Origin of the sequence: Rhizobium aethiopicum (genome assembly GCF_900094625.1) — a bacterium.
GTDB lineage: Bacteria > Pseudomonadota > Alphaproteobacteria > Rhizobiales > Rhizobiaceae > Rhizobium > Rhizobium aethiopicum.
Map to the genome: position 1 here is coordinate 392543 of NZ_FMAJ01000002.1, position 57157 is coordinate 449699.

Sequence of the window (57157 nt, forward strand, 5' to 3'; positions counted from 1 at the left end):
ATTTGCGGCTTGCCGGACAGTTCTCCCATCTCGAAAGGGACGGTCCCCGGATGGGCGGATGCGAAGCTGCCATGGCCGGGCGGATGCCAGTCCTGGGAGGCGACGATCAGGTCATATCTGCCGCTGTCGATCAGCCTGTTTGCAACGGGAACCACCTTGTCGCCGTCCGGTACCGGCAGATTGCCGCCCGGACAGAAGCCGTTCTGGATATCGACGAGCAGCAGCGCTTTCATCAAGCCCAATCCCTTCGTGTTCTTGCAATGCAAATGCCGAATGCACCGAATACATCACTAGTGGATTTCCCGGCGCGGGCGCGCAAGTGTTAATTCTGGCACCAGCGGTAGCAGTAGCTCAAAAAAGTATTCGCTAATACAATCATGGCGATAGAGAGCGGAGGCTTTCCTCCGCAAGCGGCGGGAATGAGAAGGGTGCTTTTGCGTTTTGCGGATCGAGGCTCGCCGACAGAGGCTCTTTTTCGTGGCCCGCTCGGTTGCGGTTCAGCCGTTGCGGCGCCTCTCCGGCGGTGATGCCAGCTCGATCTTGCTCACGCCCGCAATTTCTGCCTTTCTTGCCCGACACTCAAGCCGGAACCGAAGCCATGTCCGAGCCTCAAGATGAAAAGATCGATGCGACGTTCCGCAACGGGTCGCTGACCGCGACCGGGATCATTCTCGGTTTCTCGCTGAATTTCATCAGTCTCTGGGTGTCCAACCCGAACGACTGGAGCCTTGTCGATCTGTTGCCGATGTCGTTTCTGACTGTCGGTATCGCCATTCAGGTGAAGGTGTTTGCCGATCTGCTGGCGCGTGACTCGCTGCTCGCCGCCAGATATGACCGGGCTCGGCGACTGTTCCTGATCGGGCTGTCGATCGTCGCCTTCGGAATGGGGATCGCCCTGCTGAACGATATTCTCGGGCTCAGCAGTATGCGGATGTTCGGGTGAGGCTTCCCCGCGCCATATGGCCGCAAGATCACACACGCTCGACGAAGCCGTCCAGCACCCGTTTCTGGCCGGCACGATCGAAGTCGATCGTCAGCTTGTTGCCTTCGATGCCGGTGATGTTGCCATTGCCGAATTTCAGGTGGAAGACGCGGTCGCCGAGGGTGAAGCGCGAGGGCTCGGAGGAAGTCGATTTCGCCACCAGCTCGCCGTCAATAGTGCGCCCCTTCGGGCCGCTTTCGCCATAGCCGATACGTTCGACGGCATGGCCGGAGCGGGTGCCCCAATTGTCGCGGGTGGCTTCGGTCTTGTTGGCTTGGGCGCGTTTCCAGCCCGGGGTGGAATAGGAGTTGGCGAAGGGTTCGGCCTTGTCGAAGCGAGACTGGCCGTAGCCGCCGCGGCCGTAACCGCCGTAGCTCTGCTCCATCTCTGCGACCTCGACATGGCTTTCCGGCAGTTCGTCGAGAAAGCGCGAGGGCAGGGTCGACTGCCAGAGGCCGTGGATGCGGCGGTTGGAAACGAACCAGATATGACAGCGGCGCTTGGCGCGGGTGATGCCGACATAGGCGAGGCGGCGTTCCTCCTCCAAGCCGGCGCGGCCGCTCTCATCGAGCGAGCGCTGGTGCGGGAACAGGCCTTCCTCCCAGCCGGGCAGGAAGACGGTATCGAATTCCAGGCCCTTGGCCGAGTGCAGCGTCATGATCGAGACGGCGTCGAGGTTCTCGTTTGTCTCGGCGTCCATGACAAGCGAGACGTGCTCGAGGAAGCCGCGCATCGACTCGAAGCTTTCCATCGAGCGGATGAGTTCCTTCAAGTTTTCGAGGCGGCCGGGCGCTTCGGCGCTCTTGTCGTTCTTCCACATGTCGGTATAGCCGGACTCTTCGAGGATCTGCTCGGCAAGTTCGGTATGGGGTGTGTTTTCAAGCAGTTCCTGCCATCGGCGGAAAGATTGAATCACGTCGAAGAGGGCCTTGCGCGCCTTCGGCTTCAGCTCGTCCGTCTCGATGATGTCGGCGGCGGCCGCCAGCATCGGGATGTCGCGGGCACGCGCATAATCGTGCAGCGCGCGCACCGTCGTGTCGCCGAGGCCGCGCTTCGGCGTGTTGATGATGCGCTCGAAGGCGAGGTCGTCGGCCGGCTGCGCCACCAGCCGGAAATAGGCCATGGCGTCACGAATTTCCAGGCGTTCATAGAAGCGCGGGCCGCCGATGACGCGGTAATTGAGGCCAAGGGTGACGAAGCGGTCTTCGAACTCACGCATCTGGAAGGAGGCGCGCACCAGGATCGCCATGTCGTTCAGCAGATGCTTGCTGCGCTGGAGCTGCTCGATCTCCTCGCCGATGGCGCGGGCTTCCTCCTCCGAGTCCCAGGAGGCGTGGACCTGCACCTTGACGTCATCCGGGTCGGTGCGATCGGTGAATAGCGTCTTGCCCAAACGGCCCTCATTATGGGCGATCAGATGGGCGGCGGCGCCGAGAATATGTTCGGTCGAGCGGTAGTTGCGCTCGAGCTTGATGACCTTGGCGCCGGGGAAATCCTTCTCGAAGCGAAGGATATTGTCGACCTCGGCGCCGCGCCAGCCATAGATCGACTGGTCGTCGTCGCCGACGCAGCAGACATTCTGCGGCTCGCCCCTGTTGCGCTGGGCCAGCAGCCGCAGCCACATATATTGGGCGGTGTTGGTATCCTGATATTCGTCGACGAGGATATAACGGAAGCGGCCGTGATATTCCTTGAGGAGATCCGGGTTCTTGCGGAAGATCGCGATCGGATGCATCAGCAGATCGCCGAAATCGCAGGCATTGAGGGTCGACAAGCGCGCCTGATAGGCGAAATAGAGATCGCGGCCGCGGCCATTGGCGAAGGCGCGGGCGTCGCCTTCGGGAATATCGGCCGGGCCGAGGCCCTTGTTCTTCCAGGTATCGATCATGCCGGCGAACTGCTTTGCCGGCCAGCGCTTGTCATCGAGACCGACGGCCTGGATCAACTGCTTGATCAGGCGGACGACGTCATCGGTATCGAGGATGGTGAAATCGGAACTGAGGCCGACCAGCTCGGCATGGCGGCGCAGCAGTTTGACGCCGATCGAATGGAAGGTGCCGAGCCACGGCATGCCTTCGACGGCGCCGCCGACGAGCAGGGCGATGCGCTCCTTCATCTCGCGCGCGGCCTTGTTGGTAAAGGTGACGGCGAGGATCTGCGAAGGGAAGGCGCGACCGGTATTGAGGATGTGGGCGATGCGTGTCGTCAGCACGCGTGTCTTTCCGGTGCCGGCGCCGGCGAGCACCAGGACCGGGCCTTCAAGTGTTTCGACTGCTTCCGTCTGCTCGGGATTGAGGCCGGCAAGATAATCCGGCCGCTTGCCGCCGTCGCGCGCCGCCATCGCGCGGGCGGCGATGCCGCCGCCGCCGGCGGGCCTTCCGGCAGCTGCGACGGACGGCTGCGGCTTGCGCGCCACTTCGCCCGGCTCTTCGTCGAAGAAGGGAATATCGTCGAAACCATTGCTCATGGCGCGTAATGTAGTGATTCGGGAAGGAAAGACCAGAAAAGATGTTCTGCTTTCATTCCCGAACCACCCCTATTGCAAAGGGATGCGTGCGGCAAGGCCGCCGTCGTGCGGCTGCAATTGTCGTGCGGGTGAGCGGGCGAAAAATTCTGACGGTAGCCTGTCGGAACCGGCGCCGAGCACACGTCCTTGAAGCATCGGACAAGAGTCCGGGATTCTCGCCAACAAGGAGGCTGTCAATGCCGAAGGTCATTTCAAATCTCTGGTTCGCGGAGCAAGCGCGTGAGGCCGTTGAATTCTACGTGTCGATCATTCCGGATTCCAGGATAGGACGCACCACCATACTTCCGGCGGAAACGCCGAGCGGGCCACCCGGCAGCGTCGAGCTGATCGAGTTCACGCTTGGCGACCAGGCCTTCCTGGCAATGAAGGCCGGTCCGCTCGACAGCTTCAACCATTCCTTTTCGATCGCAATCCTCCTGGAAAGTCAGGCGGAGATCGACCGGATATGGAATGCTTTCCTCGCCAATGGCGGCACAGCGGAGGCGTGCGGTTGGCTGAAAGATCGCTGGGGTCTTTCCTGGCAGATCGTGCCGCGCGTTCTCTCCGAGATGGTCGCCGACGACGATCGCGAGCGGGCAAAGCGCGTCACCGAGGTCATGCTCGGCATGGTCAAGATCGATGTGGCTGCGCTGGAAAAGGCGTTCAACAGCTAAGTGCCGGGCGGCACATGATCAGGGGGCGGGAATGGTTACGCTTCGTCGGTTTCCATCCTGCTGGAGCGAGCTGACGGCCCGCCGTCAGCAGCCGATTGCCGCTCCGCCCGGCAATCGCCGATTTTCCCAGCTCGAATCACGGGCGCTATTGCACACCTTTTTGACATTCATGTCACGTCGCTAAATGTGCTGATAGCGCAATGCGCCTTTTCTCAACTAAAATGAGAAACAGTTTCGTAGAGTAAAAAAATTACCGGTGCATGCACAATTTTGTGCATTGCTACAAACTGCCGGTGAGCGTCGAATATACCTACGAAACTATTGATTCTTAGGAACGCCGTGGCCATCTCGATGGTTATACGGCTTAGAGCCTACGGCATAACCTTAATGGAGGTCCCATGCTGAGTGAATCCGTATTCGATGCGTTCACACGCAGTTATGAAGCGCGCCGCGAAACCGACATGTCGGTTTCCGAATATCTCGATCTCTGCAAAACGGATCCGATCGCATATGCCAACGCGACCGAACGCCTGCTCGCGGCAATAGGCGAGCCGGAGATGGTGGACACTGCCAGGGACGCGCGCCTCGGCAGGATCTTCATGAACAGGACCATCCGGGTCTATCCGGCGTTTGCCGGTTTTCACGGCATGGAAGAAACGATCGAACGCATCGTCTCCTTCTTCCGGCATGCCGCGCAGGGGCTCGAGGAGCGCAAGCAGATCCTTTATCTGCTCGGCCCGGTCGGCGGCGGCAAATCGTCGCTGGCCGAGCGGCTGAAGCTGCTGATGGAGGTTCATCCGATCTACGTGCTGAAGGCGGGTGACGAGATCAGCCCCGTGTTCGAAAGCCCGCTCAACCTCTTCGACCCGGAGACGATGGGCTCGCTGCTGCAGGAGCAGTACGGGATCCCGCTGCGGCGGCTGAACGGGTTGATGAGCCCATGGTGCCTGAAGCGGCTCGACGATTTCGGCGGCGATATTTCCCGTTTCCGCGTCGTCAGGATACAACCTTCGCGATTGCGCCAGATCGCAATTGCCAAGACCGAGCCTGGAGATGAGAACAATCAGGATATCTCCTCGCTGGTCGGCAAGGTGGATATCCGCAAGCTGGAAACTTACTCCCAGAACGATCCCGACGCCTACAGCTATTCGGGCGGGCTCAACCGAGCCAATCAGGGCATCCTCGAATTCGTCGAGATGTTCAAGGCGCCGATCAAGATGCTGCATCCGCTGCTGACGGCGACGCAGGAGGGCAATTATATCGGCTCCGAGAATATCGGCGCCATACCCTTCTCCGGCATCGTCCTTGCGCATTCGAACGAGGCGGAATGGCAGACCTTCAAGGCCAACAAGAACAATGAGGCCTTCATCGACCGTATTTGCGTCATCAAAGTGCCCTATTGCTTGAGGGTGACGGAAGAACAGAAGATCTACGAGAAGCTGATCGAGGGATCGGAACTGGCGGATGCACCATGCGCCCCGGCAACGCTCGAAATGCTGGCGCGTTTCTCGGTTCTTTCGCGGCTGCGCAAGCATGAGAATTCGACGTTCTTCTCTAAGATGCGCACCTATGACGGTGAGAGCCTGAAGGAAAGCGATCCGCGCGCCCGCAGCGTCCAGGAATACCGGGATGCGGCCGGCATCGACGAAGGAATGGACGGGATATCGACCCGCTTCGCCTTCAAGGTGCTCGCCTCCACCTTCAATCACGACACCACGGATATCGGCGCCGATCCCGTCCATCTGATGTATGTGCTGGAACAGGCGATCCGTCGCGAGCAATTTTCCGACGATGTCGAGAAGCGTTATCTGGAATTCATCAAGGCCGATCTTGCGCCACGCTATGCAGAGTTCATTGGCAACGAGATTCAGAAGGCCTATCTTGAATCCTATGCGGACTACGGACAGAATTTGTTCGACCGATACGTAGACTATGCCGATGCCTGGATCGAAGACGTGGACTTCAAGGATCCCGATACTGGCCAGCTTCTCGACCGCGAGCTCCTCAACCAGGAGCTGACGAAGATCGAAAAGCCGGCGGGAATCGCCAATCCGAAGGATTTCCGCAACGAGATCGTCAAGTTCTCGCTGAGATCGCGGGCAGCCAACGGCGGAAAAAATCCATCATGGACGAGCTACGAGAAAATCCGGGAAGTCATCGAGAAGCGTATGTTTTCGCAAGTCGAGGATCTCTTGCCGGTCATTTCCTTCGGGTCGAAGAAGGATTCGGAAACAGAAAAGAAGCATAGCGAATTCGTCTCGCGCATGGCCGCGCGAGGTTACACGGAGCGGCAGGTTCGGCGCCTTGTCGAATGGTACATGCGCGTCAAACAGGCAAGTTAATGCGGAGCCATTATGCACATTGTCGACCGGCGGCTAAATCCGCGCGGTAAAAGTCTGGAAAATCGTCAGCGGTTCCTTCGACGCATGAAGGGAGCCGTGCAGCAGGCGGTGAAACGTTCTCTGCAAAATCGAAACATTCGAGACGTGCTCGACGGTGGGGAGATCAGCCTGCCGATCGATGGGATGGCCGAACCAAGCTTTCGAAGGGGTGTAGGCGGCATCGCCGACCACATCCTGCCAGGAAACCGGGCTTTCGTCGAAGGCGACATCATTCCGCGGCCGCCGGGCGGGAAGGGGGGAAAACCAAAAGATGCAGGCGAAGGCGACGGTGAGGACGGCTTCCGTTTCGTGCTGACGCGGGAGGAATTCCTCGATGTGTTCCTTGATGACCTTGAATTGCCGGACCTCGCCAAGCGGCGCCTAGCCGAAACCGAAGAGGAAACTCCGTTCCGCGCCGGCTATTCCGTATCAGGATCGCCCTCCAACATTGCCGTCGGTCGCACGACCAAGCTCGCAATGATGCGCCGTGTTGCGCTCGGCCGCCCACGCCGCGAAGAAATCGAAGCCCTGCAGCGGCAGATCGACGAATGTGAGGACGACGAGAGCCGTCTGGAGCTTGAGGCCAAACTCAAATCCCTGACGGAAAAAAGCCGGCGCATTCCCTATATCGATCCGCTCGACGTGCGCTATCGCCGGTTCGAAAACGAGCCGAAGCCTGTCGCGAAAGCGGTGATGTTCTGCCTGATGGACGTCTCGGGCTCCATGTCGGAGCACATGAAGGACCTTGCGAAGCGGTTTTATCTGCTGCTCTACCTTTTCCTCTCAAAACGCTACAAGAAGGTGGAAATCGTCTTTATCCGCCATACCGACAGGGCTGAAGAGGTCGACGAGGAAACCTTCTTCTACGGTCCGGCCACGGGCGGCACGCTCGTGTCCAGCGCGCTTGCGGCGATGAAAGGGATCATCGCTGCGCGATTCGATCCGTCGGAGTGGAATATCTACGGCGCCCAGGCCTCGGACGGCGACAACGCTCATTCGGACGGAAATCTGACCGGGCAGCTGCTGCGCGAGATTTTGCCGTTGTGCCAGTATTTCGCCTATATCGAGGTCGGTGAGGAAGGCGGCGATTCTACAGTATCGCGGTCGCCGCTGTGGATGCTCTATGACGGGATCCGTGCCGATCCGCTGCCGCTTTCGATGCGCAAGGTCTGCCGGCGCAGCGAAATATTCCCTGTTTTCCATGATCTCTTCCAGAAACGTGACGCACAGTCGAGGGTGACGCCATGACCATGACGGTGAGGCCAAGGGAGCGGCTCTTGTTCGAGGGAGCCGACTGGGACTTTGCAACGCTGCAGCGCATCCATGATGCGTGCGAGGAGATCGCGCTCGGTGAACTCGGCCTCGATGTCTATCCGAACCAGATTGAAGTCATCACCTCGGAGCAGATGCTGGATGCCTATTCATCAACCGGCATGCCGCTCTTTTACCGCCATTGGTCCTTCGGAAAACATTTCGCCCACCACGAAGCCTTCTACCGCCGCGGTATGCGCGACCTTGCCTACGAAATCGTCATCAACAGCTCCCCCTGCATCTCCTATCTGATGGAGGAGAATACGGCGACGATGCAGACGCTCGTCACCGCCCATGCGGCTTTCGGCCACAATCACTTCTTCAAGAACAACTATCTCTTCAAGCTCTGGACCGATGCGGAGGGAATCCTCGATTACCTCGATTTTGCCAAGGGTTATATCACTCGCTGCGAAGAGCGGTATGGCGAGACGGCCGTCGAACGAACGCTCGATGCGGCGCATGCACTGATGTCGCATGGGGTGCATCGATACGCCGGCAAGACCACCATCGACCTTCGTCAGGAGGAGAAGCGGCAGCAGGAGCGTCGCGCCCACGAGGAGCAGATGTTCAACGACCTGTGGCGCACGGTTCCAGCTGGCAAGGCGAAAAAGGCGGGTGACATCGGCTTGGAAAAGCGGCGTGCCGCGCTCGGTCTTCCGCAGGATAACATCCTCTATTTTCTTGAGAAATCCGCGCCGCGGCTGCAGCCGTGGCAGCGCGAAATCCTTCGCATCGTCCGCCACGTCGCGCAATATTTCCATCCCCAGCGGCAGACTAAGGTGATGAATGAGGGAACCGCCACCTTCGTCCATTACCAGATCATGAACCGGCTTCACGAGCGCGGGCAGATAAGCGACGGGAACTTTCTCGAATTCCTGAAGTCGCACGCCAACGTCGTCTTCCAGCCAAGCTATGACGATCGGCGGTTCTCGGGTTTCAATCCCTATGCGCTTGGGTTCGCGATGATGCAGGACATTGAGAGGATCGTCACCAGTCCGACGGAAGAGGACCGGACATGGTTTCCCGATATTGCCGGACGCGGCGATGCGATGGGGGTCCTGCGGGACATCTGGGCCAATTACCGGGACGAAAGTTTCATCAGCCAGTTCCTGAGCCCTAATCTTATCCGGCAGTTGCGGCTGTTCCACCTCTACGACGACCCGGAACAGACCGAAGGTGTTCTGGTTTCGGCGATTCACAATGAGCGCGGCTATTTGCGCATTCGCCGCCAGCTCTCCCGCGAATATGATATCGGCTGGACCGATCCGGCCATCGATATCGTCGACGTTGATCTCGCAGGCGACCGCCGCCTGCTGCTGCAGCATATCGTCATGAACGGCTGTTATCTGCAGGAAAACGACACGAAGCTCGTCCTGCAACATCTCGCCGATCTCTGGGGCTACGACGTGCTGCTTCAGGAAATCGACAGTTCGAGCACGGTCGCGAAGGAACATACGGCCACCCCGCGCAAGATTGTTCAATCATAACGGTTTCCCTTAAGGCGCCGGATTTGGGCGTTCGGGAGCCGGTGGCGGGTTGGTGAAGCTCTTGTTCGCTTGCTGAAGCCTTCGTAATCTGCCGCTGCTGCGATCGCTCCATCGATCTCCTTAACCGGATCGAGCCTTTGCAGCATCTGCGGGGTCAGACAGCACGGGGACGATTAACATGAGTGAAACGCGGCGCAAGCTGACGACGATCTTCTGTGCTGACGTGCAGGATTATACGCGGCTGATGGGGGCCGACGAGGAGGGGACGCTTGCGACGCTGAAGCGCTGCCGCGACGCGATGGGGAATTTGATCGAAAGCCATGGCGGTCGTGTCGTCAACACCTGGGGCGACGGATTGATCGCCGATTTTCCGAGCGTCGTCGAGGCGGTGCGCGCCGCCGTCGATACCCAGAACGAACTCGCAGGTTTCAATGCCGCCCGCCCGAGCGACGGGCGCATGCTCTTCCGCATCGGCATCAATCTCGGCGACGTGATCGTTGACGGCGACGATATCTATGGCGACGGCGTCAATATCGCCGCGCGGTTGCAGGCCTCCGCGGCGCCGGGCGGCATCGTCATCTCGAGCACCGTCTACGACCAGGTGCGCAACAAGGTGGCGGTCGGTTTCGAGTTTCTCGGGCCGCTGTTGGTGAAGAACGTCGAGGACGGCGTGCCGAGCTATGCGGTCAAAATCGGCGACGGAAGCGAGGAGGCGACACCTGACGAACGACCCGTTGCCCGGCCGCAGCCGAAGGCGGCCGTCACGACCGAAGCGAGGCCGGTGCCCGGCGGGCGAAGACTGTACGCCGCGCTCGGCGTCATCGCCGCCGTGCTGGTCGCTATCAATCTTCTCTCGTGGCAGGGTGTCTTCTGGGCGCGCTTTCCTGTGCTTGCGCTCGCCGTCATCGCCGCACTCGCCTGGAATCGCGACCAGAGCCGGTTCGACCGCAAGATCGCCGCGCTTGCGATCGTGGCGCTCGGTATAATCGGCATCAACCTCTTTACCTGGGAGGGCCGGTTCTGGGCAGTGTGGCCGATGCTGGGGCTGGCGGCGGCGATAGGCCTGCGATGGTCAATGCGCCGATAGAAGTCGGTCTTCATCGGGTGCTGCATAACTTGCCCCGATAACGAAATCTTCAAGACGTTTTCAAGGTCGTTCAAGCAAAAGTGAGCGACCGGATTATTTCCAATCTTCGCTGATATTACAAATCGGTAATGCCGGGTGCTTATGCTTGCCGTTAAGCTGCAAACGCGCGATATTGTCGCATCTAAACGGAATCTTGATGCCTGGGGTCCATAGCCCCGGGATGCCGATCCCGCAGCGCCTCTTTCGACCGACCCTGGTCCAACCTCGAGTCCCTCCGGAGACGTGAATGGCCTTTTGGAAGCAGTTTGTACTTTCGCTCATCGTTATCATTGCCGGCTTTGCCGCGTGGGTGTTTTTTGTGCCCGGAGCCGGCGATATGATGCGTGATGCAGGCATCCCCAACAGTGTCATTTCGATGATCGCGCCGAACGCCGAGGATACTGCGGATGCGGGTGCTTCCGCAGGGGCGGAGGGGCAGCCGCGTGGACAGGGCCAGGGACAGAACCGCCGCGGCGGCGGGCGCAGCAGCGCCATTCTCGTCGCGACGCAAGCCGTCGTCCATGGCGTCGTCAACGACCGGCTGAATGCCATCGGCACGGGGGATGCGATCCGATCGGTCGCTGTGACGCCGCAGGCATCCGGCACGATCCGCGAAATCCTCATCAAGTCGGGCGACAAGGTGGAAGCCGGCCAGGTGATCGCCAAGCTCGACAGCGAGGAGCAGGTGATCGCCCGCGGCCAGGCGGATGTGGCGGTGAAGGCCGCGGTCGAGAAGTCCAATCTCTATCACAACATCAAATCCAGCGTCTCGCGGATGGACGTCTTCGATTCCGAGATCGCCGAGCAGGGCGCGCGGCTGCAGTTGCAGGCCGCCGAGCTCAATCTCGCCCGGCGCAACATCACCGCGCCGATCGACGGCATCGTCGGCATCGTGCCGGTCAATATCGGCGACAATGTCACGACGACAACACCGATCGTCACATTGGACGACCGTTCCGAAATCCTCGTCGATTTCTGGGTGCCGGAGCGCTTTGCCAACACGGTTGAGGTCGGTCAGCCGGTCGAGGCGATGTCGGTCGCAAAGCCCGGGCAGTTATTTTCGGGCGTGATCGAGGCCGTCGACAACCGCATCGACGCGGCAAGCCGCACGCTACGCCTGCGGGCCAGGATCGACAACTCGTCCGATGATCTGCGCGCCGGCATGTCCTTCAGCGTCAGCATGAAATTCCCGGGCGATAAATATCCGGCAGTCGATCCGCAATCCGTGCAGTGGGATTCGCAAGGATCCTTCGTCTGGCAAGTGACCGACGACAAGTCGCACAAGGTACGGGTGAGCGTCGTGCAGCGCAATCCGGACTATATTCTAGTCAAGGCCGATCTCAAGGACGGCGACAAGATCGTGACGCAGGGCCTGCAGCGCGTGCGCGAGGGCGGGGCGGTGCGCGTCAGTGCCGATGTCGCGGCGAACGCGGAGGTCGCGACCCAATGAATGTGACCGAGATGCCTCAGGACCGAGCGTCGGGCAAACAGAGCTTCACCGCGCTTTTCGTTCGCCGGCCGATCCTGGCCTTGGTGTTCAACACACTGATGGTCGTCGCCGGCCTTGCAGCCTATGTCGGCGTCGAGGTGCGCGAGCTGCCGGATGTCGACCGTCCGGTCGTCACCGTGCGCACCACTTTCGACGGCGCATCGCCGCAGACGATCGACCAGGAACTGACCAAGGTGATCGAGGGCGCGGTCGCTCGTGTTAGCGGCCTGAAATCGATCTCCTCGACCTCTTCCTTCGGCCAGAGCCGGGTGACGCTCGAATTCTCCGATGCGATCGATCTCGCCGTCGCCGCCAACGACGTGCGCGATGCGATCGGCCGCATCACCCAGAACCTGCCCGACGAGGCGGATGCTCCGCAGATCGTCAAGGCGGATTCGGATTCCTCGGCGATCATGCGCCTTGCCGTCACCTCCACCAATCTCAACATGGACGACCTGACGCAGCTCGTCGAGAACGAGGTGATTGATCGACTGGCCTCGGTCGATGGCGTGGCGGACGTCGAGGAGTATGGCGACCAGGAGAAGGTCTTCCGCGTCGACGTCGATCAGGGGGCGCTCGCCAGCCGCGGGCTCACCATCGGCGACCTGACGAAGGCGCTCGACAATGCCGCACTCGACGTGCCGGCCGGCTCGCTGAAGAGCACGACGCAGGATATCGTCGTGCGCGCCACCGCCAACCTGCAGACGCCGGCGGATTTTTCCAATGTCATGCTGCAGGACCGCGTCCGGCTCGGCGATGTCGCGACGGTGACGCTCGGTCCGCGCGACGGCGATACGGCGCTGCGCTCCAACGGCAAGCCGGGCATTGGCCTCGGCATCATCCGCCAGGCGCAGTCGAATACGCTGAACATCTCGACCGGCATCAAGGCCGCCGTCGAGCAGCTGTCGAAGACGCTGCCCGAGGGAACGACGATTGCCATCACCAGCGATGACGCCGTCTTCATCCAAGGGGCGATCCATGAGGTGGTGCTGGCGCTGGTGCTCGCCGCCGTTATCGTCACCGCCGTCATCTATCTCTTCCTGCGTGACTGGCGGGCGACGCTGATCCCGGCGGTCAGCATGCCGGTGGCGTTGATAGGGACGCTGGCTGCGATCTACATGGTCGGCTTCTCGATCAACATCCTGACGCTGCTCGCCATCGTGCTGGCCACCGGCCTCGTGGTCGACGACGCGATCGTGGTGCTCGAAAACATCGTGCGCCGGCGCGCCGAAGGCATGGGGCCGCGCGCGGCCGCCGTGCTCGGCACGCGCGAAGTGTTCTTCGCCGTCGTCGCCACGACCGCCACTCTGGCGGCCGTCTTCATCCCGCTTTCGTTCCTGCCGGGACAGGTCGGCGGCCTCTTCCGCGAATTCGGCTTCGTGCTCGCCTTCTCGGTCGGGCTGTCGTCGATCGTGGCGTTGACATTATGCCCGATGCTTGCCTCGCGCATGCTGACGAAGCCGATGATCGAGGATCACGGCGCGCTCGGCCGTTTCGGCGGCGCGCTCGCCCGCCTCTACAAATGGGCGCTGCACGGCTGTCTCAACGCGCCCTTCGTCGTGATCTTGTTCTCAGTGATCTTCGCCGGCGCGGCGCTGCTTGCGTTCTCCACAGTCAAGAGCGAGCTGACGCCGGAAGAGGACCGGTCGCTGGTGATGATGCGGCTGACGACGCCGCAGGGATCGAGCCTCGAATATACCCGCGACAAGATGCAGCTCGTCGAGGAATATCTGCAGCCGCTGGTCGACAGCGGCGACATCCGCAACGTCTTCTCGATTTCCGGGCAGGGCGGTTCTTTGAATAGCGGCTTCATGGTGCTGACGCTCGCCCCTTGGGGAGAGCGTCACCGGACGCAGGCGGAGATCGTCGGCGACATCAATCAGGCGGCGGCCAAGGTGCCGGCGCTGCGCGGCAATGCCATCTCCTCCAACAGCCTGCGCATTCGCGGCGCCGGCAGCGGCGTGCAGATGGCGCTGGTCGGCAATGATCACCAGGCTTTGACGGCGGCAGCCGCCAAGCTGGTGCAGGCGCTCGACGCCACCGGCCAATACGATACGCCGCGCCTGACCAACGAGCCCAGCCAGGCGCAGGTGTCGGTGGCGATCGACCGTGAGCGCGCCTCGGATCTTGGCATCGACATCACGGGGCTTTCGACGGCGATCCAATCGCTGCTCGAAGGGCGTTCGGTAGTCGACGTTTTCGTCGAGGGCGAATCCTATCCCGTGCTGCTCACCTCGACGACACGGCCGATCGACGATCCCACAGATCTCGAAAACGTGTTCCTGAAGACCGGCGACGGCAAGATCGTGCCGATGTCCGTCATCGCTACGATGAAGGAAGGCTCGGTTGCGCCGCAGTTGAACCGCGAGCAGCAGCTCGCCTCCGTCGCGATCACCGCCGGCCTCAAGAACGACATGTCGCTGGGCGACGCCGTCAAACAAGTGACTGCGCTCGCCGAGCCGCTGCTGCCGCCGGGCGCGCGCCTGCTGCCGCTTGCGGAAGCCGCGACGCTCGAAGAGAACTCCAACGGCATGGCGCTGACCTTCGGCTTCGCCATCGTCATCATATTCCTGGTGCTGGCAGCGCAGTTCGAGAGTGTGCTCTCCTCGGTGATCATCATGTCGACAGTGCCGCTCGGCCTTGCCTGCGCCGTCTTCGCTTTGATCATCACCGGGTCCAGCCTCAACATTTACAGCCAGATCGGCCTCGTGCTTCTGGTCGGCGTGATGGCGAAGAACGGTATCCTGATCGTCGAATTCGCCAATCAGCTGCGCGACAGGGGCGAGGACGTGCGTGCCTCTATCGAGAAGGCTTGCGCGCTGCGCCTTCGCCCTGTGATGATGACGATGATCGCCACAATCCTCGGCGGCGCGCCACTGGTCTTCGCCCATGGCGCGGGTGCGGAAGCGCGCGTGGCGCTCGGCTGGGTAATCGTCGGCGGCCTCGGCTTTGCAACGCTGGTGACGCTGTTCATCACGCCGGTCGCCTATCTCCTGCTGGCTCGCTTCGCCAAGCCGCATGCCCATGAGGAGGCGCGCCTGCACGAGGAGATGTCGGTCGCGACAAGGCCGCGTCCGGCGCCTGACCAAGAGCAGCTGCAGGCTGCAGAATAAGCCTTTCGCCGAAATTGAATGCGCCGCCACGCCCGTCTGGCGGCGTTTCTCATGGTGTATGAAGTCTTGTGAAATAAGACAAATTTCGTCTGAAGATTAGCCGTTTGTTAAGTATAAGCGGTAATGATTGTGACCAGGAACCGCTTGGTCTTCTTCGTTTTTTTGAAGACTGCAATGCGCTGGAGACCCAGCGACCCCGGACATGAGTGTCTGCGCGGAAGGTTCATTTCTGTTCAGTTGCGTTCTGTTGTGTTTTTGGAGTTTTGTTCCGTGAGTCTTTATCAGCGCGTCTCCGTTGATGCGGCGCTCTATGTGCTGCGTGATATCAATCGCAAGATGACGGTGACGCAGAACCACATCACGACAGGCATGCGTGTCGCCAAAGCGGCCGACAACGCCGTGTACTGGTCGATCGCCACAACGGCACGCACCGACAACAAGGCCGTTTCGGCCATTCAAGACGCGCTCGGCGTGGCGGCTGCGACGATGGGCACCGCTTATACCGGTGTGCAGAACGTCATCGACGTCGTCTCCGAGATCAAAGCCAAGCTGGTTGCCGCCACCGAGGACGGCGTCGATAGGAACAAGATCAACGAAGAGCTCAAGCAGTTGCAGGAGCAGCTGCGCAGCGTTTCGGAGTCGGCGACCTTCAACGGCGACAACTGGGTGATCCTCACCAACGATGCGGCGCCGACGCAACCGCGCCAAATTCCAGCTTCCTTCATCCGCAATGCCGACGGCACGGTCTCTGTGGGCATGCTGAGCTACCATATCGACAATACGCCTGTCGGGGCCACGACTTCCAAGGATGCGCGCTACCTGATCGACGACCGCGCCACCGGTTCCGGCGAATACGGCGTGCTGACCTCGGCCTATTTTGCCACCGAGCTCGGGGCGGCGCAGAACTACGTGCTGATGACCAGCAAGAACGGCACCACCGCTGGCCAGGTCGTCATTTCACTATCAGCCACCACGACGCAAGGGCAGATCGGCCAGATGATCAGCGTTGTCGATGCCGCGCTGACGCAGCTGACGACGGTCGGCTCGGCCTTCGGTGCGCTGGAAAAACGCATCGAGCTGCAGAACGACTTCGCCACCAAACTGCACGACAACATCACCGCCGGCATCGGCAGGCTCGTCGACGCCGACATGGAGGAAGAGTCGAGCAGGCTGCGTGCGCTGCAGACGCAGCAGCAACTCGGCCTGCAATCGCTGAACATCGCCAACGCGACCTATGATACGGTCAGGCAACTGTTCCAGAATTTTTAAAAGTGTGATTGGACACTGGAGCGGTGCTGCGGTGCCCTAATGTCGATCTCCCGGCATATCGGCGGACGGTGTGCCACCCCACTCTCCCCCTCATTCCTCTGCTTGTGACGGGAATCCAGTGCGCCCAAGTCCTTGGGCGCACAAGACTCTCTCTTCCGGCGTGAGTCATTGACGGCGCAGACGCGCGGTGGCTGGATTCCTGTGACGAGCACAGGAATGAGGGGGAGAACGAGGCTCTTCCCCCGACCCACAAATAACTGGTGATATCAGCGCATTGCTGCAACATGGCTGCTGTTTCGGCGCCTGAATTCCCCTATCAAGAGAACATCTTCATTTTCTTGCCGTAATCCTTGCCATTTGCTCGCATCAGTTTTGAACGGAGACCATCCTGTCCATGATCAAGAAATTCATACTCCTGGCTGTCGCAGCAAGCTATCTCAGCGCCTGCACGACGACCGATCCTTATACTGGTGAGCAGAAGGTTTCCAATACGGCGGGCGGTGCGGCGCTCGGCGCGCTCGGCGGCGCTCTCGTCGGCGTTGCGGTCGGTGGCGGCGGGCACGGCAAGCGCAATGCGGCGCTGATCGGCGCCGGTATCGGGGCGCTGGCTGGCGGCGCGATCGGTAATTACATGGACCAGCAGGAAGCCGAGCTTCGCGCCCAGCTCGAAGGCACCGGCATCTCCGTCACCCGCCAGGGCGACAACATCATCCTCAACATGCCCTCGAACATCACCTTCGACGTCGACCAGGACGCGGTGAAGCCGGGCTTCTATCCGACGCTGAATTCGGTGGCGATCGTACTGCGCAAGTTCAATCGCACGCTGATCGACGTCAACGGCCACACGGATTCGACCGGCAGCCTGCAGCATAACCAGGACCTGTCGCAGCGCCGCGCCCTGTCGGTTGCCGATTATCTCGGTGGTCAGGGCATCGACCAGCGCCGCGTCTCCGCCGTCGGCTTCGGCCCGTCCCAGCCCGTCGCCTCCAACGCGTCGGAGGCCGGCCGCGCCCAGAACCGCCGCGTCGAGATCCAGATCGCTCCGATCACGCAGGGCTGAGCAGGCGCTCTTTCAGTCAGCAGAAGGCCGGGCAATCGCTCGGCCTCTTTCGTTTCTGCGTTTGCCTCACTGCTGCATCATCGCGCCCTTGGTGATCTTGTCGACGATCTTCTTATCGGCGCGCAGCGCGATGCCGACGACCTTGGCGTCGTCGGGGGCATATTCGGCGAAGACGGCGCGGTTGGCGGCGTCATGGCCGGTCGCAAACATCTCCTCGATAAAGATGGAGGAGGTCACCTCGCGCTCCAGCGCGCGGCGATGGATGCTTGATATCGTCGCTTCGTCGGCGGAAAGCACGATGATCGGCTGGATCGACAGCGGGTTGTAGAGATTGCCGGCGCGGTCCTTGTAAGGCTCTCCGATGATTTCAGGATATTGCCCGGCGATGCCTGTTGACAGGAAGGCTGTGACGTTCAGCTTCTGCCAGCCGGCAAGATTGTTTCGCAGGACGATCGCAATTTTGGTATCAAACATTACAGTCTCTCTCATCAGGGTATCGAAACGCGTTGAGCCAGGATCTAACGCCGCAGGTCTTCGAGGGTCTTGAACGTTTGTGCGAGCCGCAGGGGGGCAGCGGCATGTTGGCCGCGCCCGCCGGCAGCGGCATCCTGACTGCGCCCGCCTTTCCCGGCATCGAGCGCATCGAGGCGCAGTTTTCCGGCAATGTGTTCGAGCCGCACCGGCACGATACCTATGCGCTCGGCGTGACGCTGCATGGCGTCCAGGCCTTCACCTATCGCGGCGAGCGGCGCTTCAGCCTGCCGGGGCAGGTGATCGTTTTGCATCCCGACGAGGAGCATGACGGCGGGGCGGCGACCGAGGCCGGGCTGCATTACCGCATGCTCTACCTGGAGCCGGCGCTGCTGATGGAATGCCTTGAGGCGGAGAAGATTGGGCTGCCCTTCGTCGAGCAGCCCGTCATCGGGGACGGGGCCTTGGCGAAGGTGCTGCTGGGCGCGCTCGGCGAACTCGACCGCGAACTGGACGAGCTTTTTGTCGATGATTTCGTCAGCAGCGTCGCTTGCGGTCTGTCGCGACATTCACAGGTGCGCCGCCGACCCTTGGGCGCGGTCGCCTGGCGGCAGGTGAGGGCAGCGCGCGATTATCTGGAAGCACATGCGCTCAGGCCCGTGCGCTCGGGCGAGCTCGAGAAGATTACCGGCCTCGACCGCTTTACGCTGTCACGACATTTCCGCACGGCCTTTGCCACCAGCCCGCACCGATACATGCTGATGCGGCGCCTGCAGCAGGCTAGGGCGCTGATGGGTGCAGGCGAAGGTTTTGCCGATGTGGCGGCCGCGACGGGCTTTGCCGACCAGGCGCATTTCAATCGCCATTTCAAGAAAGCCTACGGTATCACGCCCGGCCAATGGGCCAGCCTTAGACGGGATTTTCCGCAAGGCCGGAGCGGCGCGCGATAAAGCGGGCAAGCGCCGGTCCGATCAGAAGAATGACGAGGAACCGGCCAGTCTGCATCGCCATCACGAAGGGCACGTCGACATCGCTTGAGGCAGCGATGATGGCGACCGAATCGGCGCCACCGGGGCTGGTGGCGAGGTAGGCCGTCAGCGGATCGATGCCGGCGAATATGTGAAGTGCGGCCGCCATGCAGCCGCAGAGCGCCATCAGCAACACGATGCTGGCTGCGACCCGCGGCAGGGCGCGCGCCACGTGGCTGATGATCGAACGGGTAAAACGCAGGCCGATGCTCCAGCCTACAAGCGCATAGGCGATGGCGAGCAGCCACATCGGCAGCTCGATCTTCAGCATCCCGATGCCCTGCAGGAAGGCGCCGAGAAAGAGCGGTACCATGATCATGCCGCCCTGGATGCGCATGCGGCGCACGCCATAAGCGCAAAAGCCGGCAAATGCGATGGTCGCCGCCAAGGCCGACCAGTCCACCTGGGGGAAGAGGACGAGCGGTGGCGGCTCGCCGCCGTCGGCCGCCACCCAGAGCCGCGAGATCACCGAAGCGCCGACGGCGACGAAGACGACGCGCTGATATTGCATGAAGGCGACGAGGCGGGCATCGGCGCCATAGGCTTCCGACATGATGACCATGGCGGAGGCCGCACCCGGCGAGGAGCCCCAGACGGCGGTCGTTCCCGGCAGCACCTGCCAATGCGTGAGGAGCCAGCCGAGACCGGTAGCGATGGCGATGACCGAGAAGACGAACAACAGGAAGAGCGGTGCGTCCTTCGCCATGGCGCCGAGAATATCAGGCGTGATGGTACGCGCCATCATCAAGCCGACGAGCACTTGGCCGAACTGCAGCGGCTGGAGTGGCACGCGGAGCCTTCCCTTGCCGACGGTCAGCGCCAGAACGATGGCGGCGACCATCGGCCCGATCAGTAGAGAGGCGGGTAAGGCAAAGAGTTCGAGAAAGACGGTGAAGGCTGTGGAAAGTGCGAGCAGCAGCGCCCATTTCGGCAGGCCGGCATCCCGCAGTAGGCGGCGTGCGTGGCTGAGTGGCATGAATCCTCATATCTTTCCCGGCCGGTACCAAGCCCTGAGGCTGAAGATGGGAGGAAGCTCCGGCATGACGAAGAGAGGCCGGCTCGAGGGCCGGTCGGCGCGGCCTCGGTATAGGCGGGTGCCGTGAGCCCGGTCAATTGCGAAATCTAACTTCCCGACAAACTGTCATGCGAATTTGATTCAAGCAGCCGCCTCAAACCCTTGTTATCTCACCAGAGTCGAACATGCTCCACGAGGAAATCGAGCAGAGCGCGCACACGCGCCGGCAGCGGTCCGCCCTGGCCCATATAGAGGGCGTAGAATTCTTCCATGTCGCGGGGATTGGCCTCTTCCAGCACCGGCACCAGCCGGCCGGCATCGATATCGGCGCGCACGGTGAAGGCGGCCAACCGGGCGATGCCGGCGCCGGAGAGGGCGAGATGCCGCATGGCCTCGCCGTCTGCAACCTGCACGCCTGGCGTGACCGCCACCGACACGGTGTCGCCGTCCTCGCGTAGCGGCCAGCCCTCAACGGCGCGGGCGTAGGAAAAGCCAATGCGGCAATGGTGGCTGAGATCGGAGACGCTGCGCGGTTCGCCATGACGGCTGATATAATCAGGAGAGGCGACGATGATCTTGCCGGTGGCGCCGAGCTTGCGGGCGATCAGGCTGGAGTTCTTCAAGGGACCGGTGCGGATCGCGACGTCGGCGCGCTCCTCCATCAGGTCGACGACCCTGTCGGTGTGGGCAATATCGAGCGTGACAGCGGGATGAAGCACCATGAAGGCAGGCACGAGTGGTGCGAGCACATGATTGCCGAAGGAGCCGCTGGTATTGATGCGGATGCGGCCCGAGGCCTGTTCGCCTGATGAAGCCTGCCGTTCGGCCTCGGCAATATCGGCAAGGATGGCGATGCTGCGCTCGTAGAAGGCGCATCCCTCCGGCGTCAGCTGCAGCTTGCGGGTCGAGCGGTTGACGAGGCGGGCGCCGAGGCGCGTCTCCAGCCGGGCGACGAGCTTGCTGACGGCCGATGGCGTCATGTGCCGCGCCGTGGCGGCTGCTGAAAAGCCGCCGCGCTCGACGACGCTGACGAAGACTTCCATTTCGCCCGAGCGGTTGATGTCCTGACGGCTCATGATGAATTCAAGTCACAGATGATATTCTGCTAGGCAATCTATATCAACGAGAAGGCCGGGTCTATCTCTGAGGAAACAAGGGAGTAGATCGATGGAGTACAGAAATCTCGGTGCATCCGGCCTGAGGGTGCCGGTTTTGAGCTTCGGCGCGGGCACGTTCGGCGGCAGCGGCCCGCTGTTCGGCGCCTGGGGCACTACCGATGCGGACGAGGCGCGGCGGCTCGTCGACATCTGCCTCGAAGCCGGCGTCAATCTCTTCGATACGGCCGACGTCTATTCGGCCGGCACCTCCGAGGAGGTGCTCGGCCAGGCGATCCGCGGCCGGCGGGATGCCGTGCTGATTTCCACCAAGACGGCGCTGCCGATGGGCGAGGGGCCGCAGGACTGGGGAACGTCGCGGGCGCGGCTGATCCGCGCGACCGAGGATGCGCTGGGCCGGCTCGGGACCGATTATATCGATCTGCTGCAGCTCCATGCCTTTGATGCCTCGACGCCCGTCGAGGAGGTGCTGTCGACGCTCGACGGGCTCGTCGCCGCAGGCAAGATCCGCTATGTCGGTGTTTCGAATTTTTCCGGCTGGGAGTTGATGAAATCGCTCGCGGCGGCCGAACGCTGGGGCTATCCGCGCTATGTCGCCCATCAGATCTATTATTCGCTGGCGGGGCGCGACTATGAGTGGGAGCTGATGCCGCTCGGCGCCGATCAGGGTGTCGGCGCCCTCGTCTGGAGCCCGCTCGCGTGGGGGCGGCTGACCGGCAAGATCCGCCGCGGCGAGCCGTTGCCTCGGGCAAGCCGGCTGCATGAAACGGCGCAATACGGCCCGCCAGTCGACGAGGAAAAGCTGTTCGACATCGTCGATGTCCTCGACGCCATAGGAGTCGAGACCGGCCGGACTGTGCCGCAAATCGCCATCAACTGGCTGCTCGGCCGTCCGACCGTTTCCAGCGTCATCATCGGCGCCCGCAACGAGGAGCAGCTCAGGCAGAACCTCGGCGCGGTCGGCTGGAGCCTGTCGAAGGATGAGGTCGAAAGGCTCGACGCCGTCAGCGCCGTCACCGCCCCCTATCCCTATTTCCCCTATCGGCGGCAGGAGGGTTTTGCGCGGCTCAATCCACCGATCGTCTGAGGCCCCGGGAAAAGGGGCTCGGCTATGACAACCGGCGTACAACAAAAGAGGAATGAAATCTTCTGCGAATCTTAACTGGACAGTCGCTTTGACTTGCCGCATACCCAGCCTGTCCTGCGGAACACGATATGGTTTCTGCGGAATGGCAGGGAGATCAAAGGGATGGCGCTGAAGGACGCAATGGCCGGAACACGCAACGAGGCGGGCATTGCCGCTGTGCTCGGCATTCTCAAGCAGAGTTTTGGCGAGCGCTTCCAGACGGGGCAGGCCTTCCGCGAACAGCATGCCCATACGACGACCTATATCCCGCCGCAGCTGCCCGACGGCGTGCTCTTCGCCGAAAGCGCCGAAGACGTGAAGATGGCGGTCAGGGCCTGCGCGACCCATAAGGTGCCGGTCATCGGCTTCGGCACCGGCTCCTCGCTGGAGGGGCAGGTCAATGCCGTCAATGGCGGTATTTCCATTGATTTCAGCCGCATGAATCGAGTGCTCGAAGTCAATCCCGAGGATCTCGACTGCACGGTCGAGCCTGGGATTACGCGCGAGGCCCTGAACATCCACCTGCGCGATACCGGCTTGTTCTTCCCGATCGATCCCGGTGCCAATGCCTCGATCGGCGGCATGGCGTCGACACGGGCTTCCGGCACCAATGCCGTGCGCTACGGGACGATGAAGGACAATGTGCTTGCCGTCACGGCCGTCACCGCCAATGGCGAGGAGATCCGCACGGCGCGGCGTGCCCGCAAATCCTCAGCCGGTTATGACCTGACGCGGCTTTTCGTCGGCGCCGAAGGCACGCTTGGCATATTGACATCGGTGACGCTGCGCCTGCAGGCGATCCCGCAGAAGATAGCCGGCGGCGTATGCGCCTTTCCGAGCATCAAGGCGGCTTGCGATGCTGTCATCATGACGATCCAGATGGGCATTCCGGTGGCGCGCATCGAACTGCTCGATGCCGTGCAGATGCGGGCGTGCAATGCCTATTCCCGGCTTTCTTATGCGGAAAGCCCGACGCTGTTCCTCGAATTCCACGGCACGGACGAAACCGTGCCGCTGCAATCGGCCGCCTTTGCCGAAATCGCGGCGGAATGCGGCGGCGGCGAGTTTCTTTGGACCGCCAATGCCGAGGAGCGGACGAAACTGTGGAAGGCGCGCCATGACGCCTATTGGTCCGCCAGGGCGCTGGCGCCCGGGCTTGCCGCACTTTCGACCGATGTTTGTGTTCCGATATCGAGGCTTGCCGACTGCGTGTCCGAAACGCAGGCGGATATCGAGGCGCACGGGTTGCTTGGCCCGATCGTCGGCCATGCCGGCGACGGGAATTTCCATGTGCTGTTGCTGTTCGACGACAAAAGCGCCGAAGACATCGCCATGGCCGAGAGCTTTGTGCAGCGTCTCAATCGGCGAGCGCTCGACATGGACGGGACGTGCACTGGCGAACATGGGATCGGGCAGGGGAAGATGGCCTTTCTGGAGCAAGAGCTGGGGGGAACAGTGGATCTGATGCGACAGGTGAAGCAGGCGCTCGATCCGGACGGCATCCTCAATCCGGGAAAGATTTTCCATCAGGGCTGAAAACGGAATATTCTCATGAACTTGGGCCTTGCCCCCGACATGAATAGCGCTAGTGTCGACAACAGAATCCCAAGCAGTGTCGGCAACCGAATCCCGAATGGAGACTCCTTGCATTGGTAGGCCGGTTCCTCGTCTTTCTGGGGGGAGTGATCGTCGTAGTGCTGTTTGTGGCGCTGCTTGCGCCGCTGTTCATCGACTGGACGGATTTCCGCAAGAATTTCGAGGATCAGGCAAGCCGCATCATCGGCAAGAAAGTCACCGTCCATGGCACGGTGGACGCCCGTCTGCTGCCGTTCCCGTCGGTCACGCTGCATGATGTGCGTGTCGGTCAGGAGGCTGACGGCACGCCGATCGTCAAGGTCGAACAGTTTTCCATGGATGCAGAGCTTGCGCCTTTCCTTTCGGGTGAGGCGCTGATCTTCGATATGCGCGTCGTCAATCCGAAGGTGCGCCTGAGATTGCTCAAAGACGGCACACTTGACTGGATGCGCGGCAGCCGCGCCGAAATACCGGCAAAAACTGTCGTTCTGGAAAATGTGCATGTCAGCGGCGGCGAGGTCGATTTCCTCGATGACCAGTCGGGCCGGGCGCGCCGCATCACCGGCTTGAATGCGGAGATGTCGGCCAAATCGCTCGCCGGCCCCTGGCGCATCGAGGGCGATGCGGCGCTTGACGGCGAACACGGCAATTTCTCGATCTCGAGCGGCCAGCCGGACGAGAAGGGCGTGTTGCGGATGCGCACGAAATTGTCGCCGGACAAACATCCGGTCAGTATCGATCTCGACGGCGAACTGAAGCTGGTCGACCGCAAGCCGAACTATCAGGGCCAACTCTCGGCGGCGATCGAAAACCGCAATAGCGCCAGATCCGCCAACAAGAACGAGCAGCCGCCGAGGGTCAAGGGGCGTTTCGAGCTCACCAACGAACGCATCCGGATTCCCGAATACCGGATGGAGATCGGCCCGACTGACGATCCTTATGTGATAACCGGGGAGGCGACTCTCGATACCGGCAACGCGCCGGAATTCCTGTTGACCGCCGACGGGCAACAGATCGACGTGAACCGCATCGGCAATCAGGGCGCGGCCGGCAAGACGACTCGGGATGCCGCGGTTTCGGCGCGCCAACGGCTGAATTCGCTGATCGATATTGTCGCGCAGGTGCCGATCCCGCAGGTGCCGGGCAAGGCGAGCGTCAAGCTGCCGGCCATCGTAGCCGGCGACACGACGCTACGCGATGTGCAATTGGAGCTGCAGCCGGCCGGTACCGGATGGATGATCGACAGCGCCGTCGGCACGCTGCCTGGGCGCACGCAGGTGGAAGGCAAGGGCAAGCTCCTGCTTCAGGGCGAACCCTCGTTCACCGGCCAGATCGTGGTTGCCTCGAGCCAGCCAACGGGGCTTGCCTCCTGGCTGGCAGGCTCGGTCGACCCCGCCATCCGCCAATTGCGGCAGGCCGGTTTTTCCGCCAATGTCAGCCTGACTCACGAATTGCAGCGCTTCGAGAATCTCGAAATCGCTATCGGATCAGCGACGCTGAAGGGCCGGCTGGAGCGGCAGGCGATCTCCGGTCAGACGCCGACCTTGTCGGTGGCCTTGAACGGCGACACGCTCGATCTCGACGCGCTGCAAGCGCTGGCCGGGCTCGCGACAGGGCAGGAAAGCGGCGACAATGTCCTCGACCATAAGATCGCCGCACAGCTCAAGGCCGACAAGTTCACCGCCTTCGGGGTTGAGGCCGAGAATGTCGAAACCACCTTCACGATCGCCGACGGGGAGCTTGCCGTCGACCGGCTGTCAGCCAAGAATCTCGCGGGCGCCGAGTTGACGGCGACGGGCCGGGCCGAAGGCTCGCTGCTCGACTATAAGGGTACCGGCGAGATCACCTTCAAATCAGCCGATCCCGGTGGCTTTTTCACCATGCTGCGCGAGCATCTTCCACACCACCCGGTACTCGACCGGCTGGTGCGCAATGCCGGCTGGTACGGCAACACGGCGTTGCGCGGCGCGCTGACGCTCGGCGGTGACGAGGGCAATGCGCTGACGGTGACGCTGGCCGGCGTCTCGAACGGCAGCCGAGTCAATCTCGACTACCGCATGTCCGATCTCCTTGCGCTGACCGGCAGCGGCACGACGAGCCTCGAGGCGACGCTCGAGAACGCCGTGCCGTCGATCCTGTTCGGTCAAGCCGGACTCGATCCGCTGCCGGTCGATGTCGGCGCCAACGGTCGCCTGACGCTCAAGGTGAAGGCCTCGGGCAGCGATCCTGCCGACGCGGCGCTGACTTTTGCGACCGACCGGACCTCGTTTACAGCGAGTGGCAAGGTTGACGTGCGGCCGGAGAGCTTCATGAACGGCCAGATCGCGCTTTCGCTCGACAGCGCCGATATCGACCCCTACCTCATCATGAATGGCATAGCCCTGCCGCAGACCGGGACAGGCCTCCCGTTCGGGTTGCAGGTCAATGCCGCTGTCGATAGCGACAAGATCGCTTTGTCCGATCTCAAGGGACATGCGGCCGACAACGAGTTTTCCGGTGTGCTGACCTTCGACCGCAAGGCTGCAAAGACGACAGCCAGCGGCGAGCTGCGGCTCGCCAAGGCCGATGCCGGCTGGCTCGGCGAGGCGGTGTTCGGCCAGATCGTAGATCCCGCCAACGGCACCCTGTCGAAGGCGCCGCTGGGCTTGCCCACCTTCAAGGATCTCGACGTCAAGGTAAAGCTGTCGGCCAAAGAGTTCTGGCCCGGCCTGCCGGAAACGGCAGTGTCCGATTTCACCAGCAACGTCGCCTATAAGGGCGACGAGCTGCAGCTCAACGACATGGCCGGCAACTGGGATGGCGGCAAGCTTTCTGGCAATCTGCTCTTCACCAACGCCGACGGCACCGGTTTTCTGCAAACGAAGCTGGCACTTGCGGATTCCGACCTTGCCGGCGTCGTCTGGCTGCGTGACGGGGCGCCGATCGCCAACGGCAAATTCGGATTGTCGCTGTCGATGGAGGCCTCGGGCAAGACGGTCGACGAGATCGCCAGCTCGCTCAATGGTTCGGGGGAGCTGAGACTCGGCGATACAAACATACGCGGACTGAACCTCGCCATCCTGCCGCCGCTGCTAGCGGCGACCGACCCGATGCAGGAACAGATCAATGCCGGAAAGGTGCATCCGATCGTAGAGACCCTGCTCAACAACGGCGAGGCCAAGCTGCCGCCGCTCGGAATTCCCTTCAATATCGCCGACGGAACGCTCAGGGTGCAGAATGTGACCGTCGCCAACGATCTGGCTCGGGTCACCGCCGACGCGCAGATCGCCTTGCCCGAAGAGCGGATCAGCGCGACGGTCGGTATCGGCCTCAATCCAGGCCCGGAGGCGCTTCCCGGCGTCGAGCCGGCGCTGAGGCTAAATTTTTCCGGCATGCTGCCGTCACCCGGCAAGACGATGGACGTGACCGATATCACCAGCTATCTGTCGCTGCGTGCATTTGAGCGCGAGCGGCGGCGCGTCGAGCGATTGCAGGCGATCGTGCTCGAAAAGCAGCGGCTGCGTCGCGAGGTGGCGCTCTATCGCTTCAATGACGCCGAGCGCGTCAGAGCGGCCGAGATGGAGCGGCAACGGCAGGCGGAGGAAGAGCGGCTACGCGCACTGGCGCAGGAAGCGGCCGAGCAGAAGGCCGCGGCCGAGGCGGAGGCCGCGCGCGCTGCGGAAGCCAAGGTCAAGGCCGAGGCGCAGGCGAGGGCGGCCGCCGAGGCAGAAGCGGCCCGGCGCGGTGGGCAGACGCACCCCGGCCAGCTCGATTTCGACCAGGTGCCGGGCGTCCAGGCGCAATGACGACGCTTGGGGTTTGCGTCTCCTCAGACGTTTCAGATTTCTGAAGACGACCTCTGAGATCGTGGCGTGACCTCGTCATGCATTCCGTCACGACTGGCGGCCAAAGCCTGCCTTCGCCCAAGAAAGTACATGGAGCCGCAGCGCCGAGGACAGGTTGCTATCCGGCGGGCGGTGATCGTCGATCTCCGAGATCAGGGCGGCAAGCGATATCGAACGGCTTGCCGCAATCGTCTTCAGTTCGGCCCAGAATTCATCTTCCAGCGAAAAGCTGGTGCGATGGCCATGCAGTGTCGCCGAGTGCTTGCGGATCATAGCCGGTTCACATCGCAATCTGCTTTGAGGATAGATTGAGGGAAGTCGCGCAAGGGGCTGATCGCAGAGTCGTTTCCGGCTCTTCAGGCTTTGCGTGCAGCCTCATGCGCCGTCGTCATCTGTCTCGATCCGGCCGTCGCGGTGAGCTTTGTCGGCCTTCTCGTTCAGGCTGCGGGTGAGGTGCTTTTCGGCCTTGGTGCGGCCGAAGGAAATACGGTTCTGCTCGGCCTGTTTCTCCTTTTCGGAGCGGGCCTGCTTCTTGCGGAACTGGCGCAGATTAATGATTTCGGCGCTCATACGGGGCCTTCAATCCTTATGAAAAAGGGAGGCTTGGCCTCCCTTCGAAATCACTGCTTCTTGCGGAAGGAGTCGAGCGAGACGACGGAGCCTGGTTTCTTCTCTTCGCCGTCGGCCGGTTTTGCGCCGGCGGCTTCATCAGGCTTTCCTGCCGCGTCGACCGGATAAGCGGTAATCTCGCCGGACGGCAGCTCCTCGCCATCGGCGAGCGGCACGTCGAATTCGAGCTCGAAATTGACGGAGGGATCGTAGAAACCGCGGATCGCATTGAACGGAATGACCAGCTTTTCCGGAACGTCGGAGAAGGAAAGGCCGATTTCGAAATGTGTCTCGGTGATCTTCAGGTCCCAGAACTGATGCTGGATGACGATGGTCATCTGCTCGGGATATTTGGACTTCAGGTGCTGGGAGATGCGCACACCGGCCGCACCTGTCAGGAAGGTGATGAAGAAGTGATGGTCGCCGGGCAGACGGCCCGTCGCTGCTACCTCCGCCAAAACCTTGCGGATGACGCCGCGAAGTGCATCCTGCGCCAGAATGTCGTAGCGGATATGATCCTGCCCCATGCTTTTCCTGTCTTTCGTCGGTTCTGAAGTCTTTTCACAAGGTATATGGCACGTTCAGGCGCCTTGGGAAAGTCCGGAGCCGATTCAACGCTGAAGAGCAGCATACATGATTTCGTCAGCAGGGAGAAGGTGAAGGCTTCTGTTGCCAGGTGCCTTCGGACCCCGCCTAGAGGTGCGAACCACTAGGACTTTGATTGAAGTGTCACACCGCGATTAAGCAGCGAGACGAGCTTCCGCATAGTTGTCGTTTGCAACTACAATTTTAGCCCGATAACGGCGGTACAATGCCGAGCAAAAAGACGATCTTTACACCCTTGTCGATCCTGTTTCGCCCCCATCAAAAGCCGGCCTTCAAGGCCGCCGGTTTTTGGTGGAGGCGCCGGGTACCGCCCCCGGGTCCAATAGGTTTATTACACCGCTCGTTTATCGCCATAGCCGGCCCGAAAGCCGGCAGGGTTGATATAGTGATTTCCTCTGCCCAAGGAAAGGGCAAACGTCACAAAAGCTTTATCTCCGCCTGCAGAAATTGCGGGAAAACGTGCGCGGGCTGCTGGCTTCCCGCCGCCGAAGACTTAAATTGGGTGGAAACGGAATCAGTGCATCATGAAGCAATATCTCGATCTCCTCGCCCACGTGGTGGAAAAGGGCTCCGACCGGGGCGACCGCACCGGCACCGGCACGCGCTCGGTCTTCGGCTATCAGATGCGCTTCGACCTCGAAGAGGGCTTTCCGGTCCTCACCACGAAGAAGTTGCATCTGCGCTCGATCATCCACGAGCTGTTATGGTTTCTGAAGGGCGAGACGAACATCCGCTACCTCAGGGAGAACGGCGTTTCCATCTGGGACGAATGGGCCGATGAAAACGGCGATCTCGGCCCGGTCTACGGCGCCCAGTGGCGCTCCTGGCCGGCGCCGGATGGCGGTCATATCGATCAGATCGCCAATCTCGTCAAAGGCATCGTCAACAATCCGAATTCGCGCCGCCACATCGTGTCGGCCTGGAATCCGGCTGAGGTGGACCAGATGGCGCTGCCGCCCTGCCATTGCCTGTTCCAGTTCTACGTGGCCGACGGCAAGCTCTCTTGCCAGCTTTACCAGCGCTCGGCCGATATCTTCCTCGGCGTGCCGTTCAATATCGCTTCCTACGCGCTTCTGACGATGATGGTGGCTCAAGTTACGGGGCTCAAACCCGGCGATTTCGTCCACACGCTCGGCGACGCCCATCTCTACCATAATCATTTCGACCAGGCGAAGCTGCAGCTGACGCGCCAGCCGAAGCCGCTGCCTTTCATGCGGATCAACCCCGATGTGAAGGATATCTTCGAGTTCAAGTTCGAGGATTTCGAGCTGGAGGGTTATGAGGCCGATGCCAATATCAAGGCGCCGATCGCCGTCTGAACCTTTTGGATTTTAGCTTGCAGTGCATGCGTCCGCAGACTATGGACGTCTGGTTCGTAGTCGACAGGTAGATTGTGCGGTCTAAGTTAATGAAAAAAAACGAAAAGAGGGTGCGGATGCCATCCGCAGCGTCTATCGTTGCGCGCAGTTATCCGGACAAAATAATCGGTATCGAAAATGCACTTCCTTGGCATTTGCGCACCGATTTGCAGCTATTTAAGCAGCGTACTCAAGGTCACGCCGTAATCATGGGGCGGAAGACGTTTGAATCTATAGGCAAGCCTCTACCGAAACGAACCAATATAATATTGTCTCGGTCTGAGCCTGCATTTCTTAAAGAGTTTCCCGCGCTTAAGTGGGCAATCAATCCCGAGACTGCTTTGTTTTTGGCTGACGTCGAATCAATTATTTCTGGCAGCATGAAATTTTTTGTTATTGGCGGAGATCAGATATATAAAGTCTTTGAGAAATATATTAACAGTATATTCGTAACGGACGTATATTGTGGAAATATAAATGGTGACGCAAAATTTGAACTTGATTTCGGCCGGAAAGACGACGAAGCCAAGACCGAATGGATTATAAGATCTGAAGACGATTTTCCCAAGACAGAATTTGATGAGTATCCATTTCGAATAACTCACTATGTTCGCCGTAAGCCTTTCCATCGATATCGAGTGAAGGAGGAGCTTATGGGTCGGGAACCTGATTTCGCGGCTCTTCTTGAGCGTTATGAGGCTAGGCTGGAGCAAGCTGAGAGCGATCAGTTGGACTTCTTTGATTGAACCAACTGTGTGTAATTTGAGTCGATGAATACCGCTGGCGGTCACAACAGCAACTATTTTCCAATTAAATTGACCAAGTTTCTCACGCTGCGTTGAAAGCCGGGGCGGTGATACCTATAACGGTCACCAACGCATCCGCCGGTCGGCCCCCCACGGTCCCGGATGCGGGGAAGACTTAACGAACAACGAGGTTTTGATGCCCTGGAGCAATCAGAATGGCGGCGGCGGCCCTTGGGGCGGCGGCGGTAATAATCAGGGACCATGGGGCCAGGGGCCGAACCGCCCGCGCGGCGGCGGCAAAGGCGGACCGCCCGATCTGGAAGACATTATCCGGCGCGGCCAGGACCAGCTGCGCAACATCGTTCCCGGCGGTTTCAACGGTGGCGTGGCGGTGATCGTCGTCGCGCTGGTCGCCATCTTCTGGCTGATCCAGTGCGTCTACACCGTCCAGCCGGACGAGCGCGGCGTCGAGCTGCGCTTCGGCAAGCCGAGAGAAGAAATTTCCATGCCCGGCCTGCATTTCCGCATCTGGCCGATGGACGCGGTCGAGATCGTGAAGGTGACGGAGCAGCAGCAGAATATCGGCGGGCGCAACAACACCAATTCGACGGTCGGCCTGATGCTTTCCGGCGACCAGAACATCGTCAACGTACAGTTCTCGGTGCTCTACACGATCAATGATCCGAAATCCTATCTCTTCCGCCTCGAAAATCCGGCTGAAACGCTGCAGCAGGTTTCAGAAAGTGCGATGCGTGAAATCGTCGGCCGGCGCCCGGCACAGGATGCCTTCCGCGACAATCGCGGACCGATCGAAACCGAAGTGCGCAATATCATCCAGGATACGATGGATCGCTACGGCGCCGGCATTGCGATCAACCGCGTGACGATCGAGGACGTCGCACCGCCGCGTGACGTAGCCGATGCCTTCGAGGAAGTGCAGCGTGCCGACCAGGACAAGCAGCGCCTCGTGGAGGAGGCGAATCAATACGCCAACCAGAAGCTCGGCCAGGCCCGTGGCGACGCGGCCCGCATCCGTGAAGCCGCAGCGGCATACAAGAACCGGATCGTCAAGGAGGCCGAAGGTGAAGCGCAACGCTTCGTTTCGATCTACGACGAATATTCCAAGGCTCCTGACGTGACGCGGGAGCGGCTGTTCCTGGAAACCATGGAACAGGTGCTGAAGGGTTCCAAGAAAGTGATCATAGACGAAAAGGCCGGCGCCGTGCCCTATCTGCCTCTCAACGAGATCAACAGGCCGACGCAGCAGCAACAACAACAGCAGCAGGGAGGCTGAGACCCATGTCGAACAGACTTCCCGTAATACTGGTTCTCCTGGCGGTCGTGCTGGCTGGGATCTATTCCTCGGTCTTCGTGGTGAATGCCCGCGAGCAGGCCATCGTCGTTCGCTTCGGTGAAATCCAGTCGGTCAAGACCGATCCCGGCATCTATTTCAAACTGCCTTTCGCCTTTGCCGATGCCGACAGGGTGCAATACGTGCCGAAACAGGAGCTGCGTTTCGATCTCGACAATATCCGCGTCCAGGTTTCCGGAGGCGCCTTCTACGAGGTAAATGCCTTTCTTATTTACCGCATCAACGACGCGCGGCGTTTCCGCGAGACGGTCTCGGGCGACAGGGAGGCGGCGGAAGCGCGGCTTCGCACGCGCCTCGACTCCGCTCTGCGGCGAGTTTACGGCGTACGCAGCATCGAAGCCGCGCTTTCCCGGGAACGCGTGGCGATGATGCTCGAGGTTCGCAACGAGCTGCAGGCCGATGCGGAGACGCTCGGCATCACGCTCGACGACGTCCGCATCAGCCGCACGGATCTGACGCAGGATGTTTCCGAGCGTACCTTCAACCGCATGCGGGCCGAGCGCCTGGCTGAGGCCGAGCTGTTGCGGGCGCAGGGCACTGAAGAAGGCCAGCGCCGCCGCGCCATTGCTGATCGCCAGGTCGTGGAGTTTACCGCCGACGCACAGCGCGAGTCCGAAATCCTGCGCGGCCAGGGCGATGCCGAACGCAACCGCATTTTCGCCGAGGCCTTCTCCAGGAATCCGGGTTTCTTCGAGTTTTATCGCTCGATGGCGGCCTACTCGGCGGCGCTTTCGTCGCAGGACACGACATTGGTCCTGTCGCCGGATTCGGAATTCTTCCGCTATTTCAACAACGCCGCCGGCACCTCTCGGCAGACGCCGGCCAGCCCGGCCGAGCCGGCTCCCGCAACGCCCGGGGCAACCGCTCCGGCAGCGCCAGCCCAGCCGGCGAACTGAGAAGCGGCATCTGTTTCCCGCCAAGATCGAAGAAAGGGTCGGCCCAGCGCCGGCCCTTTTCATTTTCCGGGAGCCAAGGCCGGGCTTTTATGACGATCCGCCGGATTGCACGGGGATTTCGCGAAAAGGTGATTTCACCCTCCATCATTCCGCCTTATGCTGATGCTCAATGTGCGCATTTACCCCTTATGAGGAAGCTTGATGGCCCCCACGACTTGCTCGCCCTTCAGACGAACGCTCGCGCTTCTGGCCAGCGCCGCCATCCTGGCGCAAGCCGGCATGAGCGGGATTGCTTTTGCGCAAACCACGCCTGAAACGGCAGCGCCCGGGGTTGCCGCACCGGTTCCGGCTGCTCCCGCTCCCACGCCTCCCGCACCTGCTGCACCGCAGCAGACCCCACCGGTCCAGACCGTCGTGCCGAACAACGGCCCGGCTTCCGTTGCCGACCTTGCCGAAGGCCTGCTCGATGCCGTGGTCAATATCTCGACCTCGCAGAATGTGAAGGATGACGAAGGGGTGGGGCCGGCGCCGCGCGCCCCTGACGGGTCGCCATTCCAGGAATTCTTCAATGACTTCTTCAACAAACAGCAGGGCAACAGAGGCCCCAACCATAATGTCAGCTCGCTTGGTTCCGGTTTTGTCATCGACCCGGCCGGCTATATCGTCACCAACAACCACGTGATCGAGGGCGCCGACGACATCGAGGTCAATTTTGCCGACGGCTCGAAACTCAAGGCGAAGCTGATCGGCACGGATACGAAGACCGATCTCTCGGTACTGAAGGTTGAGCCGAAGACGCCGCTGAAGTCGGTGAAGTTCGGCGATTCCAGCGAGATGCGCATCGGCGACTGGGTGATGGCGATCGGCAATCCGTTCGGCTTCGGTGGCTCGGTCACGGTCGGCATCATTTCCGGGCGCGGCCGCAATATCAATGCCGGCCCCTACGACAATTTCATCCAGACGGATGCGGCGATCAACAAGGGCAATTCCGGCGGCCCGCTCTTCAACATGAAGGGTGAAGTGATCGGCATCAACACGGCGATCATCTCGCCGAGCGGCGGCTCGATCGGTATCGGCTTCTCGGTACCGTCCGAACTTGCGTCCGGCGTCGTCGAGCAGTTGCGCCAATATGGCGAGACGCGCCGCGGCTGGCTCGGCGTGCGCATCCAGCCTGTGACGGACGATATCGCCGACAGCCTCGGGCTCGACACGGCCAAGGGCGCACTGGTCGCCGGCGTCATCAAGGGCGGTCCCGTCGACGACGGCTCGATCAAGGCGGGCGACGTCATTTTGAAATTCGACGGAAAGACGGTCAACGAGATGCGCGACCTGCCGCGCGTCGTGGCCGAAAGTACGGTCGGAAAGGAAGTCGACGTCGTGGTGCTGCGCGACGGCAAGGAGCAGACCGTCAAGGTGAAGCTCGGCCGGCTCGAAGACAGCGATCAGGCGGCATCGGGCGATGCGGCTCCCGATGGCTCGCAGGACGGTGTGATCACCCCTGACCCTGGCGAGAACGACGATATGGACCAGCCCGATACCGGCGACCAGGCCGAGCCCGCACCCGGCGCGCCGGCGCCGGACCAGCATCAGGGCCAGGTATCGCCGGATGCAGCCATGCCGAAGAACGTGCTCGGATTGTCATTGTCGCTCCTCAGTCCCGAAACACGCAAGGCTTTCGGCATTGCCGAAAGCGTCGATGGCGTTGTCGTGACGGAGGTGGCGCCCGGCTCCGCCTCGGCCGAAAAGGGGCTGAAGCCAGGGGACGTGATCGTCGAGGTGGCACAGGAATTCATGAAGTCCCCGGACGCGGTCGCGGCCAAGGTGAAATCGCTTAAACAGGAAGGTCGGCGCAACGCCCAGCTGATGATCGCCTCGGCAAACGGCGATCTGCGGTTCGTGGCGGTGCCGATGGAATAGTAGCTCCAGCGCCAATGGATTTGCCGCTGCGACCTCCACCTCCTTCAGGACGTAGGCGGAGCACGCTTCTCACGCCGTCACGAAGTCGGTCTTTCGGTAACCCTGGATGTAAAGCAGTGCCGTCAGGTCGGCGTGATTGATGCGCATTTGCGCCTGTGCGGCGACCGTGGGCTTGGCGTGGAGGGCGACGCCGGAGCCGGCGAGTTGCAGCATGCCGAGGTCGTTGGCGCCGTCGCCGACGGCGATGGCCTGTTGTGGCGAAATGCCGAGGCTTGCCGAAATCTCGTTCAGCGCATCCACCTTCGCCTGCTTGCCGAGGATCGGTTCGGCGACGAAGCCGGAGAGGATGCCATCCTCTTCAAGCAGCGTGTTGGCGCGGTTTTCGTCGAAGCCGAGGGTGGCGGCGATGCGGCTGGTAAAGACGGTGAAGCCGCCGGAGACGAGGGCCGTGTAATGGCCTTTCGATTTCATCGTGGCGATCAGCTCCGACCCGCCCGGCGTCAGCGTGATGCGCTTGGCGATGACCTCGTCGACGACCGAGATCGGCAGGCCCTTCAAGAGGGCAACGCGCTCTCGCAGCGCCGGCTCGAAGGCGATCTCGCCGTTCATGGCGCGGGCGGTGATGTCGGCGACCTTCTCCTTCAGGCCGACTTCGGCGGCAAGTTCGTCGATGCATTCCTGGCCGATCATCGTTGAATCCATGTCGGCGATCAGCAGCTTCTTGCGGCGGCTGTCCTGCTCCTGGATGACGAGGTCGATGGGGGCGCCCGATATGACGGCAAGGAGATTGGCCTCGGCCGCTTGCGCATCCGAGCCGTCGCGGAGCGCAATGTCGCAGGCTACACCGTCGGCCAGCCAGTACAAGCCGGACGCCGTCACGGCCTTGGCCGCTTGCTCGGCAATGCCGGGAGTAAGAACGGGATTTGACGGATTGGCAACAAGCGTGGCAACGAGGGCCATGATGGAAAACCTTCTGAGCGTAGAGAACGCGATCCTGATAACCGGGCCGACCGCCAGCGGCAAGTCCGCGCTCGCCGTCGAATTGGCCAAACGCCATGGCGGTGCGGTCGTCAATGCCGACAGCATGCAGGTCTACGACACATTGCGGGTGCTGACTGCGCGTCCGTCGGAGGAGGAGATGCAAGGCGTGCCGCATCATCTCTACGGCCACGTACCGGCAGGTTCCGGCTATTCCACAGGCGCTTGGCTGCGCGATGTCTCGGCGCTGCTGCCGGCGCTGAAGGCGGCCGGGCAATTGCCGGTCTTCGTCGGCGGCACCGGTCTTTATTTCAAGGCATTGACCGGCGGTCTCTCCGACATGCCCGACATACCCGCTGCGCTTCGGGAGGAACTCCGGACGCGGCTGCTTGAGGAGGGAGTGGACCAGCTCTATGCCGAACTCCAGGCCGTCGATCCAGCCATGGCGGCAAGCCTCAACCGCCAGGACGGCCAGCGCATCGTCCGCGCGCTGGAGGTGATCAAAGCGACGGGACGGTCGATCGCCGATTTCCAGGGTCGGTCCGGACCTGTGGTGATCGATGCCGACGCGGCCCGCAAGATCATCGTTCTGCCGGACCGGGCGGTGCTGCACGCCCGCATCAACGGCCGGTTCGAAAAAATGCTGCAACAGGGCGCGGAAGATGAGGTGAGGGCGCTGCTTGCGCTCGGCCTGCCGGCCGAGGCGCTGGTCATGAAGGCGATCGGGGTGTCGCAGATTGCGGCAATGCTACAGGGCGAGATGACGCGCGATGAGGTGCTGGAGAAGGGGGCGGCGGCGACACGGCAATATGCCAAGCGGCAAATGACCTGGTTCCGAAATCAGATGGACGAGAGCTGGCAACGGCTGACCGCCTAGTTCTCATCCCCGTTGCGGACCTCCTGCTCCAGGCGCAGTTTAAACGATATGTTCTTAGCGGGCGCCGTATCACGCCTGCTGTTCTCCATTAACCGCCCTTGAGGATTGCATCATGTCTTCAGTGTCTCCATTTCATGGTCTTTCGGCCTTTCCGCCAACGCCCGCCGACATCAATGGTCGCGTAAATGCGGAAGCACTCTGCCGCCTGCTCGGCCCGCTTTGTGACGCTGGCGTCGCCTCCATCGGCCTTCTCGGCAGCACCGGGATCTATGCCTATCTCACGCGCGAGGAGCGGTTGCGGGCCGTCGAGGCAGCGGTCGAATGCGTCAATGGCCGCATTCCGCTTGTCGTCGGCGCCGGCGCTCTGAGGACGGACCATGCCGTCGATCTCGCGAGGGACGCCGAGGCTGCCGGCGCGGATGCGCTCCTCCTCGCGCCCGTTTCCTACACACCGCTGACCCAGGAAGAGGCCTACCAGCATTTCCTTGCGGTGGCGAAGGCGACCAGGCTTCCGCTGTGCATCTACAACAATCCCGGCACGACGCACTTCACCTTCGGCTGCGAGCTTCTGCAGCGCCTCTCCGATATCGAGACGATCAGGGCGGTGAAGATGCCGCTGCCGGCCGACGGCGATTTGCGTGGGGAGCTTGCACGACTGCGGGAAAAGGCCGACCTCGCGATCGGCTACAGCGGCGATTGGGGTGCTGCTGAAGCGCTCTCTTCAGGCGCAGACGCCTGGTACAGCGTCATCGGTGGCCTGCTTCCGCGTACGGCGCTTGCTTTGACCAGGGCCGCCATGGCCGGCAGTGGCGGCGAGGCGCGCAGGCTCGATGGCCTGCTGCAGCCGCTCTGGGAGGTGTTCAAGGCGCATGGGAGCATTCGCGTGGTCTATATGCTGGCCGAGCATTTGCTGGATGTCCGGGCAGAGCTTCCGCGGCCGCTGCTGCCGCTTGGACCGGCGGACCGCCAGCGCGTGCTCGACATTGCCCGGCCGCTGATCGTGCTGGAACGTCAGTCCTTGTTGTAGAGGCTGCTCAGCGGCTTTTTCAGGATGCTTTCGCGCAGCGACGTGCCGGGTTCCCGGCGGGTGATCGGCGGCCGGTCTGTCGGCGGCGCCGGCCGGGGAAAGACCGGCTCCTCGCGACGCAGTTCGCGGCGCAGCGCATCCAGCCGCGGATCGGTCGGGGCCGGCTCGGCCGGGTCCAGCCGCGGCGCCTGCGGCAGCAATTCGCGCCGATAAGATTCGAGCGGCGCCGAAGCCGGCGGGGGCGGGGGGACGGGTTTTGTGTCGAAAGCCTCGCCGGCTTCCAGCGCCTCGTCGAAACCCGGCATGGATGCCGCAACGCTCTGCTGGAAGGTCGAAATGTCAGGCCCGACAGTCACCGCCCGCATGCGGGTCACGATCTTGCGCAGATCGACAGTATCGGGATCTTCCTCACTATGCTTGTTGTTGGCGCTGGCGGCCTTCGGCAGGAGGTTCTCTTCGACACGGGAGAAGCGCATACGCATCGGCACGCTGATCGCCTCGCCGAAGGCGATCGCCTCACCATTACCGATCGAGGAGATGAAGCTCGTCGTCGAGATCGATGAATTCGGAATGGCCGATCGTATGATTTCCTGGTCGCGATCATTGGCAAGGCGCATGGCAAAGAGCGTCGAGCATTGCGACAGGATCGTCTGGTCGAGCTCGCCCGGCCGCTGGGTGATGATACCAAGCGAGACGCCGTATTTGCGGCCTTCCTTGGCGATACGGGCGATCGCCTGGCGCGTCGGCACAAAGCCCAGCGTCGGATCCGACGGGATGTAGCGGTGGGCTTCCTCGCAGACGACCAGCATGTGGATGGCGCCGTCGCTCCAGAGCGCCACCTCGAAAGCCATGCGGCAGAGCACGGAGGCGACGGAGTTGACGACCTCGGAGGGGATGCCTGCGAGCTGAAAGGTGCAGATCGGCCTACTGTCGCCGGGGATGCGGAAGATCTGCGCGATGGTATCGGTGATCGTGTCGCTGATCGTGTTGTTGGAGAACATGAAGTGATAGCGCGGATCGTTGATCGCGGCGATGAGGCGCATCTTCAGCGAACGCAGGGACGGCTTTTCCGCACGGCCTTCCAGGCGGCCGATGCGCTCGTCGATCAGCGCCAGGAGATCGGCCATGCGGTAGGGAACGGGTGTGTCGGCGGTGATCGAACTCTTTTCCGTGGTGCGGCGCACCAGCGAATTGTCGCTGCCGCGGAAGGCGCGTTTGGCCTCCGGCATGATGTCGCGCAGCATGTCGAGCTCCTCGGGCACGGGCGGGCGGCCACGGAAAACGACTTCGGCAAATTCCTCGAGCCGCATCAGCCAGAAGGGCAGGTCGAGCGTATCGGTATCGATGGTGACGGCGTGGTTGGGAAAGGCGGCGGCAAATTCATTGTGCGGATCGAGGATCAGCACGCGCAGCTTCGGATCGGCCGCGATCGCCTTGTGCAGGAGCAGCGATACGGCCGTCGATTTGCCGACGCCGGTCGAGCCGACGACGGCGAAATGCTTCGAGAGCATCGAGGGGATGTGGATTGCCGCATCGATGCTTTCGTCCTGCGTCAGCTTACCGATGACGGCCGTCGTGCCGGTTCCGGCATCATAGATGCGCATGAGGTCGGCGGCGCGAATGCGGTGGGCGATGGCGCCGAGATAGGGATAACGCGAGATTCCGGTCGAGAATTCCTCGCGCCCGTCCTCGTCGACGCGGACTTCGCCAAGAAGCTCGGTCTCGATCCTGAACGTATTATCCTCGCCTTCGCCCCAGGCATGGCTGCCGGTATTCATGGAGTAGACCAGGGCGACAACGCGGTTGCGGCCGACGCTGATGGAAATGAGCCGGCCGACGGACCAGAGCTCGGTGAGATCGGTGCCGCCCTGTTCGGCGACGGCGGCAATCGTTGCCCTGGAGCCACTGCAAGCAACGACGCGGCCGAGAAAGCGATTTCCCGGCGTATGGCCGTCGCGTCTATCGTGCTCGCCTGCCTTGCCAGACATGCGCAAGTCGTTGTTGAGCAAAGGCTACTCCCTGCAGTAGCGTTAAAGGATAAAGTCGATCCTTTAACAAATCCTTCATCCTATCGATTTTGGGAGGCGCAGGCGCGGGGCAGTTTTTTATTGCGACATGCGTTGACGCTGCGAAATTTTCTGTCTATCACTTCCCGCCATGAAAATCGCAACGGCTCTTATCGTGGTGGGGAAGCGCATGGGCAGGATGGTGTAACCATCCGGCGACAGCCACCCATGCGCAAGATGACAGGCTCCTCCGGGGCCTTTTTTTGTGCCCGAAATCGGGCTCCCGGCCACAAACGCAAATCCCAGCATCAAACGGAACAGACAGATGAGCACGGACAATCAGGCGGCAGGCAATCGGATGACGGGAGCGGAGATCGTTCTCAAGGCGCTGAAGGATAATGGCGTCGAACATATCTTCGGCTATCCCGGCGGCGCGGTCCTGCCGATCTATGACGAGATCTTCCAGCAGGACGAGATCAAGCACATTCTCGTTCGCCACGAGCAGGGGGCCGGCCACGCGGCTGAAGGCTACGCCCGCTCAACCGGCAAGGTCGGCGTCATGCTGGTGACCTCAGGTCCCGGCGCCACCAACGCGGTTACGCCACTGCAGGATGCGCTGATGGATTCGATCCCGCTCGTCTGCCTGACCGGCCAGGTTCCGACCCCACTGATCGGCTCCGACGCCTTCCAGGAATGCGATACGGTCGGCATCACCCGGCCCTGCACCAAGCACAACTGGCTGGTTAAGGACGTCAACCAGCTCGCCGCCATCATCCATGAAGCCTTCCGCATCGCCCAGTCCGGCCGACCGGGCCCCGTCGTCGTCGATATTCCTAAGGACGTTCAGTTTGCGACCGGCACCTACACGCCGCCGGCCGATTACTCGATCCAGAAGAGCTATCAGCCGAAGATCCAGGGCGATCTCAACCAAATCCATGCGGCGATCGAGCTGATGGCGACTGCCCGCCGTCCGATCATCTATTCCGGCGGCGGCGTCGTCAATTCCGGCCCCGAGGCTTCCAAGCTGCTGCGCGAACTGGTCGAACTCACTGATTTTCCGATCACCTCGACACTGATGGGCCTCGGCGCCTATCCGGCTTCCGGCAAGAACTGGCTGAAAATGCTCGGCATGCACGGCTCCTACGAAGCCAACATGGCGATGCATGATTGCGACGTCATGGTCTGCATCGGCGCTCGCTTCGACGACCGCATCACCGGCCGTCTCAACGCCTTCTCGCCGAACTCGAAGAAGATCCATATCGATATCGATCCTTCCTCGATCAACAAGAACGTCCGCGTCGACATCGGCATCCGCGGCGATGTCGGCCATGTCCTGGAAGACATGGTCCGCCTGTGGCGGGCGTTGCCGAAGAAGCCGGAGAAGAACCGTCTCGATGATTGGTGGGGGGATATCGCCCGCTGGCGGGCGCGCAACTCCTTCGCATATACGAAGAACAATGATGTCATCATGCCGCAATATGCACTGGAGCGGCTCTTTGCGCACACCAAGGACCGCGATACCTACATCACGACCGAAGTCGGCCAGCATCAGATGTGGGCGGCGCAGTTCTTCGGCTTCGAACAGCCGAATCGCTGGATGACCTCGGGCGGCCTCGGCACGATGGGTTACGGCCTGCCGGCGGCACTCGGCGTGCAGATCGCCCATCCCGAAAGCCTCGTCATCGACATTGCCGGCGACGCATCGATCCAGATGTGCATTCAGGAAATGTCGACGGCGATCCAGTACGACGCGCCCATCAAGATCTTCATCATGAACAACCAGTATATGGGCATGGTGCGTCAGTGGCAGCAGCTCCTGCACGGCAACCGCCTGTCGCACTCCTATACGGAGGCGATGCCCGATTTCGTCAAGCTGGCGGAAGCCTATGGCGCGGTCGGCCTGCGCTGCGACAAGCCGGACGAGCTCGACGATGCCATCGTCGAGATGATCGAGGTCAAGAAGCCGGTCATTTTCGATTGCCGCGTCGCCAATCTCGCCAACTGCTTCCCGATGATCCCCTCGGGCAAGGCGCATAACGAAATGCTGCTGCCCGACGAAGCCACCGACGAAGCGGTCGCAAACGCGATCGACGCCAAGGGCCGCCAGCTCGTCTAAGACTTAATAATTGCGCATAATTCCTTTCCGAAAATCGTGGCCGATTTTCAGGGTTATGCGGCGAGAGGAAACCCAGGATCATGAACGCACACCTTCAGCCCACGGGCTCTGCCTATTTCATCTCTCCGGAAACGACGGCGATCGAGAGCCATACGCTCTCGGTTCTCGTCGACAACGAGCCGGGCGTCCTTGCCCGCGTTATCGGCCTGTTCTCCGGCCGCGGCTACAACATCGAGAGCCTCACCGTCTCCGAGACCGAGCATCAGGCGCATCTGTCCCGCATCACCATCGTGACCCGCGGCACGCCGCACGTGCTGGAGCAGATCAAGGCGCAGCTCGAACGCATCGTGCCGGTGCACCGCGTCGTCGATCTGACTGTGCGGGCTCGCGAACTCGGCCAGGACCGGCCGATCGAGCGTGAAGTGGCGCTGGTCAAGGTGATCGGCGAGGGCGAAACCCGCGCCGAGACGTTGCGCCTCGCCGATGCCTTCCATGCCAAGGTGGTGGACGCGACGATCGACCACTTCATCCTGGAGATAACAGGCAAGTCGTCGAAGATCGACCAGTTCATCGCGATCATGAAGCCGCTCGGTCTGATCGAGGTCTGCCGGACCGGTATTGCCGCGATGAACCGCGGCGCGCAGGGGATGTGAGCTGGCATCTTTACTCGACGTCATTCTCGCCCTGTGCCGGAGTTGTCCGGTGGGCGAGGGACGGAGAGGTTGCTTAAAGCCTGTTCTTCCCCTGGGGCGAGGGGGAATCGCGAGTTTCGGCATATAATCGGATAGGTGTGAAACAGTCTGAGCGGCCGGAGATCACAGCATCTCCAGCCGCCTTTTACTTGCCGGCGGCGGGAAGGCCGCGTCCAGCGCCTGCCAATCCTCATCGGTGATCTCGAGCGAGATGCAGTCGCGGTTTTCGCGAACGCGTTCGGCATTCGACGTCTTCGGAATGACGATGACGCCGTCGCGTTCGAGCAGGAAGGCGAGCGCCAGTTGGGCGGGGGTCGCCTGATAGGCCTTGGCGATGCGGATCAGTTCCGCATCATGGAGGATATGGCCCTGCTCGATCGGAGAATAGGCCATAACGGGAATGCCGCGGCTCTGGCACCAGGGCAGCAGATCATACTCGACGCCGCGGCGGGAGAGATTGTAGAGCACTTGGTTGGTGGCGACATTGGCGCCGTCGGGCACGCCGAGCAGTTCCTCCATGTCATCAGTGTCGAAGTTGGAGACGCCCCAGGCGCCGATCTTGCCTGACGCCTTAAGCATTTCGAAGGCGGCGACTGTTTCGGCGAGCGGATAATTGCCGCGCCAGTGCAGGAGATAGAGATCGATGCGGTCGGTGCCCAGCCGCTCGAGGCTGTGTTCGCAGGCCTCGATCGTGCCTTTCAGGCTGGCGTTCCAGGGATAGACCTTGCTGACGATGAAGACCTCGTCCCGCCGTCCCCTGATCGCCTGGCCAACGATTTCCTCGGCGCCGCCGTCGCCATACATTTCGGCGGTGTCGATCAGAGTCATGCCGAGATCAATGCCGGCTCTGAGGCTTTCGATCTCGGCGCTGGCATGGTCGGCATCCTCGCCCATGGCCCAGGTGCCCTGGCCGAGCGCCGGAACCTCTACGCCGTTCGGCAATTCAACGGTGGGGATAGGGTCGTCCTGCATGGCTCTTCATCCTGGTCAAGAGATTGCGCTGCGCCGCTATCTTTCAAGTAATCCTGTCACCATGACAATGATGCAATGGCATCACCGATTTAGGGCAATTATGCTGACCTAAATAAAGCGGGCTGCTGGAAAAGCCGGCTTCGGGAGGTCGCATGCCGCTGGACACGTTTCTCGCTCTCGTTCTCTTCGCCTTCACGACGTCGCTCACACCGGGGCCGAACAATATGATGCTCTTCGCCTCGGGCGTGAATTTCGGTTTCCGCAGGACTATCCCGCATATGTTCGGCATCGGTGCCGGCTTCTTCTCGCTGCTCATCGGCGTCGGTTTCGGGCTCGGGGCGCTGCTGCACACGGTCCCCGCTGCCTATACGGCGCTGAAGTTTGCGGGCGGCGCCTATCTCGTCTGGATCGCCTGGAAAATTGCCTCGTCGCGCTCGCTTGGCCAGGGCAAGAGCGGTGCGGCGCCGATATCCTTCGCCTCGGCGGCGGCTTTCCAATGGATCAATCCGAAAGCCTGGGTGATGGCGGTGACCGCGATGGCGACCTATACCAATCCCGAGCTCTACCTCTTGAGCGTGCTGATCGTCGGCCTGGCTTTCGCGATGGTCAACGTGCCGAGCGTTTCGACCTGGGCGGGTTTCGGCTCGGCGCTCCGGGAATGGCTTTCCGATCCGGTGCGGCTGAAATGGTTCAATATCATCATGGCGGTGCTTCTGGTGGGGAGCCTCTGGCCGATGCTAAAATAGAGCGATCGACGGTTTCGTCAGCATCAGCCAGAAAATGCCGAAGACGGCCGAGAAAGCCGGAAAGCCGAAAACGAACCAGATGCGGTAGAGGCTGTCATAGCTGGGCGGCAGGACGCTTCCCGAGCTTGCCGCGGCGCCGGCGAGGTCGCGCAGTTGGATCTGAATCCAGACGACCGGTAGCCAGAACAAGCCGGTCACGACATAAAGCAGCAGCGACAGCGCAATCCAGCCCTCCGAAAGGTCCCAGCCGATCGATCGCGCCAGCAAATAGCCGCTCACCGGTTGGAGAACGGCGGGGTCGCCGTGAAGATGGTGTCGGCGATGACGACGGTCGCGGCGACATGCGCGACCAAAGCGGGATCACGCGTGCGGTGCGCCATCACCATGAAAAAGGCGATGCCGGCGCCCGTGCCGAAGAGAACGGTCGCGCCGATGACATGGGCAAGCAGCAGCCATTCTTCGAGCATCAGCGTTCATCCAGGATGGCAAGGGCCGTGAGCGTCAGCAGGATCGATGGCAGCACCTTGACGAGCGGGCCGAGCGGATCGAGCCAAAGCACCGGTTCGAGAAGTGTACCGCCTGTGAGATAGGCCAATGAGACGGCCAGCATGCTGAGGAGGGCGCGTCTGGCGAGCGGGCGGACAAGGACGGCGGCGCCGAGCGCGATATCGATGAGACAGGTGAGAAGCGTCAGCGCCGTTGCCGCCGCCTCGGGCATCAAGGGCAGGAAATGCGCGGCGGCCTTCTCCACCGCCAGCAGCGGGATCAGCCCGGAGAGCAGCCAGAAGGCCGATAGGCCTGATATGACGAGCGGCTTCAGGAGATAGAGCCTGGCGAACCAGAGATCCTGCACGCCGGAGGGGTTGGCCGCGAGCGTTGCCTCGGCTGATGACGCGGCAAGCCCGCGATGCGCCCTCTCGCCTCTGATGCCTTCGGACATGACGGTCATCGCCGTCGAGCGTAGCGGCGAACGCCAACCGAGCTGGCCAGCGACATCGGCGAGCCAGGTCACGGGCCGCGCAAACCACGGAGCAAGGGAAATGACGCGGGCGGGCGGCAGGCCCAGCCACTGCCGGTGGAGGCGCACGAGTTCGGCGAGCGTCAGGACCTCGCCGGCAGCAAGAACGATATCCCCGCGCAGATCGCCCGCGATCACCTGCGATACGGCTTCCGCCACGTCGTCCACGGAAAGCGTGTCGACCGGGCTTTGCACATGGGTAAGCGGCAGCGCCAGGGGGAAGGCGGCCAGCGCCCGGATGAGCGACGAGCCCCCATGGGCGTTGCGACCGAGAACGAGGGCAGGGCGCAGGATGGCGTGAGGCAGACCGCTTGCCGCCAGCGCCTCGTCGGCCTGCCGCTTCGTGGCAAGGAAAGGCAGATCGCCGGCCGCGCCCGCCGTCCTTGCCGATATCTGCACGATCAGAGGCTGAGAGCGTTTCGCAGCGGCATAGAGCCCCAGCATTGCATCCGCCTGAGTCGCCGCTAAATCGTCCGACAGGCTGTCCTGCAGCGCGCCGGCGCAATTGACGACGACATGCTGGCCCTTCAGGAAATCCTCCCAGTCCTCGGTCTTCGTCATGCGCGAGAGATCGGCCCGCCGCCAGTTTATCGCGGGCTGCTTCAAACGCGCACGCGCAGGATTGCGGCCGAGCCCGGTCACGGCATGCCCATCGGCCGCGAGCCGGGCCGCGACGACGGAGCCTATGAAGCCGGTTGCGCCGAGAATCAGGATGTTCATGGCAGGAGATCAGCGGAAAAGTTTGAGGGGAATAGGAGGGCTTGGCGGGTGCGTGAGGTGTGATAGAAAGAGAAGAGATGTTTATACGATTGATGCTTTGAGGAAGGGCAGGGCCTTGCCGCGAGTGACCTTCTAAGGTGGCCCGAAGGGTCGGATGAGGGGGCGGCACGGCACGACATCGATGGTGCTCTTAACTTGCGCTCAGGGCATGCGCGGCTCTGCCGCTTACCCTCTCATCCGTCTGCGGGCACCTTCTCCCCGCTGGATAGAAGGGGTGTCCGGGCTACCGCCGAGATAAAAAACGCACGCTCCGTTCTGGGAGGACATTGCCTTGCACGACCATGACCACGACGATCACCATCGTCACGCCCAGGGGCACGATCACGACAACCACTATTCCGACATGCAGGCGCGCGTCAAAGCGCTGGAAACGCTGCTGACGGAGAAGGGTTTGATCGATCCGGCAGCGATCGATGCGATCGTCGAGACTTATGAGACGAAGGTGGGGCCGCGGAACGGTGCCCATGTCGTCGCGAAAGCCTGGAGCGATCCGGAATTCGCGGACTGGCTGAAGCGAGATGCGACGGCGGCGATTGCGAGCCTCGGTTACACCGGACGGCAGGGTGAGCATATGCGCGCCGTCTTCAACACGGCTGACACTCATAACCTGATCGTCTGTACGCTCTGCTCCTGTTATCCCTGGTCGGTGCTCGGCCTTCCACCAGTCTGGTACAAGGCGCCGGCCTATCGCTCGCGTGCCGTCATCGACCCGCGCGGCGTGCTTGCCGAATTCGGGCTGATGCTGCCTGAGGAGAAGAAGATCCGCGTCTGGGATTCGACGGCGGAGCTGCGTTATCTCGTCATCCCGGAGCGGCCGGCGGGCACGGAAGGAATGGGCGAGACGGCCCTTGCCAGCCTCGTCAGCCGCGACGCGATGATCGGGACGGCGGTCCCCGCGGCCCGGAGGTTTTGACATGAACGGACCCCATGATCTCGGCGGGCAGATGGGCTTCGGGCCTGTCGCGCCTGAAGAGAACGAACCCTATTTCCATGCCGAATGGGAAAAGCGGGCGCTGGGCATCACGCTTTCCTGCGGCGCTTTCGGCGCCTGGACGATCGATGAAAGCCGGCATGCGCGCGAGAATATTCCGCCGGCCGATTATCTCGCGGCGAGCTATTACGAGATCTGGATCCGCGGCGTCGAGAAGCTGTTGGAACGGCACGGCTTTGCGACACGCAAGGAATTGCTTTCCGGGCGCAGGCTGCAGGATGGGACGGCGCCGAAGCGGGTGCTGAAGGCAGAGATGGTGCCCGGAGTCCTCGCTAAAGGCGGGCCATGCGACCGGCCGGTGGACAGCGCGCCGCTTTTCGCGGTCGGCGAGCGGGTGAAGACGAAGAATTTCAATCCGGCGACCCATACGCGGCTGCCGCGATATGCCAGGGCCAAGACTGGCGTCGTCGAAGCCGTGCAGGGTTCCTTCGTCTTTCCCGACGACAATGCGCATGGCAAGGGCGAGAACCCGCAATGGCTCTACACTGTCGTTTTCAACGGTACAGAGGTCTGGGGCGATGGCGCCGACCCGTCGCTGACGGTCTCGATCGATGCGTGGGAGAGCTATCTTGAGCGTGTGTGAAAACCCCTCTCAGCTCTCGCATTCGCCGGGCCTGCCGAAGTCGCCGGAGGGTGATCCCGTCTTCCCCGAGCCCTGGGCGGCTGAGGCCTTCGCGATGACCGTGCATCTGCACCAGCAGGGGCTGTTTTCCTGGAGCGAGTGGGCCGAAACCCTTTCGCGGGAATTGCATCAGCCGGGCCGGGCCGAGGATGGCAGCGATTATTTCGAATGCTGGGTGGCTGCGCTTTCGAATCTGCTGATCAGTCGCAGCCTGGTGGACGCATCCGTTATCCTCGACCTTCAGAAGAGCTGGCAGCGGGCAGCCGAAGCCACGCCGCATGGCAAACCGATCGAGCTTGCCAATGATCCGCTGCGCTGATCTTTCAAGACGGGAACTGCCGATAGCACTCCTCGGCCACCGCACGCAGCGTCTCGCGCGAGATTTCGCCGGTGACGGCGTAACCGAGTTCGCCGTCGATCCAGTAGAAGGTTTCGAGATCGCCGGACGAGGCGAAGCGGAAGCTCGTGGTGCGGTTTTCCCGGTTGCGGCCGACCATCACTGTCAGGCGCTCGCCGGCCTGGTTCTCGTACATGAACATCGCCCCCGGCTTGCCGTCGACCGGTAGCAGGCGGCCGCCGATCAGCTTGAAGCCCAGCGGCTGCAGGTTCGGGATCTTGAGGTTGTCGATCGCCAGGCGCTTGCCGAGCCAGGTGGCGAGATGGGCCTCCTCGTCGGCGAAGACCTCGACTGGGTGGCGAACCTCGGCGGCATAGACGGTAAAGGCGGTCTCGGCCTGTTTCGGGAAGGTTTCGGAGCCGGCAAGCTGCAACTCCGGCCTTTCCAGAAGAGCGGGGCCATAATGGCCGCTGAGGGCGCCTAGCGCGAAGACGAGCAGAGCCGCGGCGGTCAGCCTCCAGCGCTTTGACCTGGGTGAGGCGGCGCGCGCAGGTGTGACGAGCAGCGGATCGGTATCCCTGGCCTTCTCGTAACCTGAAAAGAGCGAGCGGATGCCTGTGCTCTGGGCCTGCCATTCGGCGACCATCGCCGCCTCCTCGGAATTGTCGGCGAGGTAGGCTTCGATGCGGGCGCGCGAGCTCTGCGGCAGTTGCCCGTCGGCATAGGCGTGGAGATCGGCTTCGGTGACGATCGGGTTGGTCTCGTTCATTTCGGCCTCCGAAGCGTAATGATGTTATCGGCCTTCAGGTGCTCGGCGACGCGTCGGCGGGCGCGCGACAGGCGCGACATCACGGTGCCGATCGGGATATCGAGCGCGGTGGAAACCTCGCTGTAGCTGTATCCCTCGATGACGACGAGCATCAACACGGCGCGGTGCTCCTCCGAAAGGCTGTTCAGCGCATCGTTGAGCCGGGCGCGCTCCAGCGGATCGGCCGCGAGTTCGGGGTCGGCCATATTCTCTGCGGCGTCGAGCTCGACAAGGCCGTCGCGCGCCTTGTCGCGCCGGCCGTTGCGATAGAGATTGGTCATGATGGTCAGCACCCAGCCGCGCAGATTGAGGCCGCGCCATTGGCCGCGGCGCGTCAGAATCTTCTCGACACAGTCCTGTAGCAAATCCTCGCCATCGGCATCCGAACGCGTCAGGCTGCGCGAATAGCGCCTGAGCGAGGGGAGGAGGGCCAGGATCTGGCCCTCGAAGCTTTCCGGTGCAGGTATCTTCATGCCGGCTTTCTTGGCAGCAAGGCCCCTACTATCAAGGTTTGGCGAGATCCCAGTTGCCGCCGACACCGTCGCCGGTGATGTCGCCGGCCTTCTTGTCCTTGACCCAGTAATAGAGCGGCATGCCGTCCTTGGCCCATTGCTTCGTGCCGTCCTTGCGTTCGATGATCGAATATGCACCATCGGCCTTGGCATCGGAAGCGGCCATCAGCGGGGGCCAGTTCTTGGCGCAATCGTCGTAGCAGTTGGAAACGCCCTTGGCGTCCTTCTTGAAGGTGTAGAGGGTCATATCGTTTTCGCCGGCAAGCACCTTGCCCTTGGCGGATTCGACTTCCTTGATGGGAGGGGCGGCGAAAGCAGCGGTCGCGGCAAGGGCGGCTGCGGCTGCGACGGAAAGGAATTTCACGGATGTCATGATGTCTCTCCTTGAGGTTGGGCACGCAATGCTGCGGTACCTGAGATGAGACACGGGACGAGGCGGTTTTATTCCCCATGCAGCGAAAAAGTCGTCGCGGGGGAAGCGCCCGCAGCTCAGCGTTACAAGCTGCCTCGGCAGATCATTTACACCGTGCTGTTTTGCGGATATTCTGTATCCTTAATTTGGTTCGCGGAACCGATCCATTACGAGTTGCTGAATGATCCTGAAAAGCCAGGTCGAGTGGGCGCTGCACTGCTGCGCCATTCTCGCGGGCCTGCCCGAGGGCAGGTATCTCTCCACCAAGGCGCTCGCCGAGCTTCATGGTTTGCCGAAGGAATATCTCTCCAAGGCGCTGCAAAGCCTTTCGCAAGCCTCGCTCGTCGATACCACGCTCGGCCCGAGCGGCGGCTACAGGCTTGCGAGATCCCCGTCCGAGATCAATTTCCTCGACATCGTCGAGGCGGTCGAGGGAAAGGCGCGCAGCTTCACCTGCACGAACATCCGAGAGAACAACCCGTGCCGGCCGGCCGGCTATTGCGACAGCAAGCCTTGCGCCGTCGCCCGCATCATGTGGGAAGCCGACGAGGCCTGGCGCGATACTCTGAGACGTGTCCGGCTCTCCGATCTTGTCGGCATTCTGTCCGAGGAGGTGCGGCCCGACCTTTGGCAGAGCACCTTCGAATGGGTGCTGAAGCGCGCCGGCTGAGAGGGTGCGAATCTCTACGCCTTGAAGATAGTCCTGATGGTCTTGAGGATGGCATGCGCGTTGCGGGCCTGTTCCGGGGGCAGGGCGGTGCCGTCGCGGAAGCGTTCGGCGCGGCCGGCAAGAGCTTCGGCGATTTCTTCGGCCAAAGCCGGTCGTTCGGTGAGCAGCGGCGCAAAGGCCACCTGGTCGATTTCATAGACCGTCACCGGGGTCAGGGCCTCCAGGGCGCAGACTTCCTGCATGCCTGCGAGCAGGCCGGTCTCGCCGAAGAAGTCGCCCGGCGCAAACCGTCCGCGCTCTTCGCCTTCGCGCCGCGCCACGATGATGCCGGCGCGCACCATCATCAGCGAGGGCAGCATTTCGCCCTCCCGGACGATGACATCGCCTTTGCGGAACTGCCGCGCGGCGGTGATTTCGGCGAGCTTCTGCTTTTCATCTGATGTCAGCGACGCAAACACCGGAATGGCTTCGATCAGCGCAAGCGGCGTAACACGGGGCGGCTTGGCGTTTTCTTCCGTCGGCAGGTCGGCGGTCACGACATTGGCCGCGGCGGGAACGGCGAGAAGCAGGCCGGCGGATTTGCAATGGCGATAGACGAGATCGAGCACCTCGTTTCGCGCCGGCACGCGCTGGCTGGGGCTAGTCACCCGGAACTGCAACTCGACATCGAGCGCGGTGGCGTCCAGCCCCTTCAGCGCAACGACCGGCGGCGGCTCGCGCACGATCGAATTGCAGCTTGTGAGCGCGGAGAGCATGGTCTGGCGGATAGATGCCGGCATCCGCGTCGGTGCGATGCGGATGGTGAGGATCAGCAGATGGCTCTCGTCCGGGCGGCTGACATTGGTCAGGCCGAGTTTCGCCAGAAAGCTGTTCGGCAGGACGACGACGTTATTGCCAGGGGTCAGGATGTGCGTCGCGCGCCAATTGCTCTCGACAACGCGTCCTTCCATGCCGTCGCTCAACAGGATCCAGTCGCCGATGACATAGGGTCGGCCGAGCGTCAGCGCAATGCCGGAAAAGACGTCGGCGAGCGTGTTCTGGAGCGCCAGACCGAGAATGATGGCGACCACGCCTGATGTCGCGACGAGGGTTCCGATCGGCACGCCGAAGACGAAAGCAAGGATCGAGAGCGCCATGCCGATATAGACGACGCCGATGACCAGATCCTGGAGCAGGCGGGCCTCCCGCGGACTGCCCTCCAGCACCAGATAAAGCCTGATGAAACCGATGACGGCCCATGCCAGGTGGACCCACCAGAGCGATTTGGCGACGATGACGAGCAAGGCCTGCGGGTCTTCGGACTGATATCCCTGAAAGCGATGCGGTTCCATGCCGCTGCCGACGAGAATCAGGGTCATCACCGCAAAGAAGAGGATCTGCACCACCAGCCGCGTCGTCGGCCGTTGGCTGGAGAGGAGGTACCAGACGACGATGCCGGCAAAGCCGACCACGATGAGGGAAGCCAGCGGCTTGCCGAAGAGCGCGTCGTAGATCATCTCTGTCTGTCTCCGGGAGGGGCGGGCGGCACATGATTCAGCATGTCGGCCACCCGCGCAAGCATCGGCATGCGCGGGTGATCAAGACCGACATCAGTTCTGCAGCGGGAAGGTCAGCTCTTTCTGGTTGGTGTCGACGACGAAGACGGCGAGCAGGCGGGCGGGCTGTGTGTCGCTGCCATTGGCGCTGACGCCGTGGCGGTCGCCCGGCATTTCGGAAAAGCTCTCTCCGGTCTGATAGACCTTGACCGGGCCGTCATTGACCTGGCTACGGATCGAGCCTTCGAGCACGGTGGCGTAGATGAAGGCCGAGTCCGGGTGCGTGTGGCCTTCGGAGAAGCCGCCCGGGCCATATTCGACCAGCACGCTCTTAATGCTTTTGCCCGGTACGTTCGGCAGTTCGTGTTCATAGACGAGCGTCACCTTCGCGGATTTGCTGCTGTCGTGGGCGGTGGCGCCAGCGGCTGGCAGAAGGGCGAGGGCGGCGGAGAGGATTAAAGTCCTGATCATCGGGATCTCCTTTTGTTGCGGGGGTGGAGAGGACGCGCCCGAGCGGCCGCGCCCTCGAGGCAAGCCAATCACTTCGACTGGGCTGATTTGGCGAACCACTCTTCGAATGTGATCGTACCGAGCCGCGGATCGTCGTCGGAGACGAGCGACTGATCGTTCAGTCTCGCGCCGAAATATCGCGCCTCTGCATCGGCCTCGACGGTCCTCGGGTCTTGCATCGCCTTAAGGTAGCGGGCGACGAGTTCGCTGAGACGGGCCCGTTCCGGGCCTGCTATCTCGATCGTGGTGTTGGCGGGGGCGGCGAGCGCCACGTCGGCCATGGCGTCGGCAACGTCGTCGGAAGCGATCGGCTGCACATAGGCCGGCGACAGGCGGACAGTCTGGCCGACCGTGCCGGACTGGGCGATGCCGCTCAGGAATTCCATGAACTGCGTCGAATGCACGATGGTATAGGGAACGCCGGAGGCCTTGATCAGCTTTTCCTGGGCGAGCTTGCCACGGAAATAGCCGCTTTCCTGCAGGCGCTCGGTGCCGACGACCGAAAGGGCGATATGGTGCTTGACGCCGGCGACCTTCTCGGCGGCAAGAAGATTGCGCCCCGAGGTTTCGAAGAATTCGAGCACGGCCTTGTCCTCGAAGGAGGGCGAATTGGCAAGATCGAGCACGACCTGGGCGCCTGCAAGCGCTTCGGCCAGTCCTTCTCCGGTGATCGTGTTGACGCCTGAGTTCGGGGAGGCGGCAATCACCTCATTACCGCGCTTACGCAGGCGTTCGACAGTTTTCGAACCGATGAGGCCGGTTCCGCCGATGACAACGATTTTCATAACGGATCTCCCTTCGCTGCCGGGCGCGGCAGCGTCAAAATTGAATCTTTTCAATGAATTGTGAGGGTTAGTTCAGGCCAGCCTTATCGAGGCCATAGGCCTTGTCGGCCGTGCCGGGCACGGTCTTGAAGCCGACATTGACGCGGTTCCAGGCGTTTATAGCCATGACGACGAAGGTGAGGTCGGAGATTTCCTTTTCGGAAAGCTGGCCGCGAACCCGCTCATAGATCTCGTCGGGAACGCCGCCCTCGGGAAGCTTCGTCAGGGCTTCGGTCCAAGCCAGTGCGGCGCGCTCGCGGGGAATGAACAGGTTCGATTCCCGCCAGATGGCGACATGATAGATCCGCAACTCGCTCTCGCCATGGATCTTTGCCTGCTTCACATGCATGTCGAGGCAGAAGCCGCATCCGTTGATCTGCGAAGCCCGGATTTCCACCAAGGCCTGCAGCTTCTCGTCGATGACGCTGCTGCGGAGCGCCATGCTGAATTCCGTGAATTTCTTGAAAAGCTCGGGGGACTGCTGGGCGTAGTTCAAGCGCTGGGTCATGTCATTCTCCTCTAATTAAGGACATTTAATATCCTTATGGATGGAAGATATCCTTAATTGCTGGACTGTAAAGCCATTCTCGCTTAGTCTGGCGGCATAAAGCCTATGCGCAAAAGTATGAGGGATGGGATGGATATCGTTTCGGCATTGCGGACCTTCCAGCGCGTCGTGGAGACGGGCTCGTTTTCAGCCGCCGCGCACGATCTCGACGTGACCCAGCCGGCGGTCTCGCGGCAGGTCGCCGCACTCGAAGGCCATTTCAACATGCGCCTCCTGCATCGCACGACGAGCGGCCTGTCGCTGACGGCGGAAGGAGAGCGGATGCTGCCAATGGCGCTGAGGATTCTCGAAGCGGTGGAGGAACTCGGCGATGCCGCCGGATCGGATGGAGCGATCGCTTCGGGCAAGGTCAGGCTCAGCGTTCCGGCACCCCTCGGGCTCTATCTCAGCGAGCGGCTGGGCGATCTTCTCGCCGCTCATCCAAAACTCTCGGTCGAACTGCTGTTCAGGGAGCAGAGCTCAGATATGATCGAGGAGCGACTCGATCTCGAAGTGCGCCTTGGCCCGGTCGCCGACAGCAGCCTCGTCTGCCGGCGGATCGGCTGGACGACGGCCTTCCTCGTCGCGTCTCCCGCCTATCTCGCGCGCAGGGCGGCTCCGCGCGCGCCAAAGGACATCAAGGACCACGAATGCCTGTGCTACAGCAGGGCAGGCGAGGCCAATACATGGTCCTTCTCGAACGGCTCGGAAGACATATCGGTCAGGATCTCGCCGCGGCTGACCGCCTGCAACGCCGTCGCCATTCACAGGGCCGCCGTTGCCGGCGCGGGGCTTGCGGTGCTCTCCCACATCATCGCCATGCCCGATATCGCCGCCGGACGGCTGATCCCGGTGATGAAGGATTTCCAGCCGAGCCGCCTGCCGGTCACCGTCGTCTATCCCTCGCGACGCAACATGCCGCTCCGGGTCAAGACGGTTCTGGATTTTATGATCGGTGCGATGGCGCAGGACCCGTCGATGTGCGCGAGCGGCGTGGACCGGGGCTGAAACCGATGAGTGCGGTGATCTGCCGTCATCGCCCAGCAGCGTAAGTTTCCGCCTTGCCTAAGTCAGGCGAATCCTGCCAAGTCGTCTGATCATGCAATTTGCGCCGCAACAAGACGAAGCCCTGAAGGCTGTTTCGAAATGGCTGAACGAAGGGCGCTCGCCGCTCTTTCGCCTGTTCGGCTATGCCGGAACGGGCAAGACGACGCTTGCCCGGCATTTTGCCGAAAATGTCGATGGTGACGTGCTGTTTGCCGCCTTCACGGGCAAGGCTGCGCAGGTGCTGCGCTCGCGCGGCGCCTCCAACGCCAAGACCATTCATTCGCTGATCTACCGCCCACGCGGCGAGGAGGCGGTGGAGGACGAGGAAACCGGCAAGACCTCGATCGCGCCGATGTTTTCGATCAACCGGCAGAGCCCGGTCGCGAAAGCCGCGCTGATCATCGTCGACGAATGCTCGATGGTGGACGAGGCGCTCGGCAAGGATCTGATGAGCTTCGGCACGCCGATCCTGGTGCTCGGCGATCCCGGCCAGCTGCCGCCGGTCTCGGGCGGCGGTTACTTCACCAATCAGGATCCGGATTATCTGCTCACCGATATCCACCGGCAGGCGCGCGACAATCCGATCATCAAGCTCGCCATGCAGGTGCGAGAGGGCAATGAGATCATGTATGGGGACTACGGCACGGCCAGGGTGATCTCTAAAAACGAGGTGACGCAGCAGCTCGTGCTTGATGCCGACCAGGTGCTCGTCGGCACCAATAGGACAAGGCGGCGTTATAACCAGCGCCTGCGTGAATTAAAGGGCTTCAGCGCCGATTATCCGCAGACCGGCGACAAGCTCGTCTGCCTCCGCAACGATCCGGCCAAGGGCCTGCTCAACGGCTCGCTCTGGCAGGTCATGACCTCGTCGAAGGAAACGACGAAGCCCGGCATCAATCTCCTAGTCCGCCCCGAAGACGACGACATGGATCGCGGGGCCGCCAAGATCAAGCTGCTCAAGCAGGCCTTCGAAGATGTCGAAGGCGAGATTCCCTGGAACACCCGCAAGCGTTACGACGAGTTCGACTATGGTTATGCCCTGACCGTCCACAAGGCACAGGGTTCGCAATGGAACGACGTCGTACTATTCGACGAGAGCTGGGCCTTTCGCGATACCAGGGAGCGCTGGCTCTATACCGCGATCACACGCGCGGCGGAGACGCTGACGATCGTTCGCTAATCCAATCGCGTTTCGCGATCCGATCGCGTCTCGTCATTCTGGTTGGGACGGGGCGGCCGGGCCTGGTCCGTCTTTAAGCCTGCACAATGCCGAGCAGGACCGCCTTGGCGATCGCCTGGAAGCGGTTGTTGGCGCGGAATTTCAGGATGATTTCGGCCTCGAGATCCCTGGTCTCGTCATGCTTCAGATCGAGCGCCCGGGCAATGCGCTGGGTGGAGTAGCCCTCTGCCATCAATTCCAGGCAACGCCGTTCCTGCGGGGTCAGGCTGGAACTGTCCTGATTGTCGTTGAGGGGCTGCGCCTCCATGCTCTCGTCGAAATCAAGGAGGTCACCGACCTGCTGGAGCTGGCGGTGCAGCGTCGACATTTCGGCCGTCAGCTCGCGCTTGCGCACCTGCAGGGCCTCGCGGAACATCGCCTCGGCCGCTTCCTGCGAATCGGCGCCGCGAAGCTCATTCATCAATTCCTGGATCACGGCGATCGGCATGCCCGTTTCGCGGCAGACGGTGATGACGGCCATGCGCATCACGTCGTCCTGGCCGTAAACCCGCATCGGGCCGATGCGATTGGCGGAGATCAATCCCTTTTCTTCGTAGAAATGCAGGGTCCTGTGTGTAACGCCGAACGCGTTTGCCATGTCGGCAATTGGCACCGGACCATCAGGCAGATCCGGCGGCAGCGCGGCCGAAGGCAGAAACCGGTATCTGAACCGGGCCTCCGAAGCGATACCGGCGGTAGCAAACAGGCGTTTGGAACCGTCTGGCATGAACCCTCCTAGGGCATCTTGTTGCACCTCATGCGGATTTGCCAGTTGCTTCCCGGTCGCGGCGAGTGGGGTTTCCTCTGAGCGTCTGATATGGGGAAAGAAGCAGTACGCGGCTTACGTTTACGCGA

The 57157-nt window shown here is 61.9% G+C and carries 50 protein-coding genes, 1 other RNA gene and 1 pseudogene (1 of these 52 only partly in view); 30 read left to right on the top strand and 22 right to left on the bottom strand.

What is annotated here, in order from left to right; all coding sequences use genetic code 11:
• A protein-coding gene (pncA, locus tag GA0061105_RS06210; protein WP_064694798.1) for a bifunctional nicotinamidase/pyrazinamidase crosses the window boundary here: on the bottom strand, nt 1-233 show its 5' portion. It extends 394 nt beyond the left edge of the window; only the first 233 of its 627 coding nucleotides appear in the window; the start codon lies at nt 231-233; the stop codon falls past the left edge of the window.
• Nucleotides 234-598: 365 nt separating this feature from the next.
• Between pncA and GA0061105_RS06215 the strand changes: the two genes are divergently transcribed.
• Entirely contained in the window at nt 599-943 is a 345-nt protein-coding gene (locus GA0061105_RS06215) for a hypothetical protein (protein ID WP_064694672.1), read from the top strand.
• Nucleotides 944-971: 28 nt separating this feature from the next.
• On the opposite strand, the gene GA0061105_RS06220 is transcribed toward GA0061105_RS06215, so the two are convergent.
• Complete coding sequence (locus GA0061105_RS06220; protein WP_092748770.1) at nt 972-3449, bottom strand: ATP-dependent helicase; 2478 nt, start codon at nt 3447-3449, stop codon at nt 972-974.
• A 236-nt stretch (nt 3450-3685) separates the two neighbouring features.
• Here GA0061105_RS06220 and GA0061105_RS06225 point away from each other — a divergent pair, with 236 nt between their 5' ends.
• The 9 genes from GA0061105_RS06225 (at nt 3686) to GA0061105_RS06270 (ending at nt 17398) form a co-directional block, all read left to right on the top strand.
• Nucleotides 3686-4162 (top strand): VOC family protein, encoded by a 477-nt coding sequence (locus tag GA0061105_RS06225; protein WP_092748772.1) that lies wholly within the window; start codon nt 3686-3688, stop codon nt 4160-4162.
• 398 nt (nt 4163-4560) lie between these two features.
• Nucleotides 4561-6504: a PrkA family serine protein kinase gene (locus GA0061105_RS06230; RefSeq protein ID WP_064694669.1), complete on the top strand. Its 1944-nt coding sequence runs from the start codon at nt 4561-4563 to the stop codon at nt 6502-6504.
• 12 nt (nt 6505-6516) lie between these two features.
• Nucleotides 6517-7791 carry a YeaH/YhbH family protein gene (locus GA0061105_RS06235; RefSeq protein WP_092748774.1) on the top strand — a complete coding sequence of 425 codons (1275 nt, stop codon included), beginning with the start codon at nt 6517-6519 and terminating at the stop codon, nt 7789-7791.
• Nucleotides 7788-9341, top strand: a complete 1554-nt coding sequence (locus tag GA0061105_RS06240) for a SpoVR family protein (protein ID WP_092748776.1) — start codon at nt 7788-7790, stop codon at nt 9339-9341. Before GA0061105_RS06235 ends, GA0061105_RS06240 begins: the two co-directional genes overlap by 4 nt.
• A gap of 178 nt (nt 9342-9519) precedes the next feature.
• A complete protein-coding gene (locus GA0061105_RS06245; protein ID WP_092748777.1) occupies nt 9520-10428 on the top strand; it encodes an adenylate/guanylate cyclase domain-containing protein in 909 nt (302 codons plus the stop codon).
• A 286-nt stretch (nt 10429-10714) separates the two neighbouring features.
• Nucleotides 10715-11917: an efflux RND transporter periplasmic adaptor subunit gene (locus GA0061105_RS06250; RefSeq protein ID WP_092748779.1), complete on the top strand. Its 1203-nt coding sequence runs from the start codon at nt 10715-10717 to the stop codon at nt 11915-11917.
• Entirely contained in the window at nt 11914-15069 is a 3156-nt protein-coding gene (locus GA0061105_RS06255) for an efflux RND transporter permease subunit (RefSeq protein WP_092748781.1), read from the top strand. Before GA0061105_RS06250 ends, GA0061105_RS06255 begins: the two co-directional genes overlap by 4 nt.
• Nucleotides 15070-15339: 270 nt before the next feature.
• Nucleotides 15340-16338, top strand: coding sequence for a flagellin N-terminal helical domain-containing protein (locus GA0061105_RS06260; RefSeq protein ID WP_092748783.1), 999 nt, complete (start codon nt 15340-15342; stop codon nt 16336-16338).
• 394 nt (nt 16339-16732) lie between these two features.
• Nucleotides 16733-17398, top strand: a complete 666-nt coding sequence (locus tag GA0061105_RS06270) for a YiaD family glycine zipper/OmpA-like lipoprotein (RefSeq protein WP_064694663.1) — start codon at nt 16733-16735, stop codon at nt 17396-17398.
• A 66-nt stretch (nt 17399-17464) separates the two neighbouring features.
• Here the strand turns inward: GA0061105_RS06270 and GA0061105_RS06275 are convergent, their stop codons facing one another.
• The gene (locus GA0061105_RS06275) at nt 17465-17872 is read right to left on the bottom strand and encodes a DUF2000 family protein (protein ID WP_092748787.1); all 408 of its coding nucleotides are present in this window, start codon (nt 17870-17872) and stop codon (nt 17465-17467) included.
• Nucleotides 17873-17904: 32 nt separating this feature from the next.
• Here GA0061105_RS06275 and GA0061105_RS06280 point away from each other — a divergent pair, with 32 nt between their 5' ends.
• The gene (locus GA0061105_RS06280) at nt 17905-18819 is read left to right on the top strand and encodes an AraC family transcriptional regulator (RefSeq protein ID WP_092748789.1); all 915 of its coding nucleotides are present in this window, start codon (nt 17905-17907) and stop codon (nt 18817-18819) included.
• Here the strand turns inward: GA0061105_RS06280 and GA0061105_RS06285 are convergent.
• Together GA0061105_RS06285 and GA0061105_RS06290 are read right to left on the bottom strand one after the other, a co-directional pair.
• On the bottom strand, nt 18779-19873 hold the full coding sequence (locus tag GA0061105_RS06285) for an AbrB family transcriptional regulator (protein WP_092748791.1): 1095 nt from the start codon (nt 19871-19873) through the stop codon (nt 18779-18781). The genes GA0061105_RS06280 and GA0061105_RS06285 overlap by 41 nt on opposite strands.
• Before the next feature lie 209 nt (nt 19874-20082).
• Complete coding sequence (locus GA0061105_RS06290) at nt 20083-20988, bottom strand: LysR family transcriptional regulator (protein ID WP_092748793.1); 906 nt, start codon at nt 20986-20988, stop codon at nt 20083-20085.
• Nucleotides 20989-21079: 91 nt separating this feature from the next.
• Between GA0061105_RS06290 and GA0061105_RS06295 the strand changes: the two genes are divergently transcribed.
• The 3 genes from GA0061105_RS06295 (at nt 21080) to GA0061105_RS06305 (ending at nt 27513) form a co-directional block, all read left to right on the top strand.
• A complete protein-coding gene (locus GA0061105_RS06295; protein ID WP_092748795.1) occupies nt 21080-22114 on the top strand; it encodes an aldo/keto reductase in 1035 nt (344 codons plus the stop codon).
• 162 nt (nt 22115-22276) lie between these two features.
• Nucleotides 22277-23689 carry an FAD-binding oxidoreductase gene (locus GA0061105_RS06300; protein ID WP_092748797.1) on the top strand — a complete coding sequence of 471 codons (1413 nt, stop codon included), beginning with the start codon at nt 22277-22279 and terminating at the stop codon, nt 23687-23689.
• A gap of 113 nt (nt 23690-23802) precedes the next feature.
• The gene (locus tag GA0061105_RS06305; RefSeq protein ID WP_092748799.1) at nt 23803-27513 is read left to right on the top strand and encodes an AsmA family protein; all 3711 of its coding nucleotides are present in this window, start codon (nt 23803-23805) and stop codon (nt 27511-27513) included.
• Nucleotides 27514-27600: 87 nt separating this feature from the next.
• Here GA0061105_RS06305 and GA0061105_RS06310 read toward each other — a convergent pair whose 3' ends face one another.
• From GA0061105_RS06310 to ssrA, 4 genes are all read right to left on the bottom strand, one after another.
• Nucleotides 27601-27825, bottom strand: coding sequence for a ribbon-helix-helix domain-containing protein (locus GA0061105_RS06310; RefSeq protein WP_092748801.1), 225 nt, complete (start codon nt 27823-27825; stop codon nt 27601-27603).
• Nucleotides 27826-27927: 102 nt separating this feature from the next.
• Complete coding sequence (locus GA0061105_RS06315; RefSeq protein ID WP_064694654.1) at nt 27928-28122, bottom strand: DUF4169 family protein; 195 nt, start codon at nt 28120-28122, stop codon at nt 27928-27930.
• Between the two features lie 50 nt (nt 28123-28172).
• Nucleotides 28173-28688 carry an SspB family protein gene (locus GA0061105_RS06320; protein ID WP_064694653.1) on the bottom strand — a complete coding sequence of 172 codons (516 nt, stop codon included), beginning with the start codon at nt 28686-28688 and terminating at the stop codon, nt 28173-28175.
• A 128-nt stretch (nt 28689-28816) separates the two neighbouring features.
• Nucleotides 28817-29179: a transfer-messenger RNA gene (gene ssrA / locus GA0061105_RS06325) on the bottom strand.
• A 112-nt stretch (nt 29180-29291) separates the two neighbouring features.
• Here ssrA and GA0061105_RS06330 point away from each other — a divergent pair.
• The 5 genes from GA0061105_RS06330 (at nt 29292) to GA0061105_RS06350 (ending at nt 35056) form a co-directional block, all read left to right on the top strand.
• On the top strand, nt 29292-30086 hold the full coding sequence (locus GA0061105_RS06330; protein ID WP_092748803.1) for a thymidylate synthase: 795 nt from the start codon (nt 29292-29294) through the stop codon (nt 30084-30086).
• Between the two features lie 116 nt (nt 30087-30202).
• Nucleotides 30203-30871, top strand: coding sequence for a dihydrofolate reductase (locus GA0061105_RS06335; RefSeq protein ID WP_167358527.1), 669 nt, complete (start codon nt 30203-30205; stop codon nt 30869-30871).
• Nucleotides 30872-31067: 196 nt separating this feature from the next.
• The gene (hflK, locus tag GA0061105_RS06340) at nt 31068-32165 is read left to right on the top strand and encodes an FtsH protease activity modulator HflK (RefSeq protein ID WP_064694650.1); all 1098 of its coding nucleotides are present in this window, start codon (nt 31068-31070) and stop codon (nt 32163-32165) included.
• Between the two features lie 5 nt (nt 32166-32170).
• The gene (gene hflC, locus GA0061105_RS06345) at nt 32171-33139 is read left to right on the top strand and encodes a protease modulator HflC (RefSeq protein WP_092748807.1); all 969 of its coding nucleotides are present in this window, start codon (nt 32171-32173) and stop codon (nt 33137-33139) included.
• A gap of 201 nt (nt 33140-33340) precedes the next feature.
• Complete coding sequence (locus GA0061105_RS06350) at nt 33341-35056, top strand: DegQ family serine endoprotease (RefSeq protein WP_064694648.1); 1716 nt, start codon at nt 33341-33343, stop codon at nt 35054-35056.
• A gap of 69 nt (nt 35057-35125) precedes the next feature.
• Here the strand turns inward: GA0061105_RS06350 and serB are convergent, their stop codons facing one another.
• A complete protein-coding gene (gene serB / locus GA0061105_RS06355) occupies nt 35126-36016 on the bottom strand; it encodes a phosphoserine phosphatase SerB (protein ID WP_092748809.1) in 891 nt (296 codons plus the stop codon).
• On the opposite strand from serB, the gene miaA reads away from it, so the two are divergent.
• A complete protein-coding gene (gene miaA / locus GA0061105_RS06360) occupies nt 36015-36911 on the top strand; it encodes a tRNA (adenosine(37)-N6)-dimethylallyltransferase MiaA (RefSeq protein ID WP_208601627.1) in 897 nt (298 codons plus the stop codon). The two genes, serB and miaA, sit on opposite strands and share 2 nt — an antisense overlap.
• A gap of 112 nt (nt 36912-37023) precedes the next feature.
• A complete protein-coding gene (locus GA0061105_RS06365) occupies nt 37024-37938 on the top strand; it encodes a dihydrodipicolinate synthase family protein (protein WP_092748813.1) in 915 nt (304 codons plus the stop codon).
• Here the strand turns inward: GA0061105_RS06365 and GA0061105_RS06370 are convergent.
• The gene (locus GA0061105_RS06370; RefSeq protein ID WP_092748815.1) at nt 37923-39947 is read right to left on the bottom strand and encodes an ATP-binding protein; all 2025 of its coding nucleotides are present in this window, start codon (nt 39945-39947) and stop codon (nt 37923-37925) included. The two genes, GA0061105_RS06365 and GA0061105_RS06370, sit on opposite strands and share 16 nt — an antisense overlap.
• A 322-nt stretch (nt 39948-40269) precedes the next feature.
• On the opposite strand from GA0061105_RS06370, the gene GA0061105_RS06375 reads away from it, so the two are divergent.
• Both GA0061105_RS06375 and ilvN read left to right on the top strand, forming a co-directional pair.
• Nucleotides 40270-42060: an acetolactate synthase 3 large subunit gene (locus GA0061105_RS06375; RefSeq protein WP_082928978.1), complete on the top strand. Its 1791-nt coding sequence runs from the start codon at nt 40270-40272 to the stop codon at nt 42058-42060.
• A gap of 80 nt (nt 42061-42140) precedes the next feature.
• Nucleotides 42141-42713: an acetolactate synthase small subunit gene (gene ilvN / locus GA0061105_RS06380; protein ID WP_064694644.1), complete on the top strand. Its 573-nt coding sequence runs from the start codon at nt 42141-42143 to the stop codon at nt 42711-42713.
• A 162-nt stretch (nt 42714-42875) separates the two neighbouring features.
• Here ilvN and GA0061105_RS06385 read toward each other — a convergent pair whose 3' ends face one another.
• Nucleotides 42876-43724 carry an aldo/keto reductase gene (locus GA0061105_RS06385; protein WP_092748817.1) on the bottom strand — a complete coding sequence of 283 codons (849 nt, stop codon included), beginning with the start codon at nt 43722-43724 and terminating at the stop codon, nt 42876-42878.
• Between the two features lie 152 nt (nt 43725-43876).
• Here GA0061105_RS06385 and GA0061105_RS06390 point away from each other — a divergent pair, with 152 nt between their 5' ends.
• Nucleotides 43877-44470, top strand: coding sequence for a LysE family translocator (locus GA0061105_RS06390; RefSeq protein ID WP_092748819.1), 594 nt, complete (start codon nt 43877-43879; stop codon nt 44468-44470).
• Here GA0061105_RS06390 and GA0061105_RS06395 read toward each other — a convergent pair.
• Both GA0061105_RS06395 and GA0061105_RS06400 read right to left on the bottom strand, forming a co-directional pair.
• Nucleotides 44462-44937: pseudogene (locus GA0061105_RS06395) on the bottom strand (DUF2269 family protein). The gene GA0061105_RS06390 and the pseudogene GA0061105_RS06395 sit on opposite strands and share 9 nt — an antisense overlap.
• Nucleotides 44937-46208, bottom strand: a complete 1272-nt coding sequence (locus tag GA0061105_RS06400) for an SDR family oxidoreductase (RefSeq protein ID WP_092748821.1) — start codon at nt 46206-46208, stop codon at nt 44937-44939. The pseudogene GA0061105_RS06395 and the gene GA0061105_RS06400 overlap by 1 nt, the downstream one beginning before the upstream one ends.
• 331 nt (nt 46209-46539) lie before the next feature.
• On the opposite strand from GA0061105_RS06400, the gene nthA reads away from it, so the two are divergent.
• The 3 genes from nthA to GA0061105_RS06415 are packed head-to-tail and all read left to right on the top strand — an operon-like array spanning nt 46540 to nt 48200.
• Complete coding sequence (gene nthA, locus GA0061105_RS06405) at nt 46540-47181, top strand: nitrile hydratase subunit alpha (RefSeq protein ID WP_092748823.1); 642 nt, start codon at nt 46540-46542, stop codon at nt 47179-47181.
• Nucleotide 47182: 1 nt separating this feature from the next.
• On the top strand, nt 47183-47842 hold the full coding sequence (gene nthB / locus GA0061105_RS06410) for a nitrile hydratase subunit beta (protein ID WP_092748825.1): 660 nt from the start codon (nt 47183-47185) through the stop codon (nt 47840-47842).
• A complete protein-coding gene (locus tag GA0061105_RS06415; protein WP_092748827.1) occupies nt 47829-48200 on the top strand; it encodes a nitrile hydratase accessory protein in 372 nt (123 codons plus the stop codon). The genes nthB and GA0061105_RS06415 overlap by 14 nt, the downstream gene beginning before the upstream one ends.
• Nucleotides 48201-48204: 4 nt before the next feature.
• On the opposite strand, the gene GA0061105_RS06420 is transcribed toward GA0061105_RS06415, so the two are convergent.
• The 3 genes from GA0061105_RS06420 to GA0061105_RS06430 are packed head-to-tail and all read right to left on the bottom strand — an operon-like array spanning nt 48205 to nt 49911.
• Nucleotides 48205-48987 (bottom strand): anti-sigma factor family protein, encoded by a 783-nt coding sequence (locus GA0061105_RS06420; protein WP_092748829.1) that lies wholly within the window; start codon nt 48985-48987, stop codon nt 48205-48207.
• Nucleotides 48984-49499, bottom strand: coding sequence for an RNA polymerase sigma factor (locus GA0061105_RS06425; protein ID WP_092748831.1), 516 nt, complete (start codon nt 49497-49499; stop codon nt 48984-48986). The genes GA0061105_RS06420 and GA0061105_RS06425 overlap by 4 nt, the downstream gene beginning before the upstream one ends.
• A gap of 31 nt (nt 49500-49530) precedes the next feature.
• Nucleotides 49531-49911 carry a COG4315 family predicted lipoprotein gene (locus GA0061105_RS06430; protein ID WP_092748833.1) on the bottom strand — a complete coding sequence of 127 codons (381 nt, stop codon included), beginning with the start codon at nt 49909-49911 and terminating at the stop codon, nt 49531-49533.
• A gap of 220 nt (nt 49912-50131) precedes the next feature.
• On the opposite strand from GA0061105_RS06430, the gene GA0061105_RS06435 reads away from it, so the two are divergent.
• On the top strand, nt 50132-50620 hold the full coding sequence (locus tag GA0061105_RS06435; protein WP_092748835.1) for an RrF2 family transcriptional regulator: 489 nt from the start codon (nt 50132-50134) through the stop codon (nt 50618-50620).
• Nucleotides 50621-50634: 14 nt separating this feature from the next.
• On the opposite strand, the gene GA0061105_RS06440 is transcribed toward GA0061105_RS06435, so the two are convergent.
• The 4 genes from GA0061105_RS06440 to GA0061105_RS06455 all read right to left on the bottom strand — a co-directional run bounded on the left by GA0061105_RS06440 (nt 50635) and on the right by GA0061105_RS06455 (nt 53997).
• A complete protein-coding gene (locus tag GA0061105_RS06440) occupies nt 50635-52116 on the bottom strand; it encodes a mechanosensitive ion channel domain-containing protein (RefSeq protein ID WP_092748837.1) in 1482 nt (493 codons plus the stop codon).
• A 93-nt stretch (nt 52117-52209) separates the two neighbouring features.
• On the bottom strand, nt 52210-52626 hold the full coding sequence (locus GA0061105_RS06445) for a cupin domain-containing protein (protein WP_092748839.1): 417 nt from the start codon (nt 52624-52626) through the stop codon (nt 52210-52212).
• A 68-nt stretch (nt 52627-52694) separates the two neighbouring features.
• Nucleotides 52695-53450: an SDR family oxidoreductase gene (locus GA0061105_RS06450; RefSeq protein ID WP_092748841.1), complete on the bottom strand. Its 756-nt coding sequence runs from the start codon at nt 53448-53450 to the stop codon at nt 52695-52697.
• 67 nt (nt 53451-53517) lie between these two features.
• Nucleotides 53518-53997 (bottom strand): carboxymuconolactone decarboxylase family protein, encoded by a 480-nt coding sequence (locus GA0061105_RS06455; RefSeq protein ID WP_064694629.1) that lies wholly within the window; start codon nt 53995-53997, stop codon nt 53518-53520.
• 129 nt (nt 53998-54126) lie between these two features.
• Here GA0061105_RS06455 and GA0061105_RS06460 point away from each other — a divergent pair, with 129 nt between their 5' ends.
• A complete protein-coding gene (locus tag GA0061105_RS06460) occupies nt 54127-55044 on the top strand; it encodes a LysR family transcriptional regulator (protein ID WP_092748843.1) in 918 nt (305 codons plus the stop codon).
• Nucleotides 55045-55135: 91 nt separating this feature from the next.
• The gene (locus GA0061105_RS06465; RefSeq protein WP_092748845.1) at nt 55136-56263 is read left to right on the top strand and encodes an ATP-dependent DNA helicase; all 1128 of its coding nucleotides are present in this window, start codon (nt 55136-55138) and stop codon (nt 56261-56263) included.
• Between the two features lie 73 nt (nt 56264-56336).
• On the opposite strand, the gene GA0061105_RS06470 is transcribed toward GA0061105_RS06465, so the two are convergent.
• Nucleotides 56337-57029, bottom strand: a complete 693-nt coding sequence (locus GA0061105_RS06470; protein WP_092748847.1) for a MerR family transcriptional regulator — start codon at nt 57027-57029, stop codon at nt 56337-56339.
• Nucleotides 57030-57157 lie beyond the last annotated feature (128 nt).

Coding starts and splice junctions, on each gene's coding strand:
- GA0061105_RS06465 (WP_092748845.1), top strand. CDS start 55,136: ATGCAATTTGCGCCGCAACAAGACGAAGCCCTGAAGGCTGTTTCGAAA.
- GA0061105_RS06460 (WP_092748843.1), top strand. CDS start 54,127: ATGGATATCGTTTCGGCATTGCGGACCTTCCAGCGCGTCGTGGAGACG.
- GA0061105_RS06245 (WP_092748777.1), top strand. CDS start 9,520: ATGAGTGAAACGCGGCGCAAGCTGACGACGATCTTCTGTGCTGACGTG.
- miaA (WP_208601627.1), top strand. CDS start 36,015: ATGATGGAAAACCTTCTGAGCGTAGAGAACGCGATCCTGATAACCGGG.
- GA0061105_RS06320 (WP_064694653.1), bottom strand. CDS start 28,688: ATGGGGCAGGATCATATCCGCTACGACATTCTGGCGCAGGATGCACTT.
- GA0061105_RS06445 (WP_092748839.1), bottom strand. CDS start 52,626: ATGATCAGGACTTTAATCCTCTCCGCCGCCCTCGCCCTTCTGCCAGCC.
- GA0061105_RS06300 (WP_092748797.1), top strand. CDS start 22,277: ATGGCGCTGAAGGACGCAATGGCCGGAACACGCAACGAGGCGGGCATT.
- GA0061105_RS06270 (WP_064694663.1), top strand. CDS start 16,733: ATGATCAAGAAATTCATACTCCTGGCTGTCGCAGCAAGCTATCTCAGC.
- GA0061105_RS06440 (WP_092748837.1), bottom strand. CDS start 52,116: ATGATCTACGACGCGCTCTTCGGCAAGCCGCTGGCTTCCCTCATCGTG.
- GA0061105_RS06430 (WP_092748833.1), bottom strand. CDS start 49,911: ATGACATCCGTGAAATTCCTTTCCGTCGCAGCCGCAGCCGCCCTTGCC.
- GA0061105_RS06275 (WP_092748787.1), bottom strand. CDS start 17,872: ATGTTTGATACCAAAATTGCGATCGTCCTGCGAAACAATCTTGCCGGC.
- GA0061105_RS06225 (WP_092748772.1), top strand. CDS start 3,686: ATGCCGAAGGTCATTTCAAATCTCTGGTTCGCGGAGCAAGCGCGTGAG.
- GA0061105_RS06350 (WP_064694648.1), top strand. CDS start 33,341: ATGGCCCCCACGACTTGCTCGCCCTTCAGACGAACGCTCGCGCTTCTG.
- GA0061105_RS06455 (WP_064694629.1), bottom strand. CDS start 53,997: ATGACCCAGCGCTTGAACTACGCCCAGCAGTCCCCCGAGCTTTTCAAG.
- GA0061105_RS06375 (WP_082928978.1), top strand. CDS start 40,270: ATGAGCACGGACAATCAGGCGGCAGGCAATCGGATGACGGGAGCGGAG.
- GA0061105_RS06220 (WP_092748770.1), bottom strand. CDS start 3,449: ATGAGCAATGGTTTCGACGATATTCCCTTCTTCGACGAAGAGCCGGGC.
- nthB (WP_092748825.1), top strand. CDS start 47,183: ATGAACGGACCCCATGATCTCGGCGGGCAGATGGGCTTCGGGCCTGTC.
- GA0061105_RS06310 (WP_092748801.1), bottom strand. CDS start 27,825: ATGATCCGCAAGCACTCGGCGACACTGCATGGCCATCGCACCAGCTTT.
- GA0061105_RS06335 (WP_167358527.1), top strand. CDS start 30,203: ATGCCATCCGCAGCGTCTATCGTTGCGCGCAGTTATCCGGACAAAATA.
- GA0061105_RS06250 (WP_092748779.1), top strand. CDS start 10,715: ATGGCCTTTTGGAAGCAGTTTGTACTTTCGCTCATCGTTATCATTGCC.
- GA0061105_RS06450 (WP_092748841.1), bottom strand. CDS start 53,450: ATGAAAATCGTTGTCATCGGCGGAACCGGCCTCATCGGTTCGAAAACT.
- GA0061105_RS06385 (WP_092748817.1), bottom strand. CDS start 43,724: ATGCAGGACGACCCTATCCCCACCGTTGAATTGCCGAACGGCGTAGAG.
- GA0061105_RS06315 (WP_064694654.1), bottom strand. CDS start 28,122: ATGAGCGCCGAAATCATTAATCTGCGCCAGTTCCGCAAGAAGCAGGCC.
- GA0061105_RS06285 (WP_092748791.1), bottom strand. CDS start 19,873: ATGCCACTCAGCCACGCACGCCGCCTACTGCGGGATGCCGGCCTGCCG.
- GA0061105_RS06390 (WP_092748819.1), top strand. CDS start 43,877: ATGCCGCTGGACACGTTTCTCGCTCTCGTTCTCTTCGCCTTCACGACG.
- GA0061105_RS06215 (WP_064694672.1), top strand. CDS start 599: ATGTCCGAGCCTCAAGATGAAAAGATCGATGCGACGTTCCGCAACGGG.
- GA0061105_RS06240 (WP_092748776.1), top strand. CDS start 7,788: ATGACCATGACGGTGAGGCCAAGGGAGCGGCTCTTGTTCGAGGGAGCC.
- GA0061105_RS06235 (WP_092748774.1), top strand. CDS start 6,517: ATGCACATTGTCGACCGGCGGCTAAATCCGCGCGGTAAAAGTCTGGAA.
- hflC (WP_092748807.1), top strand. CDS start 32,171: ATGTCGAACAGACTTCCCGTAATACTGGTTCTCCTGGCGGTCGTGCTG.
- GA0061105_RS06365 (WP_092748813.1), top strand. CDS start 37,024: ATGTCTTCAGTGTCTCCATTTCATGGTCTTTCGGCCTTTCCGCCAACG.
- GA0061105_RS06435 (WP_092748835.1), top strand. CDS start 50,132: ATGATCCTGAAAAGCCAGGTCGAGTGGGCGCTGCACTGCTGCGCCATT.
- GA0061105_RS06420 (WP_092748829.1), bottom strand. CDS start 48,987: ATGAACGAGACCAACCCGATCGTCACCGAAGCCGATCTCCACGCCTAT.
- hflK (WP_064694650.1), top strand. CDS start 31,068: ATGCCCTGGAGCAATCAGAATGGCGGCGGCGGCCCTTGGGGCGGCGGC.
- GA0061105_RS06290 (WP_092748793.1), bottom strand. CDS start 20,988: ATGAGCCGTCAGGACATCAACCGCTCGGGCGAAATGGAAGTCTTCGTC.
- GA0061105_RS06330 (WP_092748803.1), top strand. CDS start 29,292: ATGAAGCAATATCTCGATCTCCTCGCCCACGTGGTGGAAAAGGGCTCC.
- GA0061105_RS06255 (WP_092748781.1), top strand. CDS start 11,914: ATGAATGTGACCGAGATGCCTCAGGACCGAGCGTCGGGCAAACAGAGC.
- ilvN (WP_064694644.1), top strand. CDS start 42,141: ATGAACGCACACCTTCAGCCCACGGGCTCTGCCTATTTCATCTCTCCG.
- serB (WP_092748809.1), bottom strand. CDS start 36,016: ATGGCCCTCGTTGCCACGCTTGTTGCCAATCCGTCAAATCCCGTTCTT.
- GA0061105_RS06230 (WP_064694669.1), top strand. CDS start 4,561: ATGCTGAGTGAATCCGTATTCGATGCGTTCACACGCAGTTATGAAGCG.
- GA0061105_RS06470 (WP_092748847.1), bottom strand. CDS start 57,029: ATGCCAGACGGTTCCAAACGCCTGTTTGCTACCGCCGGTATCGCTTCG.
- GA0061105_RS06295 (WP_092748795.1), top strand. CDS start 21,080: ATGGAGTACAGAAATCTCGGTGCATCCGGCCTGAGGGTGCCGGTTTTG.
- GA0061105_RS06425 (WP_092748831.1), bottom strand. CDS start 49,499: ATGAAGATACCTGCACCGGAAAGCTTCGAGGGCCAGATCCTGGCCCTC.
- GA0061105_RS06400 (WP_092748821.1), bottom strand. CDS start 46,208: ATGAACATCCTGATTCTCGGCGCAACCGGCTTCATAGGCTCCGTCGTC.